We start from the raw sequence: 56,270 nt of genomic DNA, 5'->3' as shown, positions 1-56,270 counted from the left end.
CCAGATAGGCGAGCCCATAGGCTTCGCCGCAGCCGGGCCAGGCATGGATGCCACCGCGGTGCAGCAGCGCGGCGATGCCCTGCGGCGGCAGCTGCCCATGCCAGCGGACCTTGCCTTGGGGGAACAGCGCGCGCACCTCCGCGCCCATCGGCCCGTCGCCCGCCACCTCCAGCCGCCAGTCCACCCGGACCTGCCCGAGCGCGGCAGCCAGGGCGCGGTAGCTCTCCATCTTGTCGCCCGGGCGCATCATCGCAACGGTCACGAGCGGGCCATCGGCCGCGGGGGCGGGCGCGGGCAGGGCGGCGGTATCGATGAAAGGGCGCAGGGGCGCGATCCGCGCGCCGGGGCAGAGCTGCGCGATGCCGTCCCGGTCCCGCGCCGTCATGCCGATGGTCAGGGCGGCGTCGCGCAGGGCGGCTGCGACCTCGGCCTGGGTCTCGGCCCAGATCCCCTGGCTGCGCCGTGCCGAAAGCGAGGCCTCCGCGCAGATCCAGGGCAGGCCGAAGCGGCCGCAGAGGGCGGGGCCGATCAGGTCCGGGGATTTGTAATAGGGATGATAGCAGAACCACAGATCGGGCGCGCCTTCGGCCTGCCATTCCCGCCCGATCCGAAGCGCCTCTTGGGCGGCGGCCTCGCGCAGGGCGCGCAGCCCGGCAGCATCCTCCGCATCGGGCAGATAGGCCCGGAGCTCCGAGACCACCTGCACCCGGTGCCCAGCCCGCTCCAGCGCGGCAATCAGCAGCCGCGCCATCTGCCGGTCGCCGGAGGGCACCGGATGGCCCGGCGCCTTCAGCGGCGCATAGAAGGCAATCCTCATTCCAGCCCCGTACAGGCACCGGCTGGCAGCAGCGCCGTGCAATCGGGCGTGCGGATGAAACTGTCGTAATACATCGCCCAGGTGCCCTCGCCGCCATCGCGGTAGGGGCCGAACTTGAAATACTGGTTCTGGCCGAGGCCATGGTCGGCATGGCCGATCCGGCCGCGCACCGTGACCACGGGGGCGCCATCGGCGAAGATCCGGATCAGCCCGTCGCCGCCCGGCCCGGGGCGGGTATAGAAGGCGTAATCGTGCCACTGCGCCGCCGCCACCGGCAAGAGGCCCGGGCCTTCGATCCGGATGGCATCGGTACAGCGGTCGAATTCGGTGGTCACATCGTCCGTCCAATGCGGACCGGTGGCCACGAGGGCCCGCATCTGCCGGGTGCCGGGGCGCAGCCAGACCGGCGTCCAGCCCGCGGGGCAGCGCCCGGCCACGGGGCGGGGCGCATCGGCGGGCGGGGCGCGGAAATTCGTCTCGACCGTGGCAAAGACCACACCGGAGCGCAGCCGCAGCGCGAGGAAGGGGCTGAAATCGCCTTCGGCATCGGGGCCGATCTCGCGCTTCCACTGCATCACCACATAGCGGTGGTCGAGCGCGGGCGGCGGGTCGTCGAAGCGCATCGACAGCCCGTACCAGACGCCGGTCTCATAGGGCACGCGCAGCGCGGTCTGCTCCCAGATCTCGGCGCGCTCGCTGCAGCCTTCCTCGCCCGGCTGGCACAGCGGTTCGATCCAGAGCCGCAGCGCCCCCGCGCCTGCGCGTACGACACTGCGCTGGAATTCCGTATGCCCGGCGGATTGCTCGTAATTTTCGCGGTAGTAAAGCCCGCCCTCCGGCGCGAAATCCTGCCCATCGAAGCCGTAGCGCAGCGTGAGCGTGGCCGGATCCGCGCAGGCTACGCGCGGGAGCAGCAGGCAGAGCAGCATCAGGGCAGAGGTGCGCATCGGTTTTCCTTCCGGTGGTTGCGCCGATAATGCCCGCATCGGAGCAGACGGCAAGGGGGCGCTTGACAGTTCGGGCGCGGGGCCGCAAGCCTCGGGCCAGCCAGAAGGGAATGCCGCCATGACCAATGCCTCTGAACTGCTGTCGCTGATCCGGGCGGGCAAGGCGCGGGCCGGGGTGATCGGGCTCGGCTATGTCGGGCTGCCGCTGGCGATGACGCTGGTTTCGGGGGGCTACCGGGTTCTGGGCTTCGATATCGACCCGCCGAAGATCGACGTGCTGCACCGGGGCGAAAGCTATATCGAGGCGGTTGCGCCCGAGGTCTTGCAGGCGGCCGTGCAGGGCGGGCAGTTCGAGGCGACGGCCGCGCTGGAGCGGCTGGCGGAATGCGACGTGATCGCGATCTGCGTGCCGACACCGCTCGATGCGCATCGCGAGCCGGACCTGCGCTATGTGGAGCAGACCGCGCGCGATATCGCGCGGGTGCTGCGCCCGGGGCAGATGGTGATTCTGGAATCGACGACCTGGCCCGGTACGACGGACAGCGTGGTGCGCCCGATCCTCGAAACCTCCGGCCTGGTCTGCGGGCAGGATTTCTTCGTGGGCTTCTCGCCCGAGCGCGAGGATCCGGGCAACCGCGATTTCGTCACTGCGACGATCCCGAAGGTGGTGGCGGGCGATGGCCCGGAGGCGAAGGAGCTGGCCGTGGCCTTCTATGGCCGGGCGATGGCGCGGGTGGTCCCTGTCTCCACCACGGCCACGGCGGAAGCGGTCAAGATCACCGAGAACGTGTTCCGCGCGGTCAATATCGCCTTGGTGAACGAGCTGAAGATCGTCTACGAAGCGATGGGCATCGATGTCTGGGAGGTGATCGAGGCCGCAAAGACCAAGCCCTTCGGCTATATGCCGTTCTATCCGGGGCCGGGCCTCGGCGGGCACTGCATCCCGATCGACCCGTTCTACCTGACCTGGAAATCGCGCGAATACGAACTGCCGACGCGGTTCATCGAGCTCGCCGGCGAGATCAATTCGGGCATGCCGCGCCATGTGGTGGACCGCGCGGCCCGGGCGCTCGACATGCTTTCGGGCAAGGCGCTGAGCCGCTCGCGGGTGCTGCTGCTGGGGCTGGCCTACAAGAAGAACGTGTCAGACCTGCGCGAGAGCCCCTCCCTGAAGCTGATGGAGCTGCTGGAGGAGCGCGGCGCCGAGGTGCTGTATCACGATCCGCATATTCCTGAAATTCCGAAAACTCGTGCCTATGGCGCGCTGAAGGGGCGCCCTTCGGTGCCGCTCACTGCGGCGGTGCTTGCAGGGGTGGATATGGTGCTGATCGCGACCGACCACGACGCGGTCGATTATGCGCTGGTGGCCAGCGCGCCGCTGGTGGTCGATACGCGCAACGTGATGGCGCGCGCAGGCATCACGGGCGCGCATATCGTGAAGGCCTGATCAGCCCGCGCGCGGCCGTTTGCGCAGCGTCTCCAGATGGCGCCGTACCAGGCGCATGCCCAGGTCCGTCAGCCCGAACGCCTTGCCCGAGCGCAGCCATTCGCTGAGCAGCCCGTTGGACATGATCATCAGCGAAACGGCGGCCTCATGCGGGGTCAGGCTGTCGGTCAGCGTGTCTGTTTCCCGCGCGCGCTCCATGAGTTGCAGCAGCAGCTGGTACATGGCGGTGTTCATCGCTTCTTGCCGGTGCGCATTGCCCTCGACCGGGATGTGATTGCACAGGAGCGCGAACATGCGCTGCCGCCCCTCATCGGATTCGATCAGGGCGAGGATCTCGGCATTGGTGGTCTCGAGGAGGGTCAGCGGGTCGTCGCTGCAGGGGGCGGCCATGCGCAGCAGCTCCACCTGCGGCGGCTTGTTGCGCTCGTACATCGCCTGCAGCAGATCGGCCTTGTCCTTGAAATGCCAGTAGACGGCGCCGCGCGTCACACCGGCCGCGCGCGCGATCTGCTCGAGCGATGTCTGGCCGACGCCATTCTTCACGAACATGCGTTCCGCGGCATCCATGATGGAGCTGCGCGTTTGTTCGGCATCAGCCTTGCAGCGTCTCATTGATTCGTTCTCCTCCTATCAATTCCACTTTACAAACATTCGCGTATGTATGTAAGTGGGGCCCCGAGACGGCGTGCGTGGGTGTTTCCGATGGTGAAGCGGATGCCAAACAGCGGATCGCGACTACTTTTACTGTGTGCACTGGCGATTTGCCTCATGACAGCTGTGGCGGCCTTGGCCGGACAATGCGATGATGGCCAAAACACTTACACAAAAAAGGAACTAGGTCATGGGGCTTGAACAGGTTGTAAGCGGCATGCCGTCGCGTCGTTCTTTGCTGAAATGGTCGGTCGCCACGCTCGCTCTCGCGGGATGCGCCGATGTGAATTACGAAGCGCCTGCAGCAAGCGTGGGCGCGAGCTTCGATGCCGCTTCGCCTGCACGTCAGGCGGGTGCGCATCAGTGGTGGCGCTCCTTCCAGGACAGCCAGCTCGATCAGCTGATCGCGGCCGGCAAGGCCCGGAACCTCGATCTGCAACAGGCGATCGAGGCGATCAATGAGGCCCGCGCGGCCTCGGATTCGGTCGGCGCGGCGGATCTGCCGCAGGTGAGCGCCACGGCCGGTGCGACGCGCGGCGACACCAGCAATACCGGTACGGCGCAGGTGTCGTCGGTCGGGCTCGGGGTCAGCTGGCTTCTGGATATTTTCGGGGCGAACCGCAATGCCCGCAAGGCGGCTGCGGCGCAGCTCGATGCGGCCTATCTGTCTGCGGATGTGGCGCGGCTGGTGATGGAGAGCTCGATCACCTCCGCCTATATCGATCTGCGCTATTATCAGCAGAGCATGGCGCTCACCCGGCGCTCGCTCGACAGCCGCCGCAGCAGCCTCGATCTCACCCGGACGCAGGTGGAGCTGGGCGAGGCCGCGCGGCTCGACCTGCTGCAGGCCGAGCAGCTGGTCGCCGAAGGCGAGGCGGCGCTGCCGGCCTATGAAGTCGGCTTCGATCAGGCGGTTGCACGGCTCGCGACGCTGACGGCGCGGCGCGTGGCGGAGCTGAAGCCGGCGCTGCAGCGCGGTGCGGCGCAGCCGCGTCCGCGGCTGAAGCCGAGCGTGGGCCTGCCCGCGGATGTGGTGCGCGAGCGCCCCGATGTGCGCATGGCCGAGCGCAGCTATGCCGCCGCCGCCTATGAAGTCGGCGTGGCGCAGGCACAGTTCTATCCGTCGGTCTCGCTCTCGGGCTCGATCACGCCGACCAATATCCGGCATGGCGGCTCCATCACCTACTGGACGCTCGGGCCCTCGCTGAACCTGCCGATCTTCACCGGTGGCGCCAATACGGCGAACCTGAAGGCCGCCGAATCGCGCGCGGTGCAGGCCAAGCTCGGCTGGGAAAAATCCGTTCTGAACGCGATCGAGGAAGTCGAGAGCGGGCTTGCCGCCTACAATCGCGACAGCCGCAACATCTCGGCGCAGGGCCGTCTCGTCAGCACCAGCGCCGAGACCCTCGATCTCGCGCGCACCAACTTCAGCCTGGGCGAGGGCACCTTCCTCGCGGTTCTCGATGCCGAACGGACCTATCTGTCGGCGCAGCAGGGCCTGGCTTCCGCGGAGCGGCAACGCGCCGCAGATTTCGTCAGCCTCAGTGTCGCCGCCGCGGGTGCGTCACAATGAGGCCCTCCCCCTCCCCATGAACGCAGGTTCCCATGTCCCTCATCAGATCCGCAGCCGGAGCCTTCGCGCTCCTCGTCCTCGCTTTGCCGCTCCAGGCGCAGCAGGCGCAGGGTCCGTCACGGGTGTCGGTCGTTACCGCCGGGACCCGTGATTTCCCGCTGACCGTCCGCCTGCCGGGCCGGATCAAGGCATCGACTGTCGCCGAGGTGCGCCCGCAGGTGTCGGGCATCATCCGCGAGCGCCTGTTCGACGAGGGCGCCGCGGTGGAGCAGGGACAACCGCTCTACAAGATCGAGGACGACAGCTACCGCGCAGCGGTGGCTGCGGCGAAGGCCGCGGTGGCACAGGCGCGGGCGAACCGCGACCTGGCCGTGACCGAGGAAAAGCGCGCGATCGAGCTGTTCGGCAGCAATGCCACCTCGGCGCAGAAGCGCGATTCCGCCGTCGCCACGCGTGAGGCCGCGGATGCCGCGGTTCAGGCCGCCGAAGCCCAGCAGATGAGCACCGAGATCGACCTCGACCGCACCACGGTGCGCGCCGCCATCGCGGGCGTGATCGGCCTGTCGCAGACGACGACCGGGGCGCTGGTGGCCGCGCAACAGACCACCGCGCTCGCCACGATCCGGGCGCTGGATCCGGTCTATGTCGATGTGACCCAATCGGCGACGGATATCCTGCGGCTGACCTCCACGCCGGAGGGGCGCGAAATGCGCGCCACCGGCGAGGCGCGGCTGATCCTCGCCGATGGCTCCGAATTCGCGCAGAAGGGGCGGCTGGAGGCGGCGGAGCCGCAGGTGGAGCCCACCACCGGGATGATCACCCTGCGAATGACCTTCCCGAACCCGGATCATATCCTGCTGCCGGGCATGTATGTGGAGGTCGATCTGCCGCAGGCGATCGCGCGCAATGCCGTGGCGCTGCCGCAAAATGCGGTGATGCGCGACCGGGTCGGCAATGCCTATGTGTGGGTCGTGGACGCGGGCAAGGTCGCGCAGCGGCCGATCCAGGTCGCGTCCTCCTCCGGCAATCAGTGGATCGTCACCGATGGCGTGAAGGCCGGGGACCAGGTGATCACCTCGGGCTTCCAGAAGACGGCCGTGGGCGCCCCGGTGGAGATCGTCCCGGCTGAGGGAACCAACTGATATGGCCCGCTTTTTCATCGACCGGCCCATCTTCGCATGGGTCATCGCGATCGTCATCATGGGGCTCGGGATTCTTTCGATCTTCCGCCTGCCGGTCTCGCAATATCCGTCCATCGCCTCGCCGGCGGTGGTGATCTCGGCCACCTATCCGGGCGCTTCGGCTGAAACCGTTGCCGATACGGTGGTTCAGGTCATCGAGAAGCAGATGACCGGCCTCGACGGCCTGCGCTACATCAACTCCGAAACCACCTCGACCGGGCGCGCCACGATCACGCTGAGCTTCGAGCTCGGCACCGACCCCGACATCGCCCAGGTGCAGGTGCAGAACAAGCTCGCCCAGGCCGAAGCCAGCCTGCCTGAATCCGTGACCCGGCAAGGGGTTACGGTGAAGAAATCCACCACCGGCTTCCTGATGGTCGTGGCGATGATCTCGCCCGACGGCTCGCGCAAGCAGGTGGAGCTGGCCGACTACCTGAACTCCTACATGGTCGAGAACTTCTCGCGCCTGCCGGGGGTGGGCTCGGTGCAGGTGTTCGGCTCCGAATATGCGATGCGGATCTGGCTCGATCCGCAGAAGCTGAAGTCCTATGACATGGCGCCTTCGAGCGTGATCGCGGCGGTGCAGGGGCAGAACGCGCAGATCTCCGCCGGGGCCTTCGGGGCGCAGCCTGCGCCCGAAGGGCAGCTGCTGAACGCCACCATCACCGCGCAATCGCTTCTGAAGACGCCGCAGGATTTTGAGCGGATCGTGCTGCGCGCCGATACCGATGGCGGCCTCGTGCTGCTGCGCGATGTGGCGCGGGTGGAGCTTGGTGCCGAAACCTACGAGATCAACGCCTTCTACAATGGCGCGCCCTCCGCGGGGATGGCGATCCAGCTCGCCTCGGGGGCCAATGCGCTCGATACGGCGAACCTGGTGAAGGCCCGTCTGGCGGAGCTCGCGCCCTATTTCCCGTCGGGGATGACCTATGAAATCCCGTATGACACCACCCCCTTCGTCACGATCTCGATCGAGGCGGTGGTGCATACGCTGATCGAGGCGATCGGCCTCGTGTTCCTGGTGATGCTGCTGTTCCTGCACAACTTCCGGGCCACGCTGATCCCGACGATGGCGGTGCCGGTGGTGCTGCTTGGCACCTTCGGGGTGATGGCGGCCTTCGGCTTCACCATCAACACGCTTACCATGCTCGCCATGGTCCTCGCGATCGGGCTTCTGGTCGATGATGCCATCGTCGTTGTCGAGAACGTCGAGCGGATCATGGCGGAGGAGCATCTCTCCCCCAAGGAAGCCACCAAGAAATCCATGAGCGAGATCACCGGCGCGCTGGTCGGTATCGCCATGGTGCTCTCGGCGGTGTTCGTGCCGATGGCCTTCTTCGGCGGCTCCACCGGGGAGATCTACAAGCAGTTCTCCGTCACCATCGTCTCTGCGATGACCCTTTCGGTGATCGTGGCGCTGGTCTTCACCCCGGCCCTGTGCGCCACGATGCTGAAGCCGCATGTGCCGGGCAAGACCGGGATCGGCGCGCGCTTCTCCAACGGCTTCGAGAAGCGGTTCACCCGGCTGACCGGCGGCTATGGCGGGATCGTCAAATGGGTGGTCGCGAACCCGGTGAAGGGGCTTCTCGTCTATGCCGCGCTGGTCGGCTGCATGGGGCTGCTCTATGTGCGCACGCCGACGTCCTTCCTTCCGGACGAGGATCAGGGCGTGCTGATGACCATCATCCAGACCCCCTCCGGCACCACGACCGAAGAGACCCGCAAGGTGCTCGAGCGCGTCGAGGCCTATTACCAGACCGCCGAGAAAGAAAACGTGGCTTCGGTCTTCTCCGTCGTCGGCTTCTCCTTCTCGGGCCAGGGCCAGAACATGGCGATGATGTTCGTGCGGCTGAAGGACTGGGAAGAACGGACCGGTGCGGAGAACCGCGCGGCCGCAATCGCCGCCCGCGCCTTCGGCCCGCTGATGGGAGGCATCAAGGAAGCGATCGTCATTCCGATCGTGCCGCCACCGGTGCTGGAGCTCGGCAACTCCAACGGCTTCACCGCCTTCCTGCAGGCCCGCACCGGGCAGACGCATGAAGAGCTTTTGACGGCGCGCAACCAGATGCTCGGCATGGCCGGGCAGAGCGACAAGCTGATGGCGGTGCGCCCGAACGGGGTCGAGGATGCTGCGCAGTTCAAGCTCAACATCGACTGGCCGAAGGCCGGGGCGGTGGGGCTGACCGCGGCTGAGGTAGGCGATTTCCTCAACACCGTCTGGTCCTCCACCTATATCAACGACTTCCTCTACGAGGGCCGGGTGAAGCGGGTCTATGTGCAGGGCGAGCCTTGGGCGCGCTCCACCCCCGAGGATTTCGCGCTCTGGCGGGTTCCGAACCAGAATGGCGATTTCGTCTCGATCTCCACCTTCGCCACGCCGGAATGGGTCTATGGCGCGCAGCAGGTGAAGCGCTACGACGCGCTGCCCGCGATGGAGATCCAGGGCTCGCCGAAGCCCGGCGTCTCTTCCGGCGAGGCGCTGAACGAGATGGAGCGCCTGGCATCGCAGCTGCCGCCCGGCTTCTCGCTGCAATGGACCGGGCTGTCGCTGGAGGAAAAGCAGGCCGGCAATGGCGCGATGGTGCTCTATGCGCTCTCGCTGGCGGCGGTATTCCTGTGTCTGGCCGCGCTCTATGAAAGCTGGTCGATCCCGATCGCGGTCATTCTGGCGATGCCGGTCGGTATCATCGGCACGCTGATCGGCGCATGGATCGGCGGGCAGTCGAACGGCGTGTATTTCCAGGTGGGCATGCTGACGGTGGTCGGCCTGACCGGCAAGAACGGGATCATGATCGTCGAATTCGCCCGCGAGCGGATGCGTGATCTCGGCGAGAGTGCGCGCGAGGCCGTGGTTCAGGCCGCGAAGCTGCGGTTCCGGCCGATCCTGATGACCTCGCTCGCCTTCGGGCTGGGCGTGGTGCCGCTGGTGATCTCTTCCGGCGCGGGCGCGGGCTCGCGGCAGGCGATCGGCTATGCGACCCTGTTCGGGACGATGTCGGGCACGGCGCTCGGGATCTTCTTCGTGCCGGTGTTCTTCGTGCTGATCGACGCGTTGTTCAACAGGCGGCGCAAGGCCGCCCAGCCCGCCCACGGCTGACGCTCAAACCGGCCGCGCCCCAAGGCGCGGCCTTTTTCTTATGGGGCTCGCCGAAGCCCGACGCCGCCTCTGCGGCGCATTGCGCCGGGCCGCGGCCCGCATTTAGCAATCATTTAGGGTTCCACGAAGCGTCTCTTAGCAAGGGCCGGCCACCTTCGGCGCTATACTGGCGGGGCCCGGATGCCTGCGCCCGCAGGCCATTTCGGGGCGAAACCGTATTTCAGGCCGCCGTGCCCGCAGGGGCCGGCGCTGCGCCCGTATTGGATCAATGATGAAACAGATGTCGATTGCGGCAGCCGTTCTGCTGGCTGCACCGGCTTTTGCCGAGACCCCCGAAGCACTGGTCGCGCGCGGCGCCTATCTGGCCCGGATCATGGATTGCGCCGGGTGCCACATGCCGCGCGGCCCCGGTGGCGCGCCCGATCCCGCAGGCGGTCTCTCGGGCGGGACGATCGGCTTCCAGATGCCGGGCGTCGGGATTTTCTGGCCCCCGAACCTGACCCCGGATCCGACCGGGCTCGGAGGCTGGAGCGAGGCGGAGATCATCGCTGCGCTGACGACGGGGCTGCGCCCGGATGGGCGCGTGCTCGCGCCGATCATGCCCTGGCCGTCCTATGCCGCGATGTCGGAGGCGGATCAGAAGGCGCTGGCGGCCTTTCTGAGGGCGATGCCGCCGGTCGCACGCCAAACACCGCAGATCGTGGCCAGCGCGGCCGAGGCGCAGGCGCCATTCTATGCGGTGACGCTGCCCTGATCCGCGGCAGCCGGCGCGTTTCCCGGGCACGTTATCTGGATGGATCCGGGCTGCGCGCCACGCGAAGCAAATGTGCTCATGGGGTGGGCACACGAGCGCCAGCCCGGCCTCGGCGCTGGCCACTTCGGCAGGAGGGCGACCCGGGCCTGTTCCGCGCGGCAAAGCGCATGGCCCCTCGCCATCCCGGAAGTGTCTCTTGCAGCCGCCCCCGGTGCGGATGGCGGGGCGCTTTGCACTGCGCAGGAGCGTCCCTGTCACGCGGAACGCGCGGCCCTGGAGGCGGAAGAGATGGAGGGGACAGCGCAGTCATGCGTGAATTGTTGATATGATCGCAATGGTGAATTCACCATTATGCCAATTCCTGAAATGCCCCGGGATCGCCATCTTGGCAGCATCAGGGGGTGGCCTCTCCACCCCGGCAGGAGCAAAACGCCATGCTGCATCAGATCAAGGGCCTGCACCACGTCACGTCGATGGCTGCGAATGCCCAGCAGAACAACGACTTTTTCACCCATGCGCTCGGCCTGCGCCGGGTGAAGAAGACCGTGAATTTCGACGCGCCCGATGTCTATCACCTCTATTACGGCGACGAGCACGGCACGCAGGGCACGGTGATGACCTATTTCCCCTTCCCCCATATCGTCCGCGGGCGGCCCGGGGCGGGGGAGGTGGGCGAAACCCTGTTCAGCGTTCCGAAGGGGGCGCTCGGCTTCTGGCAGGCGCATCTGGCGCGGCAGGGCGTGGGCGGGCTCGTGGCCGAGGAGCGTTTCGGCGAGAAGCGGCTGCGGTTCAGCGGCCCGGATGGGGATGGCTTTGCCTTGGTAGAGAAGGAGGGCGATACGCGCCAGCCCTGGGCGGGCGGGCCGGTTCCGGCCGCTGAGGGGGTGCAGGGGTTCCATGGCGTCAGCCTGCGGCTGCGCGATGGCGGGGCCACGGCCGAGTTGCTGAAATTCATGAACTATGAGGCGGTCGACCGTCAGGGCAGCATCACCCGCTATGCGGTGCAGGGCGGCAATGGCGCCGATGTGGTGGATATCGAGGTGCTGCCAGATACGGCGCCCGCGCGGCTGGGCGCGGGCTCGGTGCATCATGTCGCCTTCGCGGTGGAGAACCGGGCGGCGCAGCTGGAGGTGCGCAAGGCGCTGATGGAGACCGGCTATCAGGTTACCCCGGTGATCGACCGCGACTATTTCTGGGCGATCTACTTCCGCACTCCGGGCGACGTCCTGTTCGAAGTGGCCACCAACGAGCCCGGATTCGACCGCGATGAGGATAGCGCGCATCTGGGCGAGGCCCTGCGGATCCCGGCGCAGCATGCTCATCTGCGCGCGCAGATCGAGCGCGTTCTGACCCCGATTGCCGATTGATCCGGCATTGCGGAGCGTATGATGTCGATGGAGAGCTACATCCACCTGGCCCGGGCGCCCGCGCCCGGCATGCCGATCGTCTTCAGCTTTCACGGCACCGGCGGCGACGAGCACCAGTTCCCGGGCCTGATCGGGCAGATCCTGCCCGGGGCGGGCATCGTCTCGCCGCGGGGCGACGTGTCCGAGCATGGCGCGAACCGCTTCTTCCGCCGGACGGCTGAGGGCGTCTATGACATGGCCGATCTCGCTGAGCGCAGCCGCAAGATGGCGGGGTTCATCCGCGCGCATCGGGCAGCGCAGCCGGGCGTGCCGGTCTGGGGCCTGGGCTATTCGAACGGGGCGAACATCCTGGCCGCGGTGCTGTTCCAGGCGCCGGATCTCTTTGACCGCGCGGTGCTGATGCATCCGCTGATCCCGTTCGCGCCGGCGCCGCAGCCGGGCCTGCGGGGGCTGCCGGTGCTGATCACGGCCGGGCGGCGCGATCCGATCTGCCCGCTGCCCGAGACCGAAGCGCTGCGCGACTATCTGGCGGCGCAGGGTGCGCAGGTGGACCTTGCGCTGCATGAGGGCGGCCATGAGATCCGGCCCGAAGAGCTGCAGCGCGTTGCGGCCGTGCTTCAGCGCGGCGTGGCATAGACGGCGGCGGCGCCCGGATGGGCGCCCACCCGGCCATTTTGGGCGGAGTCAGCGTGGCGAGAGAGGGCACCTCCAGCCGCAGACGCCGCAGCGCGTCGATCGTATCGCGCACCACGGCTTAGACCATCGCATCAGGCACGTCGGCGCGCGTGACCAGCGTCGCCGTCATGGCAGGGGTCTCCACCGGGCTGTCGCGGCCGGGACAGGTTCCGGCGCGGATTTCGGCCGGGCGCAGATCAGGGCTGACCGCCAGGATCTGCTGACGCAGCGGCGCCTCGATACCCCCGAGATCGAGCGCGCCGCGCCCGAGCATACCGCCCAGCCCCGCACTCGGATGCCCCGTCACGATCAGCGCGGCGTCGATCCGCCCGGCGCAGAGCGCGTCATAGGGCCCGGAGAGCGGAAGCTCCAGCATCACGGGAAACTCGCCGAGCGTCATGCCCGCCGCCTGCAGCACGCTGATCGCGGTGGCGCTGCTGGGCCTCGTGCTGGCGGGCATGCTGGTGCTCAAGCCGGTGATGCGGGTGCTGATTAGCTCGGACGCGGATCTGAACGAGTCCATCGGCTGTGCGACGGCCGAGTTTAACCTGTTCTACGGGCTGTTGCCGGGCCTGCTGACGGTCTCGGCCTATGAGAACAACACCCAGGCCCGGCAGGCGGTGCTGGGCGAGGCGAATGCGATCTCGGTGCTCTCTTCCGAGATGAACGCCTGTCCGGACCCGCTGCGCACCACGATCAAGCCGATGCTGCGCGACTATGTCCTGTTCACCATCTGCAAGGACTGGCCTGCGCGCCGGGAGGTCACCTATCTGGATGGCGGCGACAACCGCGCCGACGCCATGCGCCAGCGCCTCGCCGCTTTCGAGCCGCAGACCAGCGGCCAGGTGATCATCCATGCCGAGGTACTCTGCTCGTTCCAGCGCTTCGTCGAGGCACGGCACGAGCGTATCGCCTCGGTCTTCCTCCAGATCCCAAGGGTACTGCGGCAGGCGGTGGTGGCCGGCGCGGTGATCAACGTGCTCCTGATCTGCCTTTTGCAGAGGCGGTCGCGGCGGCAATTCGTCTTCGGCACGGTGAGCGCGCTGTTCCTCGCGGTGCTCCTGTTCGTGATCCTGTCGCTCGACAGCCCGATGCGCGGGCGCGCCGGGATCACGCCGCAACCGCTGCTACGGGTCTGGGACCGGTCGATGACCTGGGACGAGCCGAAATACTGACCGAGGCATGGCGTGGCTGACTTCGAGATCCGCGAGATCGAGGGCATGCGGCAGATCTGCGTGGGCATCCGTGACGAGGTCGCGCGTGCCCGCCGCGGTGCGCTGTCGGCCATGCTGGGGGGAGATCGAGCTCGCCCCGCGCCTGCCAGGGGGGCGGGCGATCTGCTGCGTGCGGCGTTTACCGACGAGGCGCGGATCGGTCCGTCCTATCGGGGCAGTGGCGTGATCTATCTGCAGCCGTCGATGGACGGCTATCATGTGATCGAGGTGGCGCAGGGCCAGCGCTGGATCCTGGAGCCCGGCGCCTGCAGGGCCTCAAGCGGCGCTGCGGCCCGGCCGCGCGTGCGAGCCGATGTTGCCGAGCCTCCGGGCCGGAGACGGGCTTTTGTCGTGCAGATCCACGCTGTCGGGCGAGGGAGGTGACCGACGCGCGGGCCCGGCGGAGGTGGATGGCTCAGCTACCAGGTGCAGGGCCGGCTGGTTCTCGGGCTGCGCGGCCGGGCTTACCTCGCGCGCGGCCCCGCAGCCCGATCTCTGGGCAGCAGCGCCTGCGGGTCTATACCGGCAGCGGGGCGCTGCTCGTCTGCCCTGCGCCCAATTGGAACGAAAAGCTCTATTCCCGGGTTTCCGTGCGCAGCGCGGGCTGATCGCGGGAACCTGCTGGGGGTTCCGGCCGTTCCCCGGCTGTCCAGGAAGAGGGAGCCGATGCCGCAGGACCTGCCGATGCCCGAGCCCGCGCGCTGCCGTGTGGCGCTGATCGCCAATGCGCATGCCGGGCGCAAGGATGCGGGCGCGCGCATCGCGCATATCCGCTCCCGCCTCGCGCCGCAGGTGGCGGAATTCACGCTGAAGCCGGTAGCGAAGGGCGGCCAGATCGCCGATGCCGCCCGCCGGGCGGTGGCCGAGGGCTATGATATCGTCGCGGCTCTGGGCGGCGATGGCACGCAAAGCGCGGTCGCCGGTGCGCTGGCGGGGAGTGCGGCGGCCATGGCCGTGCTGCCGGGCGGCACCTTCAACTATTTCGCCCGTGAGCTCGGCGTGGAGGATATGGACCGGGCGCTCGATGCGGTTCTGGGCGGGCGGGTGCAGGCGCGCGACCTCGGCGCCATCAACGACCGGATCTTCATCAACAATGCGAGCATCGGGATCTATCCGCAGATCCTCGTGCAGCGCGAGGAGATCTACCGCCGCTGGGGCCGGAGCCGGATCGCCGCCTACTGGTCCGTTCTGGTGGCGCTGCGCGACCTGCGCGACCCGATGCATCTGCAGGTGACGGTGGATGGCCAGCCGCGCGACTATCGCACCTCGCTCGCCTTCGTCGCCCGCAGCGCCTATCAGCTCGATACGCTCGGGCTCGCGGGGGCGGAGGCGGTGCGCGCGGGGCATTTCGCGCTGTTCCTGGCGAAGGGCCGCACCCGATGGGAGCTGATGTCGGCCGCCATCCGCCTCGCCTTCGGGCGCACCGCGCATGGCGCGGATTTCGATCTGGTGATCTCGGACGACATGATCATCGAGAGCCGCAGCCCGCGCAAGCTGGTGGCGCTGGACGGCGAAAAGGCCCGGATGACCGCGCCGTTCCGGCTCAAGGTGCTGCATGGAGGGCTCCGGGTTTGCGTCCCGGCCGAAGGGCCTGCCGCATGACGCGGATCGTGCATCTGACGGACCTGCATTTCGGGGCGGAGCATGCCGCGCTGGTCGCCCCGCTCAGGGCCGCGATCCATGCCGCGAAGCCAGAATTCCTCGTGGTGACAGGTGATCTCACCCATCGCGCCCGGCGCGGGCAGTTCCGGGCGGCGCGCGGCTTTCTGGAGGGGCTCGGGCTGCCGTTCGTGGCGTTTCCGGGCAATCACGATGTGCCGCTCTTCAATCTGCCGCTGCGCTACCTCGCGCCGTTCCGGGGCTGGCACCGCGAGGTCTCAGCGGAAACCGCGCCGGAGCGCAGCTTCGGCCCTCTGCGGATCCATTGCGCGAATACCGCCGATCCGTTCAGCTGGCGGCGGGGCGTGTTTCGCCCTGCCGAGCTGCGCCGCATTCTGGCCGCCCGGCAGCAGGAGCCCGAAGGCACGATCCCGCTCCTCGCCTGCCACCATCCGCTGGTCGATCCGCCGGGGTTCGCGCCGGGCGAGACTCGTGGTGGGGCGCAGGCCGTGAAGGCGCTCGCGGCTGCGGGCATCCGGATCGTGCTCTCGGGGCATCTGCATCACTGGGCGATCGGCCTCGGGATCGCGCCGGGGGCGCCGCAGCCCGTGCTGATCGTGCAGACCGGCACCGCGCTTTGCGCCCGGGAAGGGGAGCGCGACCACGGCTTTTCCGTGCTGGAGATTGGGTCCGGCCGGGTAGAGGTCACGCCATGGATCGTCGATGGCCGGCACCAAGCCTATCTGCCCCGCGCCACTTCGGGCTTCGCGTGGCGCGCGGGCGGCTGGCACGCCGATCCGGCCTGAGCCCTATTTCCTGCACAGATAGGTGACGTCGAAGGCGAAGGTCGTGCGCTGCACCTTGCTTTGCAGCTGCGGCTTGCCGTCGACGCTGGCGCAATGCTGCGCGGCGATGGCATCGTAGCGCTCGGGCGGCTGGCTCCGGGTCGCGTCCTGCAGGCCGCGCAGGACGATGCCGTTCTGATCCTTCTGCATGATCCGGATCGCATCCTGGCTCGCCGGGGGCGTGCTCTCCAGCGGCGCGGAGCAGGCGGCCAGGGTCAGGCCGGTAAGGAGGAGGATCAGACGGGCATGTAATCACCTGTTGGAAAGGGGCGGGCGGATCCCGCGATATGCGGGGGAGTGCCGGTGCAGCCTAGCACCCGCCGCGCCGGTTGGGGAGGGGCGCGGCGTCGAATTTTCGCGGCGCAGGCGCAGGTTGCGCGGAAGCTGCCGGCACCGCGGGCTCACCATTGCGCGAGGCGCTGCGCGCCTGCGCTTGCCAGCCCGGCGCGGGGCGATTATACCCGAGCGCACATGATCGTAAGCGTTAACGTCAACCAACGCACGGACACCTAAGCCTCGGCTTTCGGGTGTGGTGCGTCACGATCAGACCGTCACTCTCCGCCGGGCCTATTATGAGAGAACGGATATGGATAGCTCCCTCCCCGATACCCTGCCGCAGATCCAGCGCTTGCGCCACGAGCTGCGCTGGCGCAACCTGACCCTGGCCGCGACCGAGCGGCTGACGCCCTCCATGATCCGCCTTACCTTCACCGGCGCGGATCTGCAGGGCTTCGTCAGCGCGGGCGCCGATGATCACATCAAGATCACCGTGCCCGGCGCGGATGGCACAGAGACCCGCCGCGACTACACCCCGCGTCGCTACGATGCGGCCAGGGGCGAGCTGGTGCTGGATGTCGTCGATCATGCCGGTGGCCTGGCTGCGGATTGGGCGCGCGCGGCCCGGGTGGGGGATGGGCTCACCATCGGCGGGCCGCGCGGATCGGCGGTGATCGGCGGCGATATCGCGCAATGGCTGCTGATCGGCGATGAAACCGCGCTGCCCGCGATCGGGCGCCGCATCGAGGAGCTGCCCGCGGGGGTGCCCGTGACCAGCCTGGTCGCGGTGCCTTCGGTGGCCGATGAGCAGGTGCTGACGACGGCGGCCCGGCATGAGGCGCTCTGGCTGCACCGGCCGCTGGCCGAGGCCGCCCGCCCGGAGCCGTTTCTGGCCGCGCTCGACGGGCTCGAGATCCCCGAGCGGACCTTCGTCTGGGTCGCGGCCGAGGCGGGCGTTGCCCGGGCGCTGCGGGCGGCGCTGATCGCGCGCGGGGTGCCGAAGGCCTGGATCAAGGCTTCGGGGTATTGGGTCGAGGGCCAGGCGGATGCGTCGGTCAAGGCGATGGAGGACTGAGCGATGCTGACGGCACATCTGGAAAGCCTGGCCATCGCCGGGGCCGATAGCCTGCTCGCGCATGCCGAGGCCGCGGCCCGGCGGCGCGGGCTGGCGCTGTGCTTTGCGGTGGTGGACAGCGCGGGCCAGCTCCTTGCCTTCCGCCGCATGGACGGTGCAGGGCGCATTTCGATCGACGTCGCCATTGGCAAGGCCCGCACCGCGGCGCTTTTCGGCAAGCCGAACCGGATGTTCGAGGAGATGATCGACGCGGGCAAGGCCTCGATGCTCTCGGTTCCGGGGGCGGTCCCGATCGGGGGCGGATTGCCGGTGCTGCGGGGCGGGGCCTGCCTTGGCGGGTTCGGGGTCAGCGGCGCGACCGGTGCCGTGGATGACGAAATCGCAAGCGAGGCGGTTGACGCCCTGAGCGGGGAGCTTTGCGCATGACGGGTGGGCAAATGCTGGCGCAGAAGACGGTCCTGATCATCGGCGGAACCTCGGGCTTCGGGCACGAGGTCGCCCGGCAGGCGGCGGCGCAGGGGGCGGTGTTGCGGCTCGTGGGGCGGGACGCCGCGAAAGCCGAAGCGGTTGCGCAGGCCTTTCGCGAGGATGGTGCGGAGGCCCGCGGCTATGGCTGCGACGCCACCGACCCGCAGGCGTTCGACGCCCTGCTGGGCGCGCTCGGGCCGCTCGATCATCTGGTCTCGATGGTCGGGGGCGCCATGGGGGGCGGGTTTCTGTCCGCGCCGGAGGCTGCGATCCGCGATACGGTGGAGGGCAAGCTCTTCGCCAACCAGCGGATCGCGCGCAGCGCCGCGCCCAGCCTCCGGCCCGGCGGCAGCATGACCTTCACCGCCGGAGCGGGCGGGCGCCCCGACAATGCCTCAGGCGCAATCCTCGGCAATATCGGGATCAGCACCCTGGTGCGCGGGCTCGGCGTAGAGCTGGCGCCGAAGCTGCGGGCCAATGCGATGGCGCCGACCTGGACCCCGACGCCGCTCTGGCGGAGCCTGCCGGAGGCCGAGGTCGCGGCCATCCGCGAGCGCTTCTCCGGGCAGATCCCCCTCGGCCGCACCGGCACGGTTGCCGAAGTCGCGCAGGCCTATCTGTTCGTGATGACCTGCGGCTTCATCACCGGGCAGACCATCGTGGTGGATGGCGGGCCCTCCCTGCTCTGAGCGCGGCCTCAGCCGGAGGGCAGGGCGAAGGGGTTGAACCCGCTGCGCCCGAACCCTTCGGCGCTGGCGGCATCGTCGAGAACGAGGCTTGCCAGATCGTCGGCGACGGTGTCTGCCTCCCGGTCCCGCTCCTGGCTGATCACCTTCAGATAGCTGCCGCAGGCGCCGCAGGCCTCGGCGCGGATCGGGGCTTCGGGGGTCTCGAAGCTCAGGTAATCGAGCTGCCCCGCATCGCCGCAATTCGTGCATTTGGCGCGGACCATGTGCCAGTCGCAGTCGCACAGCGCGCAATGCAGGTAGCGCAGACCCTGATCGTCGCCGGTGAGGATGGTGCTGGCCACAGGGGCAGTACCGCAGAGCGGGCAATCGGGCGGCTCCTGCGCCGTGGGGCCGGGCAGGGGGGCGGCCCGCGCGGCGCGGGCCACCTCTGCCGACAGGGCCGCCCAAAGGAACGGCGCCAGCGCCGGGTCCACGGCATCGAACCGGCCTTCGGCCAGGGCGATGGCGGCGGTGCGGCGCGCCGCTTCGGGCAGGGCCTGCAGCTGGGCAAGGGCTTCGCGCACCGGCGCGGCCACCTTCGGGCGCAGATCGGCCAGCATCCGGTCCAGCAGCGCAGGCCAGAGGCCCGCGGCCGCAATCCCTGCCGGATCCGGGGGCAGATCCGCGGCCGGGGCGCCGAGGCAGGCGGCCTGGGCATCGGTCACCTGCGCGGCGAGCACCAGATACTCCGAGAGTTCATGCCCCGCGGCCAGCGCCCGCAGGCGCGCCGCGCGGCGGGCATAGAACGTGGCCAGATCCGGCCGCAGGATCGGCGCGAAATGGTGCGATCCGGGCGGCTGCGGCGCATGCAGGAGGGGGGCTTCGGTCATTTGCGTGCCTCCGCGTCCTGCGCATCCAGCTCCGCGGCCCAGCGGTCATGGTGCTGGCGCACCCAGGCGCGGGAGACATAGCCCGTGACCATGCCGGTGATCGAGCCGCGCACCCAGATTGCCAGATAGATATGGCCGAGGATCAGCAGGATGAGCCCGATCCCCGCCACCGAATGCGCCAGGATCGCCAGCCGCAGCACCGGGATCGGGAAGAATTCGGCGAAATAGGCGCGCCACATGATCAGGCCCGAGACCAGCAGCAGCACGATGGACAGCATGATCAGCCAGAACAGCACCTTCTGCCCGGCGTTGTACTTGCCGATGCGCAGCGGCGCGCCGTGCCGGTTCAGGATCACATCCGCCACATTGCGAAACCAGAGCGCATCGGTGCGCGCGGGCAGGTTGTATTTCACGAAGCGCACGAACATGAAGCACAGCCCGGCGAATACCGCGATGCCCAGGAACGGGTGCAGCAGCCGCGCCATCTGCGGCGTGCCGAGCAGCCCCGACATCCAGGAGAATGTGGGGAAGAACCACGACAGCCCCGAGGTGGCCGCCAGGAAGAAGCACAGCACAATCGCCCAGTGGCACAGCCGCTCGGGCAGTTTCGTGCGCAGGATCCGGTCTTGCTTGCGGCTCATGCCTTGTCCTCCGTATCGTCGCCCTCTCCGGTGCTGTTGGGGCCGACGCCCATGAAATGCACCGCCATCCCGGCCACGGCCGCCGCCCCCGCCACGGCCGCCGCGGGCTTCAGCAGGTCCTTCCAGCCCGAGACCACCGGGCTGATCTGCGGATCCTTCGGCAGGCCCGCGTAGCGCTGCGGGTCATCCGCGTGATGGAGCACATACATCACATGCGTGCCGCCCACGCCCTGCGGATCATAGAGCCCGGCGTTCTCGTAGCCGCGCTCGTTCAGCTCGGCCACGCGGGTGGCGGCCAGGTCCTTCATCTCCTCCTTGGAGCCGAAGGAGATTGCGCCCGTCGGGCAGGTCTTGGCGCAGGCGGGGGCCTGGCCCACCGCGAGCCGGTCCGAGCACAGCGTGCATTTATAGGCCTTGTTGTCGGCCTTGGAGATCCGCGGCACGTCGAACGGGCAGCCCGCCACGCAATAGCCGCAGCCGATGCACAGGTCCGACTGGAAATCCACGACCCCATTCGCATATTGCACGATCGCGCCCGGCACCGGGCAGGCCTTCAGGCAGCCCGGGTCCTCGCAATGCATGCAGCCGTCCTTGCGGATCAGCCATTCCAGCTTGCCCGCCTCGTCCTCATGCTCGGTGAAGCGCATCAGGGTCCAGCTGTCGGCGTGCAGGTCGCGCGGGTTGTCATAGACGCCTACGTTCTGCTCCACCTCGCCGCGCAGGTCGTTCCATTCGTTGCAGGCGACCTGACAGGCCTTGCAGCCGATGCAGGTGGTCACGTCGATGAGCTTCGCGACCTCCATCTGATGGTCGCGCACATGCGGCGCGGGGGTCATCTCGGAGGTGGCCGAGCGCTTGATGATGTTTTGCGAATTCATGCCGGCTCTCCCGTCACTTTTTCCACGTTGACCAGGAAGGCCTTGAACTCCGGTGTCTGCGAATTGGCGTCGCCCACGCCGGGCGAGAGCGTATTGGCAAGGTAGCCCTTCTTTGTCGCGCCCTCGAAGCCCCAGTGGCAGGGGATGCCGATCTGGTCCACCTCCTGCCCGGCCACCGTGAGCGTGCGCATCCGCTTGGTCACCACGGCCTTGGCGGTGATATGGCCGCGCTTGGTCGAGACCTTCACCGTATCGCCGTGGCCGATACCCTTCTGCGCCGCGAGCTTCTCGCCGATCTCGATGAACTGCTCGGGTTGCAGCATGGCGTTCAGGTGGCTGTGCTTGGTCCAGTGCCGGAACAGCTCGGTCACCGAATAGGTGGTGGCCACATAGGGGTAGTCGTGCCGGTTGCCCATCCGCTGCGCATCGTTCTGGAAGATCCGCGCGGTCGGGTTGTGGGTCACGGCTTCATGCAGCGGGTTCTTCGCGATCGGGCTTTCCACCGGCTCGTAATGCTCGGGGAAGGGGCCGTCGTTCATCCCCTGCGCCGAGAACAGCCGGCCCATGCCTTCGGGCAGCATGATGAAGGGCGCAGCGGGCGCGCCGGGCGGAATCGTGGCCGGGAAATCCGGTACATCCGATCCGGTCCATTTCGCGCCGTCCCAATGCAGGATCTGCCGGTTCGGGTCCCAGGGATTGCCGTCCATGTCCATGCTGGCGCGGTTGTACAGCACGCGCCGGTTCGCAGGCCAGGACCAGGCCCAGCCCGGCGTGTTGCCAAGGCCCGCGTCGGTATTGTCGCGGTTGGCCATCTGGTTGCCCTTCTCCGTCCAGGAGCCGGCGAACACCCAGCAGAAGCTCTGCGTCGTGCCGTCGTCGCGCAGCTGCGCGAAGCTGTCGAGCAGCTGCCCCTTCTTCAGGATCTGCTTTCCGGTTTCATCAAACACGTCCTCGAGCGCATAGCCATTGGATTCCTTCGCCATTTCCTGCGGATGCGGCGAGGCGGGGTCGTGGTAGGTGTCGTGGTCCCAGGTCATATGCAGAACCTGCTCGGGGCAGGCGCCGCCCTCGGTCTCATAGAGGCGCCGCAGCTCCATCATGATGCCGCCGAGGATCTCCGGGTCGTGGCGCGCCTCGCCGGGCGGCTCCTGCCCGGCGTAGTGCCATTGCAGCCAGCGGCCGGAATTGACGATCGCGCCATCCTCCTCCGCGAAGCAGTTCGACGGCAGGCGGAACACCTCGGTCATGATCTCTTCGGTGGGCACGTCGTTGAACCGCCCCTCGTTGCGCCAGAAGTTCGACGTCTCCGTCGCCAGCGGGTCGATCACCACCAGGAATTTCAGCTTCGACAGCGCCTTGGAGGTCTTGTTCTTGTCGGGCATCGCGGCCAGCGGGTTGAAGCCCTGCGCGATGTAGCCGTTGACCTTGCCCTCGTACATCAGGTCGAAATAGGCCAGCATGTCGTAGCTGCGGTCCCATTTCGGCAGCAGGTCGAAGGCGAAGTCGTTCTCCTTCGTGGCATGCTTGCCATAGAGGTTCTTCAGCAACGAAATGAAGAACCTGGGCGTGTTCTTCCAGTAGTTCACCTGGCCCGGCAGCACCTCCTTCGGGGTGACCTCCGTCAGGTATTGCGCGAGGCTCTGCTGCTTGTCCGAAGGCAGGTTCATGTAGCCCGGCACCCGCAGCGACAGCAGCCCGAGATCGGTGTAGCCCTGGATATTGGAATGGCCCCGCAGCGCGTTCACGCCGCCGCCCGCCATCCCGACATTGCCGAGCAGGAGCTGAATCATCGCGGCGCCGCGGATGATCTGCGCGCCGCCGGTGTGGTGCGTCCAGCCGAGCGCATAGAGCCAGGTCATGGTCTTGTCGCGCGCCGCGCAGGAGCCGATGATTTCCGCGATCCGCAGGAAGTCCTCCTGCTTCACCCCGGTGATTTCCTCCACCATTTCCGGCGTATAGCGGTCCACATGCCGCTTCAGCAGCTGCAACACCGAGCGCGGGTGGGTCATCGTCGGGTCGCTGAGCGCATTGCCATCGGCGTCGCGCTCATAGGTCCAGCTGGATTTGTCGTAAGCTTTTGTCTGCGGATCGAAGCCCGAGAACACGCCTTCGTCGAAGCTGAAATCCGCGCGCACGATCAGCGGCGCGTTGGTGTAGCTGCGGACATAATCGTGCTGGATCTGGTCGGTCTGCAGCAGGTAGCGCACCATGCCCATCAGGAAGGCCGCGTCCGACCCGGCCCGGATCGGCGAGAAGATATCGGCGACCGAGGCGGTGCGGTTGAAGCGCGGATCGACGACGATCACCTTCGCCTTGTTCTTGGTCTTGGCCTCGATCACCCATTTGAAGCCCACCGGGTGCGCCTCGGCCGGGTTGCCGCCCATGACGATGACGACATTGGCGTTCTTGATATCCACCCAGTGGTTGGTCATCGCGCCGCGCCCGAAGCTCGGGGCCAGCGCGGCCACCGTGGGCGCATGGCACAGCCGCGCCTGGCAATCGATGCCCAGCATGCCGAGCGCGCGGGCGAATTTGAAATCCAGCACGCCGGTTTCATTGGAGGCGGCGGAGGAGGCCAGCATCCCCGAGGAGAGCCAGCGGTTTACCAGCTGGCCCTTGTCGTTGCGGGCGATGAAATTCGCGTCGCGGTCGTCTTTCAGCAGGCGGGCGATGCGGCGGTTGGCCTCGTCCCAGCTGATCCGGACCCAGTCCTTCGATCCGGGCGCGCGGTATTCGGGGAAGGTCAGCCGCCCCTTGGAATGGATCATGTCGAGCAGGCCCGCGCCCTTCGGGCACAGCGAGCCGCGGCTGACGGGGTGGTCCGGGTCGCCCTCGATGTGGAAGATCCGCGGCTTCGCGTTCCGCGCCCCGTCGCCCAGCGAATACATCAGGATGCCGCAGCCCACCGAGCAATAGGTGCAGTTGTTCCGCGTCTCCTTGGCGCGCAGCAGCTTGAACGGCCGCACCGCCGCCGCGACCTGCGCCTCCGCCGTGGACAGGCCCAGGGCATTCGCGCTCAGCGCCGCGGCCCCCGTCCCGAGGATCTGCAGGAACCTGCGTCTGCCAATTCTGATACCGGTTCCGCCCATGGTGCCTGCTCCCTGTCTGCATCCGTTGTGTGCCATTGCACACCAAGATCCGTGAGCCAGTAGCGGGGCACTGGGCCGCCGGGCAAGGCGCAAAACCGCCGTCTTTTCCGCGGTCTAGCGGCATATTGCAGCATCGGCAGCGCTGGCAAACCCGAGTTTTTCACACAGGATTGTCAATTCCCTGATGGGAAACGGGATTATTCTGTGATTTGCGTCTCATATATTTATATAAGGAAGTACTATCATGATAACGTGATCGCCCGCTCCGGGCATCATCTCCGGAGGCCGGGCGCCATGACCGCAGCGATACCGACAGGCACCCAAGCCGGAGGCGAGTCGCATCGTTTTCGTTATTTCCTAATGGATATAACGAAAACGGAGATGGCGCGCCAGAGGAGCGCCGCGGCATGCTGATCCGTCATCTGGATTTTTTCGTCACCCTGGCGGAGGAGCAGCATTTCGGCCGCGCGGCGGAGCTCTGCGGCGTGACCCAGCCCGCGCTGTCGCTCGCGATCCGCAAGCTGGAGGAGGATCTGGGCGCGACGCTGATCCTGCGGGGCAAGCGGTTCATGGGGCTGACTGCGGAGGGGGAGAAGGTGCTCGTCTGGGGCCGGCAGATCCTGGCGGATTATGGCCACCTGCGCGATGATCTGTTCGGGCGCCGCAAGGGCGGGCTGACGGGCGAGCTGCGCCTCGGTGTGGCGGCGGCGGCGATGCCGCTGGTGCCGCAGCTCTCCGCCCGGTTCGAAGCGCACAACCCATTGGCGCGGATACGCTTCCGGGCCATGACGCCACCGGAAATCACCGCGGCGATCCGCCGCTTCGAGCTTGATGGCGGGGTGACGGAGCTGGATCCGCGCCCGCCTGCGGGCATGGTCGCGCAGCCCATCGCGCCGGGCGAGGTGCTGTTTGCCTGCCGCGCCGATCATCCCTTCGCCCATGATGCCACGATCCCCTGGCGCGACGCCCTGACCCAGCCGCTGTGTGTGGCCGAGGGCGGGATCGCGGCCGCGCTGGCGGCGCGCAAGCTGCGGGCTTCGGTCCTGTGCGATACGCTCGATGCGGTGCTGGCGCATCTGCGGCACGGGCACTGGTGCGCCCTGGTACCCGGCAGCTTCCGCGCGCTGCTGGCGCCGGGCGATACGGTCGGGGTGCATGGGCTGTCCGGCGCGCCGGCGCTGTCGGGACTCGGGCTGCTGCTGGCGCGCCGCGATCCGCAGGCGCCGATGGTGCAGGCGCTCATGGATTGCGCGGAGGGCTGGCAGGGCGGGGGGGGGGGCGCCATCTTGTCCTGACCGGGCCGAGATGCGATGATCTGGCGAAGCCGCCTCAGATGCCCGGTGCGGGAACAGGAGGATCATTTGCCCGCAACGACCAGCATTCCGGCGCCGCCGCGCGGCCCTGCGGCCTATGCGGCCCGCCTGTCGCAGGCGTCTGTTCTGATCGTCGATGACGAGCCTGGCATGCGCAATTTCATGGTCCGGATCCTCGGCCCGCAATGCCGCCGGATCGAGCTGGCCGCCACCATCGGCGAGGCCGGAGACTGGCTGGCCGTGGAGCATTTCGATGTCATCGTGCTCGATAATCTGCTCGGCACGGAGCGCGGCCTCGACTGGCTGCGCCAGCAGCGCGAGAAGGGCCATGTGCCGCCGGTGGTGCTGATTTCCGCCTTCGCCGACCTCGAGATCGCGATCGAGGCGATGCAGGCGGGGGCGGCTGACCTGATCCTGAAGCCGTTCCGCTCCAACCAGCTGCTGGCCGCGGTGGCGCGGGTGCTGGAGCAAAGCCGCCTGCGCGCGGAGAACCGGATGCTGCGCCAGGAGCTGCGCCGCAGCATCGATGCAAGCCTGCGCCACGACCAGCTGATCGGGACCTCGGCTGCGATCGAGGAGATCCGCGCGACCGTGCGCCGCGTGGCGCCGCTACCGTCTTCGGTGCTGCTCAGCGGGGAATCCGGTACCGGAAAGGAGGTCGTGGCGCGGATGATCCACGACCTGTCGAACCGGACCGAGGGCCATTTCATCGCGGTCAATTGCGCCTCCATGCCCGAGGAGATGGTCGATTCCGAGCTGTTCGGCCATGTGGATGGCGCGTTCCCGGGCGCGAGCGGGCATCGCGAGGGGCTGTTCCTGCATGCGCAGGGGGGCACGCTGTTCTTCGACGAGATCGCCGAGCTGCCGCTCGCGACGCAGGCGAAGCTGCTGCGCGTGCTGGAGGACCGGCGGATCCGGCCGCTGGGCGCGGAACGCGCGCTTCCGGTGGACCTGCGGCTGATCTTCGCGACCAATACCGACCTGGAGGCACGGGTGGCCGAGGGGCGGTTCCGCGCGGATCTCTATTACCGCATCAACATCCTGCAGCTGCGCATGCCGCCGCTGCGCGCGCGCGGGGCGGATGTGCTGGAGCTGGCGCGCCTGTTCCTGCAGCGCCAGGCGCGCGCGCTCGGCCTGCCTGAAGTGCCGCTGACCGATGATATCGCGGCGGCGCTGCTGGCGCAGCCCTGGCCGGGCAATGTGCGCGAATTGCGCAACCTGATCGAACGGACGCTCATTCTCGGCCGGTTCCCGCCCGAGCTGAGCCGTGCCGATGGCTAGGACATTCCGCTCGGTCCGCTCGCGGCTGCTGGCCATCGCGCTGCTGCCGATGCTGCTCGTGTTGCCGCTCCTGATCGGCATCACCATGCAGCGCTGGATCTGGCGCACCGATCAGATCCTCACCGCGCGCGTGGCGAGCGACCTGACGGTCGCGCGCCAGTACCTCGCGCATCTGACGGACAGCACCGCGGCCGGGGTGGCGGCCCTGGGCGCATCCGCGGCCTTCCGCGACCACATCGGCCCGGAGCCCGCAGCCTTCCTGGAGGAAAGCCGGCGCAGGCTCGGGCTCGATTATCTGGTGCTCGGCGCTGCCACGGGCAGCCCGGCGCTGCCCGCGCGCACGGGCCTCGCGGTTCTGCAGGCGGCCACGCTCGGGGCGCTGTCGCCCGGGCTGGCGGAGCGGGCGCGGGTGCCGCATGCCGGTGCCGCAGGAGGGGGCGAAGACCGCGCGCTGGTGATTCATGCGGTCAGCCCGGTCACGCTGCCCGGAGGGGTGGCAGCGCAGCTCTCGGGCGGGATTTTGCTCAACAACAACACCGGGTTCATCGACCGGATCAATGCGCTGGTCTATCCGCCCCCTGAAGGCCATGCCGGCGCGGTCAGCTTCGATCAGGGGGTTACCACGCTCTTCCTGGATGACCTGCGCATCGCCACGACGCTGCGCCCCTCCGGCGGGGAGCGCGCGCTCGGCACGCGGGCCTCGGCCGCGGTGCGGGACCGGGTGCTGATCGGTGGCGAGAGCTGGCACGACACGGCCTATGTCGTGAATGCGTGGTACATATCGGCCTATGAGGCGCTCGCCGACCCGCAGGGCAGGCGGGTGGGCATGCTCTATACCGGCATTCCGCGCGCGCCTTATACCGCGGCGCGGCAGGTCACCTGGGCGGTCATCGGCGGCGCCTTCGCGCTGGCTGCGGGGCTCTCGCTGCCGCTGTTTCTGCACTGGGCAAGGGGGATTTTCGGGCCGCTGGAGGCGATGGGGCGGACGATGTCGCGCGCGGAGGCGGGGGAGATGGGGGCGCTCACGCAGGTGCCTGCGGGGGGGGGCCGATGAGATCGTGCATCTCGCCCGGCACCTGGACCGGCTGCTTGGCCTGCTGCAGCAGCGCGACAGCGACCTGCGGGCGCTGAATGCCGATCTGAACCGACGGGTGGAGGCGCGCACCGCGGATCTGACCGAGGCGAACCGCGCGCTGGAGGCGGCCACGCGGCAGCTGGTTCTGGCCGAAAAGCTGGCGACGATCGGGGAGGTCACGGCCGGGGTCGCGCATGAGATCAACAATCCGCTGGCGGTGATTCAGGGCAATATGGAGGTGCTGCGGCTGATCCTCGATGAGCAGGGCAGTGCGGCGGAGACTGAAATTGCCCTGATCGACGATCAGATCCGCCGCATCGGGGCGCTGGTGAACCAGCTTTTGCAATTCGCGCGCCCCGAGGAATTCGCGGGCGATCCCCCGCTCACGGATCCGGCGGCGGCTGCTGCGGGGCTGCGGCCGCTGATAAGTCATCTGCTGAAGGGGGTGACGCTGGTGAGCGATCTGCGCTCCACCCGCGAGGTCGCGATGAACCTCCATGCCCTGCAGCAGATCCTCGTGAACCTCGCGACCAATGCGGTTCAGGCGATGCCGCAGGGCGGGCGACTGGCCCTGAGCACGCAGGACGCGGCGCATGAGGACGGGCGTCCGGGTGTGTGTCTGACGCTCAGCGATACCGGCACCGGTATGGATGCGCAGACATTGGCGCATGTGTTCGACCCGTTCTTCACCACCCGCGGCACCCGGGGCACCGGCCTCGGCCTCTCGATCTGTCAGGCGCTGACGGCCCGCGCCGGTGGCCGGCTCTCCGCCCGCAGCTGCCCGGGGGAGGGGACGACCTTCACGCTCTGGCTGCCCGCGGCCTGAGGCGCGCTCCGTCGCTTCATCCGTACGGCCCCACGCTGCGGGCGCGGAGGCCACGGCCGGATTTACGGTAACGTACTTCAGGAAGCGCCCTGCGCTGGCGCATGATTGGCGAGTATCAGTGACGGAGTGAAGAGATGGCGAAGATTACCCTTGCCCTGTCGGCTGCTGCCGCGCTGGCGTTTTCGGTATCGGCATCCTCGGCGCAGGAGTCTGGGAACGATCTGGCGAAACAGCTGAGCAACCCCGTCGCTTCACTGATCAGCGTGCCGTTCCAGTTCAACTACGACAGCGGCTACGGCCCCGAGGACGGCAACCGCACCACGGTCAACATCCAGCCCGTGGTGCCGATCTCGCTCAATGACGAATGGAACCTGATTTCCCGCACGATCGTGCCGGTGATCTGGCAAGATGACATCGCGGGCTCTTCGGGGCGTCAGTCCGGGCTTGGCGATATCACGCAGAGCTTCTTCTTCTCCCCCAAGGAGCCGACGGCGAGCGGCCTGATCTGGGGCGCGGGCCCCGTATTCTTGCTGCCGACGGCGACGGATGACCTTCTGGGCGCGGGCCAGTTCGGGATCGGCCCGACGGCGGTGGTGCTGAAGCAAAGCGGCGGCTGGACCTACGGCGGGCTTGCGAACCACATCTGGTCCGTCGCCGGGGAGGGGGACCGCCCCGATATCAGCGTGAGCTTCCTGCAGCCGTTCCTCTCCTTCACCACCGCGAATGCCTGGACCTTTGGGCTGAACACGGAAAGCAGCTACGACTGGAAGAACGACCAGTGGTCGGTGCCGATCAACCTTCAGGTCTCGAAGCTCGTGACCTTCGGGGCGCAGCCGGTCAGCTTCACGGCGGGCGCGCGGTACTGGGCGGAAAGCCCGGAGAATGGGCCCGAAGGATGGGGCGTCCGGCTGGCGGTGACGATGCTCTATCCGAAGTGAGGCGCGGGCAGAGCCAAGGGGACGTTCGGGCCGAATGCTTCCGTCTTCCGCGCCGCGGACGGGCGCGAATTTACTGTAAATTACTTGATGCTGCAGTGGTTTCGGCGACGATGGTATGGGTAACAGAGGAGGTGATCGGATGCGGCGATTCCAGATGATGCTCCATGGCGCCCCGCTGCTGGCGGCGCTTTTGGCACCGGCCGTGGCCTTCGGCGCCGAGAGTGGTGTCGGGTTCTACCTGTTGTGATCGGAGGGGCCGTCGGCCGCGGTGATGCCGTCCGCGGGCCTCTATTTCCAGAACGACCTCTATTACTACAACGGCGATATCGGCGCCGAGCGTAAGCTGCCGACGGGCGGGCGGCTCGCCCTCGGGGTGGATGGCTCCGCGGTGATCGACCTGCCGACCTTCATCTGGGTCCTGCCGGAGGAGATGCTGGGCGGGCATCTGGGCCTGGCCGCGACATTCCCGATCGGCTGGAAGAGCACCAGCGCCGATCTGACCCTGGCCGGCCCCCGCGGCGGGCCTGCGCGCGCCGATGTCAGCGACGAGGTCTTCACCATCGGCGATCCGGTTCTCAGCGCCTTCCTCGGTTGGAACCAGGGCAATCTGCACTGGCAGGTCGGCACGATGATCAACGTGCCGGTGGGCGATTACCAGAAGGGCGAGATCTCCAATATCGCCTTTCACCACTGGGGCGCCGATGTGTTCACCGCCATGACATGGCTCGATCCGGCCTCCGGGCTGGATCTGTCGGGCGTGCTCGGCGTGACCTTCAACGACGAAAACCCGGCCACCGATTACCGGACAGGGAACGAGCTGCATTTCGAATGGGCGGCGGTGAAGCATTTCAGCCCGGCTTTCGATGCCGGGATGATCGGCTACTATTACGATCAGCTCACCGACGATTCGGGCGATGGCGCCAGCGGCCCGTTCCGCGGGCAGGTCACCGCGGTGGGCGCGACCATGGGCTGGAACTTCAAGATGGGAGACCGGCCTGTATCGGCGCGGGTGAAATATTACCATGAGTTCGATGTGCGCAACCGGGCCGAGGGCGATGTGCTGTTCGTCTCGCTCACCATGCCGCTGTCGATCCTGAAATAGAGACGCTTCTGAATGCCTGACCTATAGATTCCGGTCGTCGCGCGGCGCCTCAGGGGCGCAGGCAGGGTGCTGGCCGGGCTCTGTGCGGTGCTCATGCTGTGCCTGCTTCCGCTTGCCGCCATGGCGCAGCAGGCCCCTGCAGAGCAGCCGGCCGAGGTGCAGGAATTCCTGCAGCTCCTCGGCAAGCCGGAGGTTCAGGCCTGGCTGCGCACGCAATCCGCCGCAGCGGTGCCCGCCACGGCGGCGCCCGAGGGCGGCATCCCGGGCTTCTTCGCGACGCGGCTCAATCAGGTGCGCGAAAGGTTCGATCTGGTACTGTCGGGCGCGATGACCATCGGGCCGAGCCTCGGCGATGCGCTGGGCCGGCTCGCGCGCGAGCTGGCGCAGAACGGCGCCTTCCGCACCCTGCTGGAGCTTCTGAGCATTCCGGTACTGGCCGTGGCGGGGGACAGGATGCTCGCGCGGCGCGGCCGGCAGAGCGCGCAGGCCACGACCGGCCTTGGCCGGCTCGCGCGCCTGCCCTCGCTTGCGGGCCTAGCCGGGTTCATCCTCGGTGCGGTGCTGCCGCTGGTCCTGTTCGGCTGGGCGGAGCTTTTGAAGCAGGCGGCGGTGCTGGTGGCATTGGCGCTGATCGGGATCCGGCTCACGGTCTTCCTCGGGCGGCTCTATCTGGAGGGCATCGCCGGCGCCGATGCGCCGCCTGCGCCAGCCGCCGCCCGGCACGGCTACAAAAGCGCGCTCGTGCTGGCGAGCTATTTCTTCGCGGGCTGGGCCTTCGTCGAAATGGCGGATCTGTTCGGGGTGGCAGGCGGGCCGATGCTGCTCCTGATCTACATTCTGGCCTTCGGCCTGTGCGCGCTTGCCCTTGCGACGCTGTGGCGGCGTCCGCGGCCCTTCGCGAGGGGCAATGCGCTCTGGACGAGAGCCTCCTGGGGCTGGAGCATCGTTCTGATCGGGCTTCTGGCGCTCTGGCTCGCGGGGCTGCATGTGCTCCTCTGGCTTGGGATCTTCGCGGTCGCGCTGCCCAAGGTGCTGGCTGCCTGCACGAAGCTGGTTCGCGGGCTGCAGCTCTACGTCAACCCGGAGGCGCAGATCTATGCGACCCGGTCGATCCTGCTGGATCGGGTGCTGCGCGCGCTGATCATTGCGGGGGCCGCCTGGTGGATTGCCCATTTGCTTGGGCTGGAGGCCTCCGGCATGGCGCGCGGCGAGACCATCGAGAACCGTATCGCGCGCGGCCTGATGCAGGGCGTCGTCGTCGTGCTGTTCGCGGATCTGATCTGGGCCTTCGCAAAGGCCCAGATCAAGATGACGCTGGAGACCGCCTCCGCCGATGCGATCCGCAGCGACGAGCAGAAACGGCGCGCCTCGCGCCTGCTGACGCTGCTGCCGATCTTCCGCAACATCCTGGCCGCAGTGATCGGCATCATCTCCGTGCTGATGGTGCTGTCCGGGCTGGGCGTGGAAATCGCGCCGCTGCTCGCCGGGGCGGGGGTGGTGGGCGTGGCGGTTGGCTTCGGTACGCAGACCATCGTGAAGGATGTGATCAGCGGCATGTTCTATCTGTGGGACGATGCCTTCCGCATCGACGAATATATCGAGACCGGCAAGTACAAGGGCACGGTCGAATCTTTCAGCCTCCGCTCGGTGAAGCTGCGCCACCACCGCGGGCCGCTGACCACGGTGCCCTTTGGCGAGCTGGGCGCGGTGCAGAACATGAGCCGCGACTGGTCGGTGACCAAGTTCAACCTCCGGGTAGGCTATGACACCGATCTGGAAAAGCTGCGCAAGGTGATCAAGAAGATCGGCCAGGATCTGGCGGAGCGGCCCGAATACAAGGACAGCATCATCAGCCCGCTGAAGATGAAGGGCGTTGTCGATTTCGGGGAATATGCGATCGAGGTGCGGGTGGGCTTTACCACCAAGCCGGGCGAGCAGTTCATGATCCGGCGTGATGCGATGACGATGATCCGCCAGACCTTCCGGGAAAACGATATCCATTTCGCGGTGCCCACGGTTCAGGTCTCGAATCCCGAGGACGGGGATGCCTCCGCCGCGGCCCTGGCCAAGGCCCGGCACGATGCCGCCCTGCAGGCGGCGCAGGAGGGCGGCGGGGCCTGAGCGGCGTTTACGCGGAACTTTGCGTCAATATCTTGCGTAAATGCCGTATCGTAACGCGCCCCGGCGCCGCCCGATCAACCGCTGCGCGACCTGGCGCCCCGTGGGCCGCGCCCAGAGGCTGCATCCGGCCAATCTCATTAGTTTCGCTCATGTGTCGGGATTAATGTGTTACTGTTCACCGCATTGACGGTGATTGATTGGTTGTTCTGGGGGCAAGTGGTGCCGGACATGTCCGAAGGCTAGGGCCCGCCTGACGAGAATATGGCGGTCAGGTGCCGGGCCGAACTGACGAGGCTTCTCGCGGACACGCGTTTTCGCGTTACGTAACGTCACCGCGCGATTTTAACGTATCTCGCAGAGTTATATTTTACCGGCCATACGGACGGGGCCAAGGCCTATTCGATCGCGGTGGATGTGCTGGGCCGGGGGGCTTCGTTCGAGCCCTCGCTCGATCCGATCGTCCGCATCGAGATCAGCCGGCTGAGATCCGCGCTGGAGGCCTATTACGCCACCTATGGCCGTGAAAGCTCCGTCTCCATCGAATTGCCGCGCGGCCGGTATGCGGTGCGGTTCGTGGCCAGCGGTAATGCCGCCGTCACGCTGCCGCAGATGGCCGTGCCGGAGCCTCCGCTTCCGGTGCGCCCGGAGCCGGAGGCTCCGTCGGCTGCCGCGCCGCGCAGGCCGTCGCTCCGGCGCTGGCTCTGGCCGGTGGCGGTTGCCTGTCTGGCCGCGGCTACCCTGGCGCTGCTGCTGCTGCGGTTGCCGCAGGGCAGCCCTGACGCTGTGGCGCCCCCGACCGTCCAGCTGACGTTGAGCGTGGCCGATCCGGCCATGGCGGGCCGGTCGGAGGCCTTGCGGGACTATCTGATGGCCGCGATGCTGCGCTTCGGTACCGTGCGGATTGCCGATCCCGCCGCCGCGCGGCCCGCATCGGATTACCGGGTCGAGATCACCTACAGCGAAGCGCAGCAGGGGCGCAGCGCCCGCTGGGCCTTGTTCGACAATCGCTCCCGCCATCTGGTCTCGGCCGGGGTGGAGGATCTGGATGCGCGCGGAATCGCTCCGGAATTCGCGGATCGGCACCTGGCGGCGGTGCTCGCAGTCCGGCTGACCGATATGGACGGGGTGATCGCGGGTGCGGAAATGGAGCGCGCGCCGGCGGGCGCGCTCGGCAATGTGTGCATCCTGCGCGCCAGTCACGCGCTGGAGCTGCAGGATTGGCGCGACATCGGCGCCGCGCAGAAATGCCTGGAGGAAACCGCAAGCGCAGACCCAGAGAACGCCCGTGCGGTGGCGTATCTGTCGATGCTGAGCGCGCTGAAGGGCAATGATCCGTCGCTGGAGCGGGCCGAGGCGCTGGCCGAGCAGGCGATGTCGATCGACCCGACGTCGGATGCCGCCGAACTGGCGCTGGCGCGGAGCCGCTTTGCGAGGGGGCACCTCGATACGGCCATTGTCTTTGCGCAGCGGGCCCTGGCGACGAACCCCTATAATGCCGATACCGCCGGGGCGCTGGCGGTCTATTTCTTCTCGCGCGGGGAATGGGGCAAGGCGGATGCGATGGTCGGCCTCGCCTCGCGCTACAAGCGGGTGGCGCCTGCCGATGCGATCCTGGTGCGGTCGCTGAACTCGTTTCGCAATCAGGATTGGGCCTCGGCGGCGCAATTCGCCGATGAGATCCTCTCGCTCAATGGGACGGCGCGGGTGGTTCGGGCCGCAGCGCTGGCCAAGCTCGAATTCGAGCAGGGCCGCTCCTCCGGCCTCGAAGAGCTCTACCGCCGCTATCCGGAGCTGCCGCGCGATGGCGAGAAGCTGATCCAGTCACAGCTCTACCGCCCGGAATTCTCCGCTTCGCTCGAGGATGGCTTCGCCCGGGCCTCGTCTTATGTTCGCGATGCCGGGACGCCTTACTGAGCCCAAGCGGGTATCGGGGCGGCGATTCGTTGCGGTGCTGTGGAAATAACGGCCGCATCGGATCGTGGGCGCGGGCATTCTCGCGTGTTTTCATGGGGGTTCTTATCAAGATACCGCCATAAACCCACCGAAATCCGGGGTTACCGTAACCGTTACTTACTTCCCATGCGGGGTTGGCGGGCACAGGCTGGGGCTGTTGCGTCAGAGGACCGGAGGCACCCATGACACATGCGACCGAGGTGGCCGATACTCCATCCGGCATCGAGGGCCTTGCCTGGGTTCCGGGCCGCACCTTCATGATGGGCTCCGACAGCCACTACCCGGAGGAGGCTCCCGCCCATCCGGTGACCGTCGACGGGTTCTGGATGATGGAAACCCCGGTAACCAACCGCCAGTTCATGAAATTCGTGGAGGCGACGGGCCATGTCACCGTGGCGGAAAAGGTGCCGGACGCGAAGGATTATCCGGGCGCGCTGCCTGAAATGCTGAAGGCGGGGTCTTTGGTCTTCGTGCAGCCGGCGCGGATCAGCGGGCCCGATATCTTTCAATGGTGGAACTATGTCTTTGGCGCGGACTGGCGCCACCCGCTGGGCGCGGGCAGCGACTTGCGCGGCAAGCTGGACCATCCGGTGGTGCATGTGGCCTTTGCCGATGCGCAGGCCTATGCCGCCTGGGCGGGGCTGGATCTGCCGACGGAGGCCGAATTCGAGCTGGCGGCGCGCGGCGGCCGCGACGATACCGAATTCGCCTGGGGTAACGAGCTGATCCCGGGCGGCGTCCCGGTGGCGAATACCTGGCAGGGCATGTTCCCGACCCAGAGCACCAAGCCCAAGGGGCAGGAGCGCACCAGCGCGGTGCGCACGTTCCCGGCCAACCCGTTCGGGCTTTACGATCTGATCGGGAATGTCTGGGAATGGACCACCGATTACTGGTCCACCCGCCATCCACAGCCCGCGCAGCGCAGCTGCTGCATTCCGGTGAATCCGCGCGGGGCGGCAGCGGAGGGCAGCTACGATCCGCAGCAGCCCCAGATTCGGATCCCGCGGCGGGTGCTGAAGGGGGGCTCGCATCTGTGCGCGCCGAATTATTGCCGGCGCTATCGCCCCGCCGCCCGGCACGCCGAGCCGGAAGATACCTCGACGAGCCACGTCGGCTTCCGCTGCGTGAAGCGCGTGGCGGGCTAGGGGGTGGCGATGGGATATCCTGTGCGGATTTTCGCGGTGATGCGGGGGGTGGGGCTGCTGCTGGCAGCGCTGATCCTGCCCGCAATCGCTCTGGCCGAAGCGCCGCTGCCCTCGTGGCAGGAGGGCGCGGCGAAGGTCGTCTGCCGGACGATGATGCGGTGATGCGCATTGCTCTGCTCCAGCCATTCGCTGACCTCGGAAGGCTGCAGGAAACGCGCGGTGGTGCCGCGAAACTGTATCGGGCCGGCAAAGGGGCGGCCAACGCAGCGGGTTTCCGCAATCCCGAGGGATTGCAGGGCCGCAGCGTAATATTGCGCGTGACAATTGCCGGTGATGACGATCCGGGTCGTCACGAAGCGGCAGCCTTTCGCACGAGAGCGATCAGCTCGCCGACGTTCGATACCGCCGAAACCTCGCCGGTATCGAATTCCAGCTCGAACGCATCCTCGATCTTCAGGAGCAGGTTGATGTGCCGGATGGAATCCCAGCCATCGACATCTGCGGCGACGGTCTCGGCGTCGATCTCGCCCGGCGAAACCTTGAATTCAGCGGCGATGATGGAAATCACCTTTTTCGTGATGTCGTCCGACATTCATCGACCCTCCCTGGCCAACATCCAGACTTTCCTGTTCTCGGAGCGGCTCATCTTGCCCGAAGTGGTCTTGACGAGCGTGCCGGGTGCGACGAGCTCGATCGAGCGCACCTGCAGCGTCAGGCGCTGCGCGACCCGCTCGCGGATCTCGCGCTTCAGGCTGCGCAGGCTGGCCGGATCCTCGAGCTCGGTCTCCGCCATCACGACGCATTCGTCCGAATCCGTTTCCGGATCGAAAATGTCGAAGACCACGGCGCGACCCGGCTTCACCCCCTCGATCGCCGAGAGGACCTGCTCGATATCCCCGACATAATAGTTCTTGCCGTGGATGATCAGCAATTCCTTGGTGCGGCCACAGACGAAAATCTCGCCCTCGTCGCAAAAGCCGATGTCGCCTGTGCGGTACCAGCCATCCTCGGTGAAGGCCTGCGCGGTGCCCTCCGGGTTGCGGTAATAGCCGTCGAAGACGAAATCGCCCGAAACCTGGATCTCTCCGGCGGCCTCGCTGCGCGCGCCGGGGCAGACCTCGACCCGGCCGGCTGCGGTCTCGATGCGCACGCGGATGCCCGCGATCGGGCGGCCATTGGAGACATGCTCGGCCCCGCCTTCGCTCAGCCGCCGCACCGGCTGGCCGGGCTCGGTCAGCGCGACCGGGTCGATGCGCAGCGTGCGTACCGGGCGGCTCACATCGGATTGCGAGATCGCGAACACGGTTTCGGCCATGGCATAGCAGGCCTGCGGCGCGGCGGGCGAGAGGCCCTGATCGGCGAAATAGCTGCGAAACTGCGCCAGCGTATCGGCGCGCACCGGCTCGGAGCAGCTGATGATGGCGCGCAGCGTGCTCAGGTCCTGGCGCGGCGGCTGCGCCGCCTCCACATAGCGGCGGATGTGCGAGAAGGCGAAATTCGGCATCCAGCAATGGCTGGCGCGCCCCTCGGCCACCACCTGCAAAAGCCGGTGCGGTGCTGCGACCCACTCGAACGGATCCAGCGACAGGATCGTCGCCCCGAGCATGATCGGCATCAGGAAGCTGCTGAACAGCCCCATGTCATGATAGAGCGGCAGCCAACTCGCGACGATATCGTCGCCGGTGAAGCCGAGGCTTGCGGCATAGGAGGCGATCTGGCGCTCGATCTGGCCATGGGTGAGCATCACGCCCTTTTTCTGGCCGGTGGTGCCGGAGCTGTGCTGCAGCAGCGCAACCGTCTCGACGCTGCGGGGCACGGGCACCGGCGCGGGCGGCGCCATGTCGCGCCGCCTCGACCGAAAGCACCCGGGTCGCGCTGTCGGGCCCGAGCGCGGCCTGCACCGGCGCCTCGTTCCCGGCGAAGGTCACGATCATCCCGGGGGTGACGCGCCGGAACAGCGCCGCATGCGCCGCCCAGTAGCTCTCCGGGTTCTGCTTCGGCGTGGCATAGGGCAGGAAGGAGGGGATGAACCCCGCCATCATCGCGCCGAGGAATGCATCATAGAGCTCGCGGTGATGCTTCAGCACGATGAAGATGACGCAGCCCGGCTCCAGCCCCGCCGCCTGGAACAGCGCCGCATAGTGCCGCGCCCCTGCATGCAGGTCGCTATAGCTGACATCCGTGCAGGTTTCGCCGGAGAAGAAGCGGACCGCGCAGTGGTCGCCCTTCGCGGAGGCGGACTGTTCCAGGGAAGTAATCAGGTCTCTCAAGAAACAGCTCGTCTGACTTTCGGCAGGCCATGAAGTCCGTGCCATTTCGGTGTTGCGCATTTTTGCAGTTTTCCACCCCGGCGCAAGCCGGAAATGCGAGGCGCGGCAACAAGCGGCCAGGGTAGGGCGCGTGGCGCGGAGCCAGCCGAAGGCGGCCGCCTGCGCGCGTAGCGTTTGACAGATTGGGGCTTTAGCGCGAACATTGCTCAATTGACGACGATGCAACCGCCCACTGTTGACGATTCGTAGTTAGACTTTCGGAATAATCCCATGAGCCATTTTTCGGTGGTGCGAGACGCGAGTCTCGCACTGAGGAAGAAATTGTTCGATGCGCTCGGGCCCGGTCCCGATGTCGATTTCCAGATCGACAACGAAGTCACGCAAATCGTTCTCGATCCTCCGACCGAGGATGTGGCCGATGCCGCCGTGGTCTCGCTGCACCTGTATCACATTGCCGCCGATGCCCAGCTGCGCAATCAGCCGCTGCTGCCGCTGGGGGCCGGGCAGATGCTGCAGCCGCCGCTGCCGCTGCGGCTCTATTACCTGATCACGCCGGTCAGCGGCACCGAGGCGGAGCGGCAGCTGCTGCTGGGGCGGGTGATCCAGGCTTTTCACGATGCGCCGATGATCTCGGTTCTGGCCGGGCAGCCCGTGGGCGACAGCCATGGCGGCGGCAGCCCGGAGCTGCGGCTGGTGATGGATATGCTGCCGCCCGACGAGATCTTCCGCCTGTGGCAGGCGCTGGGGGCCCGCCAACGGCTTTCGGTGGCCTATCAGCTGCGCGGCGTGGTGGTGGACAGTGCCCGCGCGCCCCTGCCCGCGGCGCGGGTGGGCGAGGCGCATGTGCTGGTAGGGCAGGCGGGAGAGGGCGGATGAGCCGCGATGTCCTCAGCCGCCAGCTGGTCCGCGCGGGCCAGGCGCTGGATGGCGTCACCGGGGGCCGGTTGCGCGCCCCCCTGCGGCTGGAGATCCGCGCCCTCAGCCCGGGCCGGGCGCAGATGCTGGCGGTGAGTATCACCCCGGAGGGCCTGTTCCGCCTCCATGCCGATCCGCAGAGCGCGCTGGCGCCCGCGGCCACCACTTTGCGCCTTGGTTTTGCCGCCGATGGCTATGCGCCCTTTGAGGAAACCCAGGCCTTCACCGCCGCGCAGCTCGCGCGCCAGCCGGTGGCGCTGCCGGGGGGCGCGGTGGCCGAGCGGATCGCCGGGCTGCCGCGGATCGGCGATGTGCGGCTGATGCCGCTTGCGGTCGCGCTGCGCGGCACGGTTCACCGCGCCGATGACCCGGACGCCCCCGTGCCCGGCGCGCGGATCCGCGTCAGCCTGCCCGCCCCGGGCCTGCCCGAGATCGCGGTGGGGCCGGGCGGCGCCTTCGCCTTCGCCGCGCTGCCCGTCGTGGCGGAGATCACCCTGGCCGCCACGGCCCCGGGCTTCCGCCCCGCCAGCTTTCGCCACCGTCTCGATTTTACCCAAGCCATCAACCGCACGAGCCTGACGCTCGCGCCCGTCTGAGGACAAAGCCATGCCCGAATATCTTGCGCCCGGCGTTTTTGTCGAAGAACTTTCCGGGGGTGTGAAGGCCATTCAGGGGGTCTCCACCTCGACCATCGGTTTCGTCGGTGTGACCGAGCGCGGGCCGGTGAACCGCCCGACGCTCGTCACCAATATCGGGGATTTCCAGCGCATCTTCGGCGGGGTGCTGGATCCGCGCATCTATACCGGGGAACGCCACGCGCTGCCCTTCGCGGTGCAGGGCGCCTTCGACAATGGCGCCGGGCGGATCTATGTGAACCGGATCCTGGGTGCCGGTGCGGCCTTCGCCACGGCGGATCTGTTCGGGGATGTGGCCACCAGCCCCGCGGTCACCGGGCTGGCCGAGCGCGCCGCCGCCGGGGCGGTGCTGCTGCGCATCGAGGATGGCACCAACCTCGCCGCGGGCGACCAGATCCTGATCCTGGATGGCCCGCGCTCCGAATATGTGACCGCGGCGGCCGCCCCGATCGAGGAGGGCGTGATGCTTTCCGGGCGGCTGCATGCAGCCATGGCGGATAATGCGCCCGTGCGCCGGCAGGGCGCCCCTGTAGTGGGCACCGATCTCACCCCCGGGGTTACCGGCGCGATGGCGGCGGGGGGCGGGCTGCTCCTCGATGCCGCGCGCACGGCGCTTTTGCAGGCGGGCGATGTGCTGCGCCTGAGCCATGCCGCGGCGCCCGAGCTCACCGAATTCGTCACCATCGCCGCCGATGGCGCGGCCGGCTTCGTGGAGGGCGCGCTGCTGTTCGATCATCCGCAGGCGACGCTGGCCCTGGCCCGGGTGACGCTCGCGAATGATGGCGCGGCCACGCAGCTGGATGGCGCGGTGGCGGCGGGCGGGGGGCTGCTGGGCCTCGATGCCGTGGCCGGGATCGCGGCGGGCGATGTGCTGGCGATTGGGGCCGGGCTCACGCCGGAATATCATGTGGTGCGCTCGCCGGTCGCGGCGCTCTCGATCGCGGCGAGCCCGACCTCCGCCATCCATGGCCAGGGCGTGGCGCTGCGCCGTCAGGCGGCGCTGTTCCGCGCTCATGCCCGCGATCAGGGCGCCTGGGCGAACCTGCGGCTCAGGCTGCGCGCGCGCGCAACGCCCCTGTGCGAAACCACCATCGCCACTGCGGCCGCGCAGGACGACAGCCCGGTCCGGGTGGTGAGCGCGGTGGGGCTGGTGCCGGGCTCGGTGGTCTCCATCCGGCGCGCCGGGGCCGAGATCGCGCGCCAGCGCGTCAGCCGCGCCGATACCGGCTCGGGCGAGGTGGAGCTGGAGGGCGGCGCGGATGTGGCGCTGCAGGTGGGCGATACGGTGATGAGCCAGGAATTCGGCCTCACCGTGGAGCTTCTGGATGCGGCCGGAAAGGTGACGATGGACGAATCCTTCGACAGCCTCGCCGTCGATCCGGCCCATCACCGCTATGCGCCGCGGATCATCGGCGCTTTTGAGCGGGCCACGGGCCGCTCCGCGGAGGCCGGGCTTTCGGATCTGATCCGCCTGTCGGATCTGACGATGGATGATGCGGGCCTCGATATCGGCGGCGCTGCGGCGCTGCGGCTTTCGGCGCCCTTCCCGGGGGTGAGCCGCGCGCTCGCCGGCGGCTCGGATGACCTCGCCAACCTCGACGAGCGCAGCTATGTCGGCACCGCCGCGCCCGATGTGATCGACCGCACCGGGATCCAGGCGCTGACCGGGGTGGATGACATTTCCATCGTGGCGGCGCCGGGGCAGGCCGGGCAGCTGGTGCAGAACGCGCTCCTGACCCATTGCGAGCTGATGCGCTACCGCATCGCCGTGCTGGACAGCGCCCCCAACGCCCGCCTCGCCGATGTCCAGGCGCAGCGGCAGCTCTATGACAGCACGCGCGGCGCGCTCTATTACCCGTGGCTGGAGATTTCGGACCCGTTCGGCCGCCCCGCGGACCGGCTGGCGGTGCCGCCCTCGGGCCATGTCTGCGGCGCCTTCGCCCTCACCGATACGGAGCGCGGCGTGCACAAGGCCCCGGCCAATGTCGTGGTGCGCAATATCCTCGGCCTGCAGGCCACAATCACCACCGGCGAGCAGGAGATCCTCAATCCGCGCGGCATCAACGTGATCCGCGATTTTTCCGCGCTCGGCCGGGCGAAGCGGATCTGGGGCGCGCGCACGATTTCGTCGGATACCGAATGGATCTATGTGCCGGTGCGGCGGCTGTTCCTGTTCGTGGAGAAATCCATCGAACGCGGCATGCAATTCGCCGTGTTCGAGCCGAACGACAGCTTCCTCTGGGCCACGATCGAACGCTCGCTCGGCAATTTCCTCACATCGGTCTGGCGCAGCGGCGCATTGGTGGGGGCCACGCCGCAGGAGGCATTCTTCATCGAGGTCGGCCCCTCGACCATGACCCAGGCCGATATCGACGCCGGGCGCCTGATCGTGCGCGTGGGCATTGCGCCGGTGAAGCCGGCCGAATTCGTCATCTTCCGCATCAGCCAGAAAACCGCCGGGGCCACGGCCTGAGGCCGCCCGCCGAAAAGGAGTATCGCCATGGCCGTTGGAGACCGCATCGACCCCTTCGCCCAGTTCAACTTCCTGCTGCAGATCGACGATGTCACCACCGCGGGGTTCACCGAGGTCAGCGGCCTCGAGAGCACGCAGGAGACGATCGACTACCGCGAGGGATCGGACGAGCCGATCCTGCGCAAGCTGCCCGGGCTCATCACCGTCGCCAATATCTCGCTGAAGCGGGGCATGACCAAGAACGGCGATCTGTGGGCCTGGCGGCAGACCACGCTGCAGGGCAAGACCGAGCGCCGCGGCGGCGCGATCATCTTGCTCAACGAGGAGCGCAAGGAGGCGCTGCGGGTGAATTTCCGCGAGGGCTGGATCTGCAAATGGGAGGGGCCGTCGCTCAATGCCTCCACCAATGAGGTGGCGGTGGAGACGGTGGAGATCTGCCACGAGGGGATCGAGCTCGTCATCAAGTGACGCCCGAAAGGAGGGCCTGCCATGCCAGCGCCGGGAGGGGGCGTGCCGGGGGTAAGCGTCGAGACGGTGGACCTGCTGCGTCCCCGGATCGAGCGGCTGCGCACCGATATCGCGGGCTTCGCGGGCTATGCGGAGCGCGGCCCCCTGTTTCAGCCGGTGCGGCTGCAGACCTGGCGGCAGTTCCTCGATAGTTTTGGCCCGCCGCTGGTGCCCGGGCATGTGGGCGAGGCGGTGCGGCTGTTCTTCGAGAACGGCGGCGAGGCCTGCCATATGGTGCGGATCGCGGATGCGGATCCGGCACAGGGCGCGGCGGCGGCGCGGGCCGCGATCCCGCTCGGGCCTCCGGGGGCGCCGCTCGGTACCTTGCACCTGCGCGCGGCCTTCGCGGCCATTGGTGCTGCGCGCGCACCGGGCGAGGGGCCGGGCCCCGGCCCCACCGGCGCGCCCGGCGCGGGCGCGGAGGCGCTCGAGAACCCCGGCAGCTGGGGCAACCGGCTCTCTGTGGTGCTGCGGGCGGCGCTGGCGGGCCATACCACCGCGGCCGCGCTGCAGCCCGGAGATGGCGCCAGCACCCGGGTCGCCGGTCTGGCGGGCTTCGTGCCGGGCAGTCTGGTGCGCCTGCTGCAAGATGGCCGCGCCGCCCCTCGGCTGGGCCGGGTGCGAGGGGTGGACACGGGCCTCGGCGAAATCCTGTGGCACCATCCGCTCGCGGGCCCCGGCTTCGGCAGCCTCGATCCCGCCCGGCCGATGCGGCTCGAAAGCCTGGCGCTCTCGCTCGAGCTCTTGCTCGACGGGGTGGCCATCGAGCGCCATGAGGGCCTGTCGCTGAGCCCGGACCACCCGCAGAGCATCTCGGCCGCGCTGGCCGCGCGGAGCCCGTGGCTCGCGGCCCGGGTCGAGGCGCCGGATGCAGCGCTGGAGGACCCTGAGCTTTGGGATTTCGCCGGCCTGCCACAGCCATTCTCCGGCGGGCGCGACGGGCTGCGCAGCGTGACCAAGGCGCATCTCTTCGCCGGGCTCGATGTGCTGGCGCGGGTGGATGAAGTCTCTCTCCTCGCGCTGCCCGATCTGGTGCTGGCGGCGGAACCACCCGCGCCGCCGCAGTCCTTCGCCCTGCCGGACCGCCCCTGCCAGCGGATGGAGGCGCCCCCTGCCGGGCGCCTCAGCGGGCGGGTTCTGGATGCGGATACCGGCCGGCCGGTGGCGGGCGCCCGGATAACGGGTCTCGGCGCCGCTTCGGCCGCCGCTGCGGTGCTCAGCGGCGCGGATGGCCGCTTTGTCCTCAGCGGCCTGCCCGCCGGGCAGGTGGCGCTGCGGCTGGTGCACCCGGCCTATGGCGCCGCCGAAGCCTCCGGCCAGAGCTTCCCGGTCGCCATGGCGCAGGCGCAGGATTTCATCCTGGCCCCGGTCGCGCTGCCGCCGCGCTTCGATGCCGATACCGTGGCCGAGGTGCAGGCCGCGATGGCCGCCCAGGGCGAGCGTGGCCTCTACCGCGTGGCGATCCTCGATCTGCCTCAGGGGGCCGCGGCGCGGATCGAGGATGTGATCGGCTGGCGGCGCCGCTTCGATACCAGCCACGCCGCGCTCTATTGGCCCTGGCTGCGGGCGATCCGCGCCGATGGCAGCCTCGTTACCCTGCCGCCCTCGGGCGCGGTCGCGGGCCTGATCGCGCGGATGGATCTGGCCGAAGGCCCGCAGCGGGCGCCCGCGAACCGGCCGCTTTCCGGCATCGCCGGGCTGGATCTGCCGGTGACGGCGGCGGAGCATGCCCTGCTGAACGAGGCCGGGGTAAACGTGATCCGCGCGAGCCCCGGCCGGGGCATTGCGCCGCAGGGCGCGTGCACGCTGTCTTCGGAGCCGGAGCTGCGCTTTCTGAATGTGCGCAGGCTTTTGCTGATGATCGCGGAGGCGATCGAGGATGCTCATCAATGGGCCGTGTTCGAGCCGAACGACCGCAGGTTGCGCGATGCGGTGACACAATCGCTCACCGCCTTTCTGGCCGCGCTCTGGCGCCAGGGCGCCTTCGCGGGCGCGAGCCCGGCCGAGGCTTTCCGCGTCAAATGCGACGAGGAGAACAACCCACCCGCGATCATCGACGCAGGCCGGATGGTGGCGCAGATCGCGGTGGCCCCGGTGCGGCCCTATGAATTCATCCGGCTGCGCCTCGGGCGGGCCGAGCGGCTTTCGGTACAGGTGGAGGAGCGCAGATGATCGACCTGCCGCGGATGGACCCGCTTCCGGCCTACAATTTCCTGATCACGCTGATGGAAAGCTCGGGGGTGCTCGGCGGCGCGCTTTCGGCGGCGGCGGGGCTGGCGATGGGCGGCTTTTCCGAGGCGCGCGGGCTCGAGAGCACGCTGGAGATGGAAACCTATCTGGAGGGCGGGGTGAACGACCGCGTGCACCGCTTCCCGACCCGGATGAGCTACCCCAACATCACGCTGCTGCGCGGGGTCGGCCTCTCCGAGGACCTGTGGCTCTGGCACGAGGAGTTCCAGGCCGGCAAGGGCACCCGCCGCGATGGGCTGATCATCTTGCAGGACCGGATGAAGATCCCGGTCAAGACCTGGTCCTTCTCCAACGGCCTGCCGGTGCGCTGGAGCGGGCCTGCGCTGAAGGCGGGCGAGGGCGCCGTCGCCATCGAGAGCATCGAGATCGCGCATGAGAAGCTCACGCTGCTGGCATCGCCCGGGCAGCTTCTCGCATCCGTCAGCCCGTTCTGAAAGGGGGCATCATGGCCGTTCGCATCAATGAGGTCGTCTCCGAGGTCGAGATCTTCGACCCGGCCGACCTGATCACCCCGGGCTTTCTCGATGAGGTCGCGCGCAGGCTGGAGCGCCGCGGCCGGGGCGGATCGCGCGAGGAGGAGCTGCGCCGCGCGGACCGGGGCCTCGCGCTCCGCGAGGGGGGCTGAGCCATGGGCAAGCTCAGCTTCCAGAAGCTGGACCTGGAGAAAAACCCCATCGGCGAGCCGGTGGAGGTGCAGTTCAACCCGACCGAATACGGCTTCGAGAAGACGGCGAAATTCGGCGAGGTCAGCCTGCCGGGGCTGGACAGCCCGATCCTCCAGTTCGTGCGCGGCGAGAGCGAGAAGCTGCGGCTCGAGCTGTTTTTCGATGGCACCTCGCCGCCCGGGGGCGCGGGGCTCCTCGGTGCGGTGACCGGGGCGATTTCGGGCGCGCTCGGCGGCGGCGGCAGCGGCTCGGGCGCGCCCGCGGCGCCGCAGACGGTGGTGCAGCGGGTCGATGCCTTCTACCGGATGGTGAAGATCTCGGGCGCGCTGCACACGCCGCCCCTCGTGCGCATCACCTGGGGCCAGGCCTTCCCCGGCGCCGTGACCAGCGAGAGCGCCGCCCCCACCCCGAGTTTTGACGCAGTGGTGGAGACGGTCGCGCGGCGCTACACGCTGTTTGACCCGGAGGGGGTGCCGCTGCGCGCGATCGTCACGCTCACCTTGCGCGAATACCGCACCCTGTCCGAGCAGCTGACCGAGCTGAACCTGCAAACCTCGGACCACACCCGGGTGCACACCGTGCGCGAGGGCGAGACGCTGCCCTTCATCGCCCATGTCGCCTACAAGGACGCCGCGCAATGGCGGCTGATCGCGCGGGCGAACGGGCTGCACGATCCGATCCGGCTGGTGCCGGGGCTGGCGCTGGCGCTGCCCCCGCTGGAGACGGCGCCGGTCGAGGCCAGCGGGCGGAGGGCGTGATGAACAGCGAGGCGATCCACACCGGCCGCAGCTTCTATGCCCCGCGCTTCATCCTGCGCGTGGATGGCCGCCGCGCCGAGGGCAACGATGGCCGCGCGGTGGAGCCCCATGTGATCCGCGATGTGATCGAGCTGACCTTCGAGGACAATCTCGACGAATACGAATTCTTCGAATTCACCCTGTCGGACTGGGATCCGGTGCTGAACGCGCCGAAATATTCGAGCCCCTACGATGGCGCCGGCCGCCCGCGCACCGATGGCGCCGGGCACGAGATCCCGGCCTTCGAGCCGGGCATGGCGGCGGAGCTGGTGCTGGGCTACTACGGGCCGGAGGAGCCGGTCTCGAAGCTTCTGGGCACCATCGTCACCGTGAGCCCGAGCTTCCCCGAAAGCGGGCTGCCGCAGATGAAGGTGCGGGCGATCTCGAACCTGTTCCAGCTGCAGCGCGGCCCGCTGACCCGCAGCTTCTCCGATCAGACCGATACCGCCATCGCGCAGGCTCTGGCGGGGGATCTGGGCATCGGGGTGGCCACGCCCGCGGGCCAGTCCGGGCGCGAGGTGGCCAATGCTTTCGTCATGCTGAACAACGAGCCGCCGGTGAAATTCCTCGCCCGCCGGGCGCGGCTGCTGGGCTACGATCTGGTGATGCTGCCGCCGCCGCCCGCCGATCTGGGGCTGGAGGTGACGGGGGGCGGCGCGGGGGAGCCGGTGCTGTTCTTCGGCCCCTCGGAAAGCGCGACGCCCACCTACCGGCTCGGCTGGGGCAAGACGCTGATCCATTTCGACATCGCGCTCCGGATCAAGGATCAGGTCGGCAAGGTCACTGTTCAGGGGCTGGACCCGACGAAATCGGGCGATGCGCGCAATATCAAGGGCGAGGCGACGCTCGCGCAGCTCGGGCTCGATTTCCCGGATCCGAAGCTCTTCGACCTCGTGGCCGGGGCGCTCGAGGCCACCGAGACGCTCGAGCCCGATGCCGCCGTGCGCAGCCAGGCTGAGGCGGAGGCGCGCGCCCGCGGCCTCCTGCTCGACCGGGTGCGCGACATGGTCACCGCCGAGGGTGGCACGGTGGGCTTCCCGCATCTGCGCGCGGGGGCCACCGTGCGCATCGACGGGGTCGGGCCGCGCTATTCCGCCGACTGGGTCCTGACCAAGACCACCCACCGCATCGACGCCAATGGCTATACCACGCGCTTTTCCGCGCGGATGAAAACGAGGTCTGCATGAACGCCGCGCTGCAATCGCTGATGAAGGGCCTCGTGCTGGCCGAGGTGGTCGATGTGGACGACCCGGAGAAGCTCGGCCGGGTCAAGGTGAGCTTCCTCACCCTTTCCGCAACCGAGCCCGGCGACTGGTGCGACATCGCCCGCCCGCTCGCCTCCGGCGGCTTCGGCATCTGGGTGCAGCCGCTGCCCGGAGATCTGGTCGTGGCCGGGTTTCTGGAGGGCAGGATCGAGAAGCCGGTGATCCTGGGCGCGATCTTCACCGGCGATGCGAAGCCGCCCACCGACAAGCAGCCGCAGGTGATGCTGCAGACCCGCAGCGGCCACAGCCTGCTGTTTGACGATACCGAGGGCGACGAGGCGATCACGCTCACCGACAAGACCGGCAACATGCTGAAAATGTCGAAGGACGGGATCACCATCGAAAGCCCGAAGGACATCACCCTCAAGGGCAAGAACGTCACTGTCGAGGCCAGCGCGCAGCTAACCGGCAAGGGCGTGCCCATCCACCTGAACCCATGACCGGAGGCGCCCGTGAAAACCGAATTTCCAGATAGCCCCGGCGTTTCGGCGAAGCTGTTCACCACGAACCGCCGCCGCCCGGGCTCCGCCGTGGGCGCGGGCAACATCGAGGAGGTCCATGCGCTGGCGATCAAATGCGCCTATATCGTCCATCCTGCGGATCCGCCGGCGAACGGCTGGCTGGAGCCCGATCCCGCAGGCCCCGCGGTGCTGGAGGCGGATGCGCTTGTGGGCGATGCGGTCAGCTACGAATCCGATCTGGTGCCGACGAAGCCCGAGGCCGACCTGATCGTGATCCCGGGGGGCGCGGTGGCGGTTTCGGTGGCGGTGGATGGCGTGGTGCGGATGACGCAGCAGGGCCTGGCGGATTTTGGCCCCGCGGGCCTCGCCTGGGAGAGCCGCAAGGAGGGCCCGCGTCCGGCGGAGGGCGGCGATTTCACCGCGATGACCCAGGCGCTGCCCGATGGCTTCTCCAACCGCTGGTTCAACGGATACCGGCGCACGCGGGCGCAGGGCGCGGTGCCGCATCTGGCGCCCGGCGCCCGCATCGGCATCCGCCGCCAGGGGGTGGGCGCGGTCTATGGCTTCACCCTGCCGCTGCTGCGTCCGGTGGTCTCGCGGCGCTGGTATGGCGGCAGCGGGCGCGATGATCCCTGCCTGTGGCACGATCAGGCGCTCACGCCGGTGCTCGATACGCTCGTGACCGCGCCCGAGACGCACCGCGCCTATGCCGTCTGGCGCGTGGCCTTCGCGCCGGCGGGGGGGGCGGGTGGCCCCGCCGTGCCCGATCAGAACCGCGCCGTCGCGCTCAGCCTGGCGGAGGCCTGAGATGGGCCAGCCGATCTGTCCGAACCAGGGTATCGCCTTCGCCTTCCCGGATGTGTGCAGCACGCCCACCCCCGGCGGCCCGGTGCCGGTGCCCTATCCGAACATCGCCGATCTGTCGGCCGCGACGGGGCTGGCCGATCAGCTTCTCCTCGGGGGCGGGCAGAAGGCGCTGCTTGCCGAGAGTGAAGTCGCCACTTCGACCGGGGACGAGGCCGGAAATGCCGGCGGCCCGACCACGATCAAGGGCAGGATGCGGGTCGTCTCCGGCTCCTCCAGCGTTCTTTATGGCGGCAAGGGCATCGCCCGCTTCGGCGACCCGACCAAGCAGAACAACGACAATGCCGATGGCCGCCTGATGGGCGCCTTCGCGACCGTGCTGGTGGGGGGCTGAGATGACCGCGTTCCTGGGCCTGGGCTGGCGCTTTCCGATCCGGGTGAATGCCCGCGGCGGGCTCGATTGGGCCGAGGGCGCGGATCTGGTGGCGCAGTCGATCTGGATCATCCTGTCCACCCCGGTCGGGCGGCGGGTGATGCAGCCGGAATTCGGCTGCGACATCCACAGCTATGTGTTCGCCTCCAATACCGCGAACACGCGCGCCAGCATCGCCTCCGTCGTGGAGCGGGCACTTCTGCGCTACGAGCCGCGGATCGACGTGCTGAAGGTGCGCGCCGAGACCTCGGCCGACGGCGAAAGCCTGCTGTTCATCCATGTGGATTACCGCATCCGCGCCAACAACGCCTTCCACAACCTCGTCTATCCCTTCTATCTCAGCGAAGGAGAGGGTTGAGCGATGCCCCTGCCGGTCCCCGATCTCGATACCCGCGATTTCCGCAGCCTGATGGAGGAGGCCCGCGCCCGGATCCCCGCCTTCACCCCGGAATGGACGAATTTCAACGAAAGCGACCCGGGCGTGGCGCTGGTGGAGCTGCAGGCCTGGCTCACCGAGGTGCTGCTGTTCCAGCTGAACCGCCTGCCGGACATGGCCTATGTGCGCTTCCTGAACATGATCGGCACCACGCCGGAGCCTGCGCGCGCGGCGCGGGCGGAGCTGAAGTTCCGCTTTTCGGAGCTGAAGCGGGCGGGGGATCCGCTCACCATTCTGGTGCCGAAGGGCGCGCAGGTGGGGGTGAAGGACCCGGCGCTGAGCCAGCCCATCGTTTTCGAGACGGACGAGACCCTGCGCGGCCTGAATGCCACCATCGCCGCGATCATCGTGCCCGGCACCGGGACGGACTGGGCGCTGGCGGGCAGCTACGATGCGGATGCGGCGGAGCTGAGCCTGCTGCGCCCGTTCCGGCCCTTCGGCGCGGCGGGGGCGGGGGAGATGTTCGTGGGCCTGCTGCTGCGCCCCATGCGCGATGACAGCCAGAGCTATTTCCTCGATCGGTTCCCCGCCGGGGAGCTGGCGCTGACCTGCCTCGTGCCCGAGGTGCTGGAAACGGGTGCCGATGACGCGCCGATCAGCGGCCCCGCCGCCGCGGCGAGCCCGTTTTCCTGGGAAGTGGCGGCGGATGCGGCGGGGGTGGAATGGTCGGTCCTGATGGCGGCCTCGGCCCCGGATCTGGAGGCGAATGGGGCGGCCGCCTGGCGCAGCCTGCCGCTGCGGCTCGATGAGACCGGCGGCTTCCGGCGCAGCGGGCGGATCTATCTCGATATGCCCGAGGACGTGCCGATGCATGCGATGACGGCGCTGCCGCGGGCGTTCTGGCTGAAGCTCGGGCTGATGCGGCCGCCGCAGACCACGGCGGAGCTGGTGGCCGATCTGCAGGCCGAGGTGTTCCTTCCCGCCGATCTCGACCTCGATATCTGGAAAGGGCCGATCGGCCTTCCAGCCCCGCCGCTGCAAGACCGCACGGCGCTGATCGCGCAGCTGCAGGCGCTGCCCGCCGCGGCCCAGCCCGATTTCGCCGCCATTGACCCGGAAGCCTGGGCCGAGCTCGGCTATTCGCCGAGCCCTGCGCCGCATGGGCTGGTATGGCTGCGCGCGCGGCAGGCGGTGCTGCCCGACCGGGCGCCGCAGGTGGCAGGGCTGCATCTGAATGCGGTGCGCGCCACCGCCGCGGTCACGCGTCTGTCCGAGGTGCTGGGCAGTTCTGCCGCGCGCCCGAACCAGAGCTTCGGCCTCGGCCGGGCGCCGGTGCTGATCGACCCGGCGAGCGGCCTGCCGGATCTGGAGCTCGCTCTGGTGCCGCCCGATGGATCCGCGGCCGAGCCCTGGGTATTGGTGCCGGATTTTGCAGGCTCCGGGCGCAACGATCCGCATTACCTCCTTGATCCGGGCACCGGCGTTGTCACCCTGGGTGACGGGGTGCATGGCCGGATCCCGGTCGCCGGGTCGCGGATCGTGGCGCTGCGCTACCGGGTGGGGGGCGGGGCCATTGGCAATGTGGCCGCGGGCACGGTGAGCCAGCTGAAGACCGCGCTGCCGCAGGTGGCCTCCGTGAGCAACCTGCGCGCGGCGAAGGGGGGCTCGGATGCGCAGTCGCTGGAGGAGGCGAAGCTCGCCGCGCCCGCCTTCCTGCGCAGCCGAGACCGCGCGGTGACGGCCGAGGATTTCGCCGATCTGGCGCTGCGCACGCCCGGCGTTTCGCTGCGCAAGACGGTGGCCCTGCCGCAGGTGGCGCTGGATCTGTCGGGCGCGGCGCCGGTGCTGCTGCCGGACCGGCCCGGCGCGGTGACGGTGGTAGCCCTGCCGGACCGCTCCGGGCCGATGCCGCAGCCGACGGAGGCCGAGCTCGCGCTGATCGGCGCGCATCTGAATGCGCGGCGGCTGATCACTACGGAGCTTTTCGTCACCGGCCCGAGCTACCGCCGCCTGACCCTGCTGAGGGCCGAGATCATGGCGGCACCCCAGGCCGATCTGAAGACCGTTCAATCCGCCTGCGCCGCCGCGCTGGAGCAGTATTTCAGCCCGGTCGCGGGCGGCGAGGATGGCTCCGGCTGGCCCTTCGGCGGGCCGGTCTATCATGGCAATGTCTTTGGCCTGCTGCTGGCGCAGCCGGGGGTGCAGCGTATCCTCGATCTGCGCATCGCGCTCGAAGGCGTCACCCAGGACGATAGCGCCGATGTGATCCCCTTGCCCGAGGACGCGCTGGTGGCGCTGCCTGCGGGGCTGATGCAGATCGAGGTGCGCTATGGCCGCTGAGATCCGCCGCCTGCCCGCCTTTCTGCGGCTGGATCCGGTCATTGGCTGGGGCGGGGTGCTGGCCGGAGTGGTGGAGGATCCGCGCGATGGCGCGCTGCGGCTGGCGCCGATGGGCGCGGCGGAGGCACTGCCGCTGGCCGATGCGGCGGGCAGTCTCGGCGGGCTGACCCTGCCCACTGGCGTCGCGATGGCGCCCGACGGGCGGGTGCTGGTGGCCGATCCGGCGGGCGGGCGGATCCTGGTGAGCCCGGTGCCGCCCTGCCCGGGCGGCCCTGCGCCCGAGGGCGGCTTCGCGCCGCTCTGGCCCGCAGCACCGCGCCCGCAGGCGCCGGAGGCGGACTGCGCCCTGCCGCGCGCCCCCGCGCCGCCGGGGCCCTGGCAGCTGATCCGCCCGCGCGGGATTGCCTTTACCGTGGCGGGCGATCTGGCCGTCGCGGATGCGGGCGATGAAGCCTTCCCGGGCCGGCTTCTCATCTATTCCTGGCCCGAGATCGCGCCCCGGCATGTGGCGGCGCTGCCGGGCGGCCCCTATGACATTGCCGTGGCGCCGGACGGCGGGCTCTTCGTGGCGCTGCAGGAGGCGGGCCGGGTGCTGTGGCTCGATCCGCTCTGGCGGCCCGTAGGCGGGGCGCTGTGGCGGGGTGGGGCGGGCAGCCTGCACCGGCCCGCGCATCTGATCCCCGAGGCCGGGGGCACGCTGCTCGTCATTGATGAGGACCCGCTCAGCGCCCGGCCCCGGGTGCAGCGGCTCGATGCCATCGGCCGGGCGCAGCTGCTGCCGGAGGCAGATCTGCGCGCGCTGTGGCAGGGCGCCTATCCGCCGCCCTTCACCCGCGAGGGCGCTACGGTCCATCGCCCGGCGCTGGCCTGCGGCGGGGCCGGGGCGGCGCTGGCGGGCGTGACGCTGGACCGGCAGGGCAGGCTTGCGCAGGGGCCGGTTCTGGTGCCCACACCCGCGCAGATCCGGCGCCGCCGCGCGGGCGGCTGGACCAGCGCCGCGCTGGACAGCGGCATCCAGGGCTTTGCCTGGGACCGGGTGCTCCTCGATCTCGGCCTGCCCGAAGCCGCCGCGGTGGAAATCGCGACCCTCACCTCCGAAACCCCGATCGAGCCCGAGCGCCTGCCCGATCTGCCGGAAACGCGCTGGTCGGCCGCGCGGCGGCTCCTCTCTGCAGACCGGCCCGAGGCGCTGGTGCAATCCGATCCGGGCCGCTTCCTGTGGCTGCGGCTCGGGCTGCGGGGGGACGGCGCGGCCACGCCTGCCCTGAATGCGGTGGAGATCACCGGGCCGCGGGCCTCTTCGCTGGAGCTCCTGCCCGCGCCCTTCCACGACGATCCGGAAAGCCGCCGGTTCCTCGACCGGTTTCTGAGCTATTTCGACGTGATCCGCGCCGAGATCGGGCAGGAGATCGAGCGCTTCCCGGCGATGCTCTCGGCCCGGACCGCGCCGGAGGGGCAGTTCCTCGCCTGGCTCGCCGCCTGGTTCGACCTCGCCCTGCTGGCGCGCTGGCCCGACGAGACGCGGCGGCGCTTCGTGGCGCGGGCCGATGCGCTGATGCGGGCGCGCGGCACTGTGGCGGGGCTGAGCGAGGTGATCGCGCTGCATCTCGGCCGCGCCCCCGCGCTGGTGGAGGAATTCCGCCTGCGCGACTATGCCGCCCGCCGCGGGCCCGGCCTCGACGACCTGCCGGGCTGGGGCCAGGGCGATCCCGCGCAGCCGGGCCTGTTTCTGGGCGGAGAACTCATCTGGCCCTTGCCGGCGCCCCGCATCGAGACCCACCGCTTCGTGGTGGTGCTGCCCGCGGCCTGCGTCCCCGATGCGCAGGCCCGCGCCGATCTGGAGCGGCTGATCGACCTGTTCCGCCCCGCCCATACCAGCTGGCGCTTGGTGCTGGCGCCCGCGGGCATCCGCATCGGCTGTCAGTCCACCATCGGGGTGGACATGCTCTTGGCCGGGGTGCCGCAGGCGCCCCTGGGCGAGATGCGCCTCGGGCAATCCGCCCGGCTCTATGCCCCCACCCATGCGCCGCCCCGGATCGGCGCCGCCGTTCTGCGCGGCCCCTGAGCCCGGTGCGCCCGGTCCAACGGTTTCCCAGGAAGGATTTTTCAGATGTCCGATTGCAGCCCCACCATCCCCTGCGGATTGCATGTTTTCCGCCGGAACACCTATTTCAACGGCAAGCTGCTCACCGAGCGGGATTTTTCCGATGAGCAGGCCTATCTCGTCGGCAAGGACTGGCTGCATAACCGGGCGCTGCATGGCGCGGGTACGGTCTGCGGGCTGAAGGTCATCGCCCATCCGAACCCGGCCTGCCGCAGCCGGTTCCTGGTGCTGGAGCCGGGGCTGGCGCTGGATTGTTGCGGGCGCGAGATCGTGGTGCCGGAAAAGCGGCTGGTGGATCTTCAGGAGCTGATCCAGGCGCAGGGGCTGGAGCTGGCGGGGGATGGCACCGAGGATCTGTTCCTCGATATCGCCTATTGCGAATGCGGCGACGAGCAGGTGCCGGTGATCCTGCCCGATTGCGGCTGCGGCTGCACCGACGGGACCGCGCCGAACCGGATCCGGGAGGGCTACAGGCTGGCGCTCCGCTCCGCCCCGGCGGGGCAGGTGCTGCCGGTGGTGCCGCCCGCGAAGGCGCGGTTCGAATGGGTGCAGACGCTGGTCGCACAGGAGCAGGAGATCACCGCGCTCGCCTTCGACGAAGAGAACGGGCAGATCTATGTGGCCACGCTCTCGGCCAGCGAAGGCGCGCGGATGCTCGTCTATGATGGCGCGACGCATGACCTGATCACAGCGGTGGAGACCGGCGCGCGCGTGCACGATATTGCCGTATCGCCGCGGGGGGACCTGATCTATGTGGCCCGCGCGGTGGCGCAGCCGGTGGCCACGGGCGATCCGGTCTCGGGCGTTGCGGTGTACCGGGAGGCGGATCTGCGCGGCGCTGCGCCGGAGGCTGCGGTGATCGGCTTCGACGATCCGTTGCGGCTGACGGTCGCGAGCGATGGCACGCTGTTTGTGCTGCGGCTCGATCAGGGCGAGATCGTGGCCTTTCAGGACCCGGCGATCAGGGACTGGCTGGCGGCCGCGGCCCCCGCCGCGGGGCCGCAAAACGGGCGTCGGTTCCTGCTTGGCCATCCGGTGGGCGCGGATCGCCCCGCGCGGCGCGGCGCCACGGTGATGCAGGTCTCGGCCAATGCGCGGCTGCTGTTCGTGCTCGATCCCGATCAGGCCGATGCCGCGCGCCAGCTGCGCATCATCGATGTGGCCGCGCTGTTCTCGGGCGCGGCGGTGGCCGAGGCCGGGGACGAGATCACCGTGCCCGTCGCCCTGGCCGGCGCGCCGGTGGCTCTGGCCGTGGCCTTCGATGCGCGCTTCGTTTTCGTGCTGGCGCAACAGGATGCCACCACGGCTACCTTGCGCAAATACCGGCTTTCGGATGCGGGCGGGATCTTTGCCGTCACCCCCGAGGGCCGCGGAGGGGACTGGGCTGGCGCGGTTCAGGACCTGACCCTCGCGCCCGCGGAAAAATGGGCCTATGCGCTCGAAAGCGATGCGGGCGGGCAGGGTTCGATCCTGAGCCTGTCCGTGGATGCCGTGTCGGATCTCGCGGGCTCCAGCCCGGTGAACCCTTCGGGCACGCGCGAGGCGCTGGCCGGGCGGGCGCGGTTCGCGCGGCTGTCTGCGGCGCGCAACCGGCTCTATGTCGCGGCGCTGGATGAGGGGCCGGGCCAGCCGGAGCGCGGCCTCGTCGCGGTGATCGACGTGGCCGAGAGCGATTGCGGCGCGCGGCTGCAGGGTGTCATCGAGGGCTGCGCCAGCTGCGCGGAGGATGACCACGCCCTCACCCTTGCCACGATCCCGGCCTGGCGCAGCGCCGTGCCGATCCAGGACCCGGGCACCGGCGCGGAAACCGACCTGCATATCGACAATATCACCCACCGGCCGCTGGTGCCCTCCAGCACGACCCTGATGGAGACGATCCGCTGCATGCTGGCGCAGGGGCTGGGGCTCGGGCGGCCGGGGCCGCGCGGGCCCGCGGGCCTGCAGGGGCCGCAGGGCGAAACCGGGGCGCAGGGCGTGCAGGGCATACAGGGGCTGCCGGGGGCGCCGGGCACCCCCGGTGCGCCGGGGCAGAATGGCCAGGATGGGCAGGATGGTGAAGGGCTGAACGA

Annotated in this window: 51 protein-coding genes and 1 pseudogene (1 of these 52 running past the window's edge); 40 read left to right on the top strand and 12 right to left on the bottom strand. The window is 68.8% G+C overall.

The window, feature by feature from the left end:
• Together ACOMG5_RS02055 and ACOMG5_RS02050 are read right to left on the bottom strand one after the other, a co-directional pair.
• On the bottom strand, positions 1-817 hold the 5' portion of the coding sequence (locus ACOMG5_RS02055; RefSeq protein WP_420342115.1) for a glycosyltransferase family 4 protein. It extends 266 nt beyond the left edge of the window; only the first 817 of its 1,083 coding nucleotides appear in the window; the start codon lies at positions 815-817; its stop codon lies beyond the left edge, outside the window.
• The gene (locus ACOMG5_RS02050) at positions 814-1,764 is read right to left on the bottom strand and encodes a polysaccharide lyase (RefSeq protein WP_420342114.1); all 951 of its coding nucleotides are present in this window, start codon (positions 1,762-1,764) and stop codon (positions 814-816) included. Before ACOMG5_RS02050 ends, ACOMG5_RS02055 begins: the two co-directional genes overlap by 4 nt.
• A 118-nt stretch (positions 1,765-1,882) precedes the next feature.
• On the opposite strand from ACOMG5_RS02050, the gene ACOMG5_RS02045 reads away from it, so the two are divergent.
• A complete protein-coding gene (locus ACOMG5_RS02045) occupies positions 1,883-3,211 on the top strand; it encodes a nucleotide sugar dehydrogenase (RefSeq protein ID WP_420342113.1) in 1,329 nt (442 codons plus the stop codon).
• Here ACOMG5_RS02045 and ACOMG5_RS02040 read toward each other — a convergent pair whose 3' ends face one another.
• Positions 3,212-3,823, bottom strand: a complete 612-nt coding sequence (locus ACOMG5_RS02040) for a TetR family transcriptional regulator (RefSeq protein ID WP_420342112.1) — start codon at positions 3,821-3,823, stop codon at positions 3,212-3,214.
• 229 nt (positions 3,824-4,052) lie between these two features.
• Between ACOMG5_RS02040 and ACOMG5_RS02035 the strand changes: the two genes are divergently transcribed.
• The 6 genes from ACOMG5_RS02035 (at position 4,053) to ACOMG5_RS02010 (ending at position 12,470) form a co-directional block, all read left to right on the top strand.
• Positions 4,053-5,435 carry an efflux transporter outer membrane subunit gene (locus ACOMG5_RS02035; RefSeq protein ID WP_420342111.1) on the top strand — a complete coding sequence of 461 codons (1,383 nt, stop codon included), beginning with the start codon at positions 4,053-4,055 and terminating at the stop codon, positions 5,433-5,435.
• A gap of 32 nt (positions 5,436-5,467) precedes the next feature.
• Positions 5,468-6,577: an efflux RND transporter periplasmic adaptor subunit gene (locus tag ACOMG5_RS02030; RefSeq protein ID WP_420342110.1), complete on the top strand. Its 1,110-nt coding sequence runs from the start codon at positions 5,468-5,470 to the stop codon at positions 6,575-6,577.
• A gap of 1 nt (position 6,578) precedes the next feature.
• A complete protein-coding gene (locus ACOMG5_RS02025) occupies positions 6,579-9,713 on the top strand; it encodes an efflux RND transporter permease subunit (RefSeq protein ID WP_420342109.1) in 3,135 nt (1,044 codons plus the stop codon).
• Positions 9,714-9,993: 280 nt separating this feature from the next.
• Positions 9,994-10,467, top strand: coding sequence for a c-type cytochrome (locus ACOMG5_RS02020; protein ID WP_420342108.1), 474 nt, complete (start codon positions 9,994-9,996; stop codon positions 10,465-10,467).
• Between the two features lie 434 nt (positions 10,468-10,901).
• Positions 10,902-11,834, top strand: a complete 933-nt coding sequence (locus ACOMG5_RS02015) for a VOC family protein (RefSeq protein ID WP_420342107.1) — start codon at positions 10,902-10,904, stop codon at positions 11,832-11,834.
• A gap of 21 nt (positions 11,835-11,855) precedes the next feature.
• A complete protein-coding gene (locus ACOMG5_RS02010) occupies positions 11,856-12,470 on the top strand; it encodes an alpha/beta hydrolase (RefSeq protein ID WP_420342106.1) in 615 nt (204 codons plus the stop codon).
• 118 nt (positions 12,471-12,588) lie between these two features.
• On the opposite strand, the gene ACOMG5_RS02005 is transcribed toward ACOMG5_RS02010, so the two are convergent.
• On the bottom strand, positions 12,589-12,909 hold the full coding sequence (locus ACOMG5_RS02005) for a TAXI family TRAP transporter solute-binding subunit (RefSeq protein ID WP_420342105.1): 321 nt from the start codon (positions 12,907-12,909) through the stop codon (positions 12,589-12,591).
• On the opposite strand from ACOMG5_RS02005, the gene ACOMG5_RS02000 reads away from it, so the two are divergent.
• The 4 genes from ACOMG5_RS02000 to ACOMG5_RS01985 all read left to right on the top strand — a co-directional run bounded on the left by ACOMG5_RS02000 (position 12,908) and on the right by ACOMG5_RS01985 (position 16,128).
• Positions 12,908-13,684: a hypothetical protein gene (locus tag ACOMG5_RS02000; RefSeq protein ID WP_420342104.1), complete on the top strand. Its 777-nt coding sequence runs from the start codon at positions 12,908-12,910 to the stop codon at positions 13,682-13,684. The two genes, ACOMG5_RS02005 and ACOMG5_RS02000, sit on opposite strands and share 2 nt — an antisense overlap.
• 12 nt (positions 13,685-13,696) lie before the next feature.
• Complete coding sequence (locus tag ACOMG5_RS01995; protein WP_420342103.1) at positions 13,697-14,107, top strand: hypothetical protein; 411 nt, start codon at positions 13,697-13,699, stop codon at positions 14,105-14,107.
• A 282-nt stretch (positions 14,108-14,389) separates the two neighbouring features.
• On the top strand, positions 14,390-15,325 hold the full coding sequence (locus tag ACOMG5_RS01990) for a diacylglycerol/lipid kinase family protein (protein WP_420342102.1): 936 nt from the start codon (positions 14,390-14,392) through the stop codon (positions 15,323-15,325).
• Entirely contained in the window at positions 15,322-16,128 is an 807-nt protein-coding gene (locus ACOMG5_RS01985; RefSeq protein ID WP_420342101.1) for a metallophosphoesterase family protein, read from the top strand. The genes ACOMG5_RS01990 and ACOMG5_RS01985 overlap by 4 nt, the downstream gene beginning before the upstream one ends.
• Positions 16,129-16,131: 3 nt before the next feature.
• On the opposite strand, the gene ACOMG5_RS01980 is transcribed toward ACOMG5_RS01985, so the two are convergent.
• Positions 16,132-16,317, bottom strand: coding sequence for a hypothetical protein (locus tag ACOMG5_RS01980; RefSeq protein WP_420342100.1), 186 nt, complete (start codon positions 16,315-16,317; stop codon positions 16,132-16,134).
• 436 nt (positions 16,318-16,753) lie between these two features.
• Here ACOMG5_RS01980 and ACOMG5_RS01975 point away from each other — a divergent pair, with 436 nt between their 5' ends.
• Genes ACOMG5_RS01975 through ACOMG5_RS01965 form a run of 3 tightly spaced genes read left to right on the top strand, consistent with a single transcriptional unit; the run spans position 16,754 to position 18,675 of the window.
• Complete coding sequence (locus ACOMG5_RS01975; protein WP_420342099.1) at positions 16,754-17,518, top strand: siderophore-interacting protein; 765 nt, start codon at positions 16,754-16,756, stop codon at positions 17,516-17,518.
• A gap of 3 nt (positions 17,519-17,521) precedes the next feature.
• Positions 17,522-17,944: a GlcG/HbpS family heme-binding protein gene (locus ACOMG5_RS01970; protein ID WP_420342098.1), complete on the top strand. Its 423-nt coding sequence runs from the start codon at positions 17,522-17,524 to the stop codon at positions 17,942-17,944.
• Positions 17,941-18,675 (top strand): SDR family NAD(P)-dependent oxidoreductase, encoded by a 735-nt coding sequence (locus ACOMG5_RS01965; RefSeq protein WP_420342097.1) that lies wholly within the window; start codon positions 17,941-17,943, stop codon positions 18,673-18,675. The genes ACOMG5_RS01970 and ACOMG5_RS01965 overlap by 4 nt, the downstream gene beginning before the upstream one ends.
• Before the next feature lie 8 nt (positions 18,676-18,683).
• Here ACOMG5_RS01965 and fdhE read toward each other — a convergent pair whose 3' ends face one another.
• From fdhE to fdnG, 4 genes are read right to left on the bottom strand one after another with little or no spacing between them, the layout of a single operon-like run.
• A complete protein-coding gene (gene fdhE / locus ACOMG5_RS01960; protein WP_420342096.1) occupies positions 18,684-19,544 on the bottom strand; it encodes a formate dehydrogenase accessory protein FdhE in 861 nt (286 codons plus the stop codon).
• On the bottom strand, positions 19,541-20,185 hold the full coding sequence (locus tag ACOMG5_RS01955; protein ID WP_420342095.1) for a formate dehydrogenase subunit gamma: 645 nt from the start codon (positions 20,183-20,185) through the stop codon (positions 19,541-19,543). The genes fdhE and ACOMG5_RS01955 overlap by 4 nt, the downstream gene beginning before the upstream one ends.
• Complete coding sequence (gene fdxH, locus ACOMG5_RS01950; RefSeq protein ID WP_420342094.1) at positions 20,182-21,063, bottom strand: formate dehydrogenase subunit beta; 882 nt, start codon at positions 21,061-21,063, stop codon at positions 20,182-20,184. The genes ACOMG5_RS01955 and fdxH overlap by 4 nt, the downstream gene beginning before the upstream one ends.
• Entirely contained in the window at positions 21,060-24,137 is a 3,078-nt protein-coding gene (fdnG, locus tag ACOMG5_RS01945) for a formate dehydrogenase-N subunit alpha (RefSeq protein ID WP_420342186.1), read from the bottom strand. Before fdnG ends, fdxH begins: the two co-directional genes overlap by 4 nt.
• Before the next feature lie 422 nt (positions 24,138-24,559).
• On the opposite strand from fdnG, the gene ACOMG5_RS01940 reads away from it, so the two are divergent.
• The 10 genes from ACOMG5_RS01940 to ACOMG5_RS01895 all read left to right on the top strand — a co-directional run bounded on the left by ACOMG5_RS01940 (position 24,560) and on the right by ACOMG5_RS01895 (position 36,068).
• The gene (locus tag ACOMG5_RS01940) at positions 24,560-25,447 is read left to right on the top strand and encodes a LysR family transcriptional regulator (RefSeq protein WP_420342093.1); all 888 of its coding nucleotides are present in this window, start codon (positions 24,560-24,562) and stop codon (positions 25,445-25,447) included.
• A 66-nt stretch (positions 25,448-25,513) separates the two neighbouring features.
• Positions 25,514-26,746, top strand: a complete 1,233-nt coding sequence (locus ACOMG5_RS01935) for a sigma-54-dependent transcriptional regulator (protein WP_420342092.1) — start codon at positions 25,514-25,516, stop codon at positions 26,744-26,746.
• A complete protein-coding gene (locus ACOMG5_RS01930) occupies positions 26,739-27,800 on the top strand; it encodes a cache domain-containing protein (RefSeq protein WP_420342091.1) in 1,062 nt (353 codons plus the stop codon). The genes ACOMG5_RS01935 and ACOMG5_RS01930 overlap by 8 nt, the downstream gene beginning before the upstream one ends.
• 4 nt (positions 27,801-27,804) lie before the next feature.
• Positions 27,805-28,647, top strand: coding sequence for a sensor histidine kinase (locus ACOMG5_RS01925; RefSeq protein ID WP_420342090.1), 843 nt, complete (start codon positions 27,805-27,807; stop codon positions 28,645-28,647).
• A 134-nt stretch (positions 28,648-28,781) separates the two neighbouring features.
• The gene (locus ACOMG5_RS01920) at positions 28,782-29,585 is read left to right on the top strand and encodes a transporter (RefSeq protein WP_420342089.1); all 804 of its coding nucleotides are present in this window, start codon (positions 28,782-28,784) and stop codon (positions 29,583-29,585) included.
• 271 nt (positions 29,586-29,856) lie between these two features.
• Complete coding sequence (locus tag ACOMG5_RS01915) at positions 29,857-30,687, top strand: SphA family protein (protein WP_420342088.1); 831 nt, start codon at positions 29,857-29,859, stop codon at positions 30,685-30,687.
• Positions 30,688-30,780: 93 nt separating this feature from the next.
• Entirely contained in the window at positions 30,781-32,808 is a 2,028-nt protein-coding gene (locus ACOMG5_RS01910; protein ID WP_420342087.1) for a mechanosensitive ion channel domain-containing protein, read from the top strand.
• A 408-nt stretch (positions 32,809-33,216) separates the two neighbouring features.
• Positions 33,217-34,722: a tetratricopeptide repeat protein gene (locus ACOMG5_RS01905; RefSeq protein ID WP_420342086.1), complete on the top strand. Its 1,506-nt coding sequence runs from the start codon at positions 33,217-33,219 to the stop codon at positions 34,720-34,722.
• A 221-nt stretch (positions 34,723-34,943) separates the two neighbouring features.
• Entirely contained in the window at positions 34,944-35,906 is a 963-nt protein-coding gene (locus tag ACOMG5_RS01900) for a formylglycine-generating enzyme family protein (protein WP_420342085.1), read from the top strand.
• Between the two features lie 9 nt (positions 35,907-35,915).
• Positions 35,916-36,068, top strand: a complete 153-nt coding sequence (locus ACOMG5_RS01895) for a hypothetical protein (RefSeq protein ID WP_420342084.1) — start codon at positions 35,916-35,918, stop codon at positions 36,066-36,068.
• A 187-nt stretch (positions 36,069-36,255) separates the two neighbouring features.
• Here the strand turns inward: ACOMG5_RS01895 and ACOMG5_RS01890 are convergent, their stop codons facing one another.
• The 3 genes and pseudogenes from ACOMG5_RS01890 to ACOMG5_RS01880 all read right to left on the bottom strand — a co-directional run.
• A complete protein-coding gene (locus ACOMG5_RS01890) occupies positions 36,256-36,498 on the bottom strand; it encodes an acyl carrier protein (RefSeq protein WP_420342083.1) in 243 nt (80 codons plus the stop codon).
• Complete coding sequence (locus tag ACOMG5_RS01885) at positions 36,499-37,722, bottom strand: AMP-binding protein (RefSeq protein WP_420342082.1); 1,224 nt, start codon at positions 37,720-37,722, stop codon at positions 36,499-36,501.
• A gap of 190 nt (positions 37,723-37,912) precedes the next feature.
• Positions 37,913-38,221 (bottom strand): annotated as a pseudogene (locus ACOMG5_RS01880) (AMP-binding protein); the annotation flags it as partial.
• Positions 38,222-38,446: 225 nt separating this feature from the next.
• On the opposite strand from ACOMG5_RS01880, the gene ACOMG5_RS01875 reads away from it, so the two are divergent.
• The 16 genes from ACOMG5_RS01875 to ACOMG5_RS01800 all read left to right on the top strand — a co-directional run.
• On the top strand, positions 38,447-39,052 hold the full coding sequence (locus ACOMG5_RS01875; protein ID WP_420342081.1) for a DUF4255 domain-containing protein: 606 nt from the start codon (positions 38,447-38,449) through the stop codon (positions 39,050-39,052).
• Positions 39,049-39,687 carry a carboxypeptidase-like regulatory domain-containing protein gene (locus ACOMG5_RS01870; protein ID WP_420342080.1) on the top strand — a complete coding sequence of 213 codons (639 nt, stop codon included), beginning with the start codon at positions 39,049-39,051 and terminating at the stop codon, positions 39,685-39,687. Before ACOMG5_RS01875 ends, ACOMG5_RS01870 begins: the two co-directional genes overlap by 4 nt.
• Before the next feature lie 10 nt (positions 39,688-39,697).
• Positions 39,698-42,199, top strand: a complete 2,502-nt coding sequence (locus ACOMG5_RS01865) for a phage tail sheath family protein (protein ID WP_420342079.1) — start codon at positions 39,698-39,700, stop codon at positions 42,197-42,199.
• Between the two features lie 27 nt (positions 42,200-42,226).
• On the top strand, positions 42,227-42,667 hold the full coding sequence (locus ACOMG5_RS01860) for a phage tail protein (RefSeq protein WP_420342078.1): 441 nt from the start codon (positions 42,227-42,229) through the stop codon (positions 42,665-42,667).
• A gap of 21 nt (positions 42,668-42,688) precedes the next feature.
• Entirely contained in the window at positions 42,689-44,878 is a 2,190-nt protein-coding gene (locus tag ACOMG5_RS01855) for a phage tail sheath C-terminal domain-containing protein (protein WP_420342077.1), read from the top strand.
• Positions 44,875-45,390 (top strand): phage tail protein, encoded by a 516-nt coding sequence (locus ACOMG5_RS01850; protein ID WP_420342076.1) that lies wholly within the window; start codon positions 44,875-44,877, stop codon positions 45,388-45,390. Before ACOMG5_RS01855 ends, ACOMG5_RS01850 begins: the two co-directional genes overlap by 4 nt.
• 11 nt (positions 45,391-45,401) lie before the next feature.
• Positions 45,402-45,581 carry a hypothetical protein gene (locus ACOMG5_RS01845; protein ID WP_420342075.1) on the top strand — a complete coding sequence of 60 codons (180 nt, stop codon included), beginning with the start codon at positions 45,402-45,404 and terminating at the stop codon, positions 45,579-45,581.
• A 3-nt stretch (positions 45,582-45,584) separates the two neighbouring features.
• Positions 45,585-46,379, top strand: a complete 795-nt coding sequence (locus ACOMG5_RS01840) for a hypothetical protein (RefSeq protein WP_420342074.1) — start codon at positions 45,585-45,587, stop codon at positions 46,377-46,379.
• Positions 46,379-47,605 (top strand): phage late control D family protein, encoded by a 1,227-nt coding sequence (locus ACOMG5_RS01835; RefSeq protein WP_420342073.1) that lies wholly within the window; start codon positions 46,379-46,381, stop codon positions 47,603-47,605. Before ACOMG5_RS01840 ends, ACOMG5_RS01835 begins: the two co-directional genes overlap by 1 nt.
• Entirely contained in the window at positions 47,602-48,123 is a 522-nt protein-coding gene (locus tag ACOMG5_RS01830) for a phage baseplate assembly protein V (protein ID WP_420342072.1), read from the top strand. Before ACOMG5_RS01835 ends, ACOMG5_RS01830 begins: the two co-directional genes overlap by 4 nt.
• A gap of 12 nt (positions 48,124-48,135) precedes the next feature.
• Positions 48,136-48,951, top strand: coding sequence for a hypothetical protein (locus ACOMG5_RS01825; protein WP_420342071.1), 816 nt, complete (start codon positions 48,136-48,138; stop codon positions 48,949-48,951).
• A gap of 1 nt (position 48,952) precedes the next feature.
• The gene (locus ACOMG5_RS01820; RefSeq protein WP_420342070.1) at positions 48,953-49,342 is read left to right on the top strand and encodes a PAAR-like domain-containing protein; all 390 of its coding nucleotides are present in this window, start codon (positions 48,953-48,955) and stop codon (positions 49,340-49,342) included.
• A 1-nt stretch (position 49,343) separates the two neighbouring features.
• Positions 49,344-49,739 (top strand): GPW/gp25 family protein, encoded by a 396-nt coding sequence (locus tag ACOMG5_RS01815; protein WP_420342069.1) that lies wholly within the window; start codon positions 49,344-49,346, stop codon positions 49,737-49,739.
• A 3-nt stretch (positions 49,740-49,742) separates the two neighbouring features.
• On the top strand, positions 49,743-52,097 hold the full coding sequence (locus ACOMG5_RS01810; RefSeq protein WP_420342068.1) for a putative baseplate assembly protein: 2,355 nt from the start codon (positions 49,743-49,745) through the stop codon (positions 52,095-52,097).
• Entirely contained in the window at positions 52,087-54,162 is a 2,076-nt protein-coding gene (locus ACOMG5_RS01805) for a phage tail protein (protein WP_420342067.1), read from the top strand. Before ACOMG5_RS01810 ends, ACOMG5_RS01805 begins: the two co-directional genes overlap by 11 nt.
• 45 nt (positions 54,163-54,207) lie before the next feature.
• The coding region (locus ACOMG5_RS01800) for a hypothetical protein (RefSeq protein WP_420342066.1) at positions 54,208-56,270 on the top strand (2,063 nt) is incomplete at its 3' end.

It is taken from the genome of Paenirhodobacter sp., assembly GCF_041916475.1.
GTDB lineage: Bacteria > Pseudomonadota > Alphaproteobacteria > Rhodobacterales > Rhodobacteraceae > Rhodobacter.
This window is presented reverse-complemented; position numbering and strand designations above follow the sequence as displayed.

Bases quoted from the DNA above. Each gene is read 5' to 3' on its own strand.
- fdxH (WP_420342094.1), bottom strand. From the start codon at position 21,063: ATGAATTCGCAAAACATCATCAAGCGCTCGGCCACCTCCGAGATGACC.
- ACOMG5_RS01860 (WP_420342078.1), top strand. From the start codon at position 42,227: ATGGCCGTTGGAGACCGCATCGACCCCTTCGCCCAGTTCAACTTCCTG.
- ACOMG5_RS01985 (WP_420342101.1), top strand. From the start codon at position 15,322: ATGACGCGGATCGTGCATCTGACGGACCTGCATTTCGGGGCGGAGCAT.
- ACOMG5_RS02045 (WP_420342113.1), top strand. From the start codon at position 1,883: ATGACCAATGCCTCTGAACTGCTGTCGCTGATCCGGGCGGGCAAGGCG.
- ACOMG5_RS01820 (WP_420342070.1), top strand. From the start codon at position 48,953: ATGGGCCAGCCGATCTGTCCGAACCAGGGTATCGCCTTCGCCTTCCCG.
- ACOMG5_RS02050 (WP_420342114.1), bottom strand. From the start codon at position 1,764: ATGCGCACCTCTGCCCTGATGCTGCTCTGCCTGCTGCTCCCGCGCGTA.
- ACOMG5_RS01855 (WP_420342077.1), top strand. From the start codon at position 42,689: ATGCCAGCGCCGGGAGGGGGCGTGCCGGGGGTAAGCGTCGAGACGGTG.
- ACOMG5_RS01875 (WP_420342081.1), top strand. From the start codon at position 38,447: ATGAGCCATTTTTCGGTGGTGCGAGACGCGAGTCTCGCACTGAGGAAG.
- ACOMG5_RS01940 (WP_420342093.1), top strand. From the start codon at position 24,560: ATGCTGATCCGTCATCTGGATTTTTTCGTCACCCTGGCGGAGGAGCAG.
- ACOMG5_RS01895 (WP_420342084.1), top strand. From the start codon at position 35,916: ATGGGATATCCTGTGCGGATTTTCGCGGTGATGCGGGGGGTGGGGCTG.
- ACOMG5_RS01990 (WP_420342102.1), top strand. From the start codon at position 14,390: ATGCCGCAGGACCTGCCGATGCCCGAGCCCGCGCGCTGCCGTGTGGCG.
- ACOMG5_RS02020 (WP_420342108.1), top strand. From the start codon at position 9,994: ATGTCGATTGCGGCAGCCGTTCTGCTGGCTGCACCGGCTTTTGCCGAG.
- ACOMG5_RS01930 (WP_420342091.1), top strand. From the start codon at position 26,739: ATGGCTAGGACATTCCGCTCGGTCCGCTCGCGGCTGCTGGCCATCGCG.
- ACOMG5_RS01890 (WP_420342083.1), bottom strand. From the start codon at position 36,498: ATGTCGGACGACATCACGAAAAAGGTGATTTCCATCATCGCCGCTGAA.
- ACOMG5_RS02015 (WP_420342107.1), top strand. From the start codon at position 10,902: ATGCTGCATCAGATCAAGGGCCTGCACCACGTCACGTCGATGGCTGCG.
- ACOMG5_RS02035 (WP_420342111.1), top strand. From the start codon at position 4,053: ATGGGGCTTGAACAGGTTGTAAGCGGCATGCCGTCGCGTCGTTCTTTG.
- ACOMG5_RS01980 (WP_420342100.1), bottom strand. From the start codon at position 16,317: ATGCAGAAGGATCAGAACGGCATCGTCCTGCGCGGCCTGCAGGACGCG.
- ACOMG5_RS02005 (WP_420342105.1), bottom strand. From the start codon at position 12,909: ATGACGCTCGGCGAGTTTCCCGTGATGCTGGAGCTTCCGCTCTCCGGG.
- ACOMG5_RS01845 (WP_420342075.1), top strand. From the start codon at position 45,402: ATGGCCGTTCGCATCAATGAGGTCGTCTCCGAGGTCGAGATCTTCGAC.
- ACOMG5_RS01965 (WP_420342097.1), top strand. From the start codon at position 17,941: ATGACGGGTGGGCAAATGCTGGCGCAGAAGACGGTCCTGATCATCGGC.
- ACOMG5_RS02010 (WP_420342106.1), top strand. From the start codon at position 11,856: ATGTCGATGGAGAGCTACATCCACCTGGCCCGGGCGCCCGCGCCCGGC.
- ACOMG5_RS01900 (WP_420342085.1), top strand. From the start codon at position 34,944: ATGACACATGCGACCGAGGTGGCCGATACTCCATCCGGCATCGAGGGC.
- ACOMG5_RS01805 (WP_420342067.1), top strand. From the start codon at position 52,087: ATGGCCGCTGAGATCCGCCGCCTGCCCGCCTTTCTGCGGCTGGATCCG.
- ACOMG5_RS02030 (WP_420342110.1), top strand. From the start codon at position 5,468: ATGTCCCTCATCAGATCCGCAGCCGGAGCCTTCGCGCTCCTCGTCCTC.
- ACOMG5_RS01865 (WP_420342079.1), top strand. From the start codon at position 39,698: ATGCCCGAATATCTTGCGCCCGGCGTTTTTGTCGAAGAACTTTCCGGG.
- ACOMG5_RS01840 (WP_420342074.1), top strand. From the start codon at position 45,585: ATGGGCAAGCTCAGCTTCCAGAAGCTGGACCTGGAGAAAAACCCCATC.
- ACOMG5_RS01955 (WP_420342095.1), bottom strand. From the start codon at position 20,185: ATGAGCCGCAAGCAAGACCGGATCCTGCGCACGAAACTGCCCGAGCGG.
- ACOMG5_RS01835 (WP_420342073.1), top strand. From the start codon at position 46,379: ATGAACAGCGAGGCGATCCACACCGGCCGCAGCTTCTATGCCCCGCGC.
- ACOMG5_RS01910 (WP_420342087.1), top strand. From the start codon at position 30,781: ATGCTGTGCCTGCTTCCGCTTGCCGCCATGGCGCAGCAGGCCCCTGCA.
- fdhE (WP_420342096.1), bottom strand. From the start codon at position 19,544: ATGACCGAAGCCCCCCTCCTGCATGCGCCGCAGCCGCCCGGATCGCAC.
- ACOMG5_RS01915 (WP_420342088.1), top strand. From the start codon at position 29,857: ATGCCGTCCGCGGGCCTCTATTTCCAGAACGACCTCTATTACTACAAC.
- ACOMG5_RS01850 (WP_420342076.1), top strand. From the start codon at position 44,875: ATGATCGACCTGCCGCGGATGGACCCGCTTCCGGCCTACAATTTCCTG.
- ACOMG5_RS01975 (WP_420342099.1), top strand. From the start codon at position 16,754: ATGGATAGCTCCCTCCCCGATACCCTGCCGCAGATCCAGCGCTTGCGC.
- ACOMG5_RS01815 (WP_420342069.1), top strand. From the start codon at position 49,344: ATGACCGCGTTCCTGGGCCTGGGCTGGCGCTTTCCGATCCGGGTGAAT.
- ACOMG5_RS01830 (WP_420342072.1), top strand. From the start codon at position 47,602: ATGAACGCCGCGCTGCAATCGCTGATGAAGGGCCTCGTGCTGGCCGAG.
- ACOMG5_RS02025 (WP_420342109.1), top strand. From the start codon at position 6,579: ATGGCCCGCTTTTTCATCGACCGGCCCATCTTCGCATGGGTCATCGCG.
- ACOMG5_RS01970 (WP_420342098.1), top strand. From the start codon at position 17,522: ATGCTGACGGCACATCTGGAAAGCCTGGCCATCGCCGGGGCCGATAGC.
- ACOMG5_RS01810 (WP_420342068.1), top strand. From the start codon at position 49,743: ATGCCCCTGCCGGTCCCCGATCTCGATACCCGCGATTTCCGCAGCCTG.
- ACOMG5_RS01920 (WP_420342089.1), top strand. From the start codon at position 28,782: ATGGCGAAGATTACCCTTGCCCTGTCGGCTGCTGCCGCGCTGGCGTTT.
- ACOMG5_RS01870 (WP_420342080.1), top strand. From the start codon at position 39,049: ATGAGCCGCGATGTCCTCAGCCGCCAGCTGGTCCGCGCGGGCCAGGCG.
- ACOMG5_RS02040 (WP_420342112.1), bottom strand. From the start codon at position 3,823: ATGAGACGCTGCAAGGCTGATGCCGAACAAACGCGCAGCTCCATCATG.
- ACOMG5_RS02000 (WP_420342104.1), top strand. From the start codon at position 12,908: ATGCCCGCCGCCTGCAGCACGCTGATCGCGGTGGCGCTGCTGGGCCTC.